This window comes from Empedobacter tilapiae, assembly GCF_004785645.1.
Taxonomy (GTDB): Bacteria; Bacteroidota; Bacteroidia; order Flavobacteriales; family Weeksellaceae; genus Empedobacter; species Empedobacter tilapiae.
The window spans coordinates 172,593-230,263 of the sequence record NZ_SRPE01000005.1 but is presented as its reverse complement, the minus strand read 5'-3'; the positions used below and the strand labels follow the sequence as shown (position 1 = coordinate 230,263).

Below are 57,671 nucleotides of genomic sequence, written 5' to 3'. Positions count from 1 at the left end.
GTTGTTTTTTCGAGTTGATTCGTAAAGGTATTTTTTCAAAAAACGAGTTAGAAGTTGAGGATGATTATTTTGTTCGATTTAATACAATTAATGAAACAAATATTCAGCCCGTTGGACTAAATCACGTCAATCTTAAAAAGGCTTCGGAAGAAATTGCGAAAATTAAAGCCAAAGAAGATGGAGGTGATGAGGTAGTTGAAATTTCAGAGGAAGTTTTAGAACAGTTTGAAAAAGCAAAATTTGCACATTTACATAATCATACACAATTCTCGATTTTACAATCAACCATTTCTGTCAACGATTTGGTGAGCGCTGCGGCAAAGAATAAAATGCCTGCAGTTGCGATTACCGATCATGGAAATATGATGTGTGCGTTCCATTTCAATGCGGCAGTTCAGAATCACAACAAAGCGGCAAAAGAAAAGAATGCAGAATTAATAGAAGAAGGAAAAGAGCCAACGGAAGTATTGATTACGCCAATTATTGGTTCAGAATTTTTTGTGTGTGAGAATCATTTAGACAAATCAAAAAAAGATAATGGTTATCAAATTGTTGTTTTTGCAAAGAATAAAAATGGTTATCATCATTTAGCAAAAATGGCATCGAAGGCGTATACAGATGGGTTTTACTATGTGCCTCGAATTGATAAAGCGATTATCGAAGAATATAAAGAAGATTTAATTGTTTTGTCTGGAAACTTACAAGGTGAAGTTCCAAACAAAATTTTGAATCTTGGTGAAAAGCAAGCTGAAGAAGCCTTACTTTGGTGGAAAGAGCAATTTGGCGATGATTTTTACATCGAATTGATGCGTCACGGACAAGAAGATGAAGATCGTGTTAATCAGACTTTGCTTGCGTTTGCCCGTAAACACAATGTAAAAGTTGTGGCGACAAATAATACCTATTATATTAATCAAGACGATTCGAATGCACACGATATTTTGTTGTGTGTGCGCGATGCGGAAAAGCAATCTACACCGATTGGTCGTGGTCGCGGATTCCGTTTTGGTTTGCCAAATCAAGAATATTATTTCAAGTCTGAAACTGAAATGAAACAATTGTTTCAAGATGTTCCAGATGCGATTATTAATATTCAAGAAATCATTGATAAGATTGAAGAGTACACGCTTTATCGCGATGTATTACTTCCAAAATTTGATATTCCAGAAGAGTTTCACCATGTAGAAGATGACGAAGACGGAGGAAAACGTGGTGAGAATGCTTACCTAAAACATCTGACATACGAAGGTGCGAAAAAACGTTATCCCGAATTAACAGATGAAATAAAAGAGCGTATCGATTTCGAATTAGCAACAATTGAGAAAACTGGTTATCCTGGTTATTTCTTGATTGTACAAGATTTCATTGCGGCAGCTCGTGAAATGGGCGTTTCTGTTGGTCCAGGACGTGGTTCTGCAGCGGGTTCTGCTGTTGCCTATTGTTTGTGGATTACCAATTTAGATCCAATTCAGTATGATTTACTTTTCGAGCGTTTCCTGAATCCTGACCGTGTGTCTATGCCCGATATCGATATCGATTTTGATGATGAAGGTCGATCGTTGGTAATGGATTATGTGATTGATAAATATGGAGCGAATCAGGTAGCGCAAATCATTACGTATGGTACAATGGCGGCAAAATCTTCGATTAAAGATACTGCGCGTGTATTGGATTTACCATTGTTTGATGCCAATCGTGTTGCAGGTCTGATTCCAAATATGAAGTTGTCTAAAATCTTCAATTTAGATGAAGCAGCATTAAAAGGAGCTTTAAAACCGGAAGAATTTGATGCGGTAAGCGAATTAAAACGTTTATCGAATGGAGATGATTTAGCTGCGGAAACTATTCAGCAAGCAAAAATTTTAGAAGGTTCTGTTCGTAATACGGGAATTCACGCGTGCGGAGTAATTATTACGCCAGATGATATTACGAATTTCGTGCCTGTAACAACAGCGAAAGATTCAGATTTATATGTAACACAATTTGATAACTCGGTTGCAGAAAGTGCCGGATTATTGAAGATGGACTTTTTGGGGTTGAAAACCTTAACATTGATTAAAGATACCATCAAATTAGTAAAAGCGAGAACAGGAATCGAAATCAATCCGGATGAAATTCCAATTGATGACGAAAAAACATATGAGCTTTTCCAGCGTGGTGAAACGGTTGGAGTTTTCCAATACGAGTCACCTGGAATGCAAAAATACATGAAGGATTTACGTCCGACAGTTTTTGCCGATTTAATTGCCATGAATGCCCTTTATCGTCCGGGGCCTATCGAATATATTCCGTCGTTCGTTCGCCGTAAAAACGGGGAAGAACCGATTCAGTACGATTTGGAAGCGATGGAAGAATATTTATCAGAAACCTACGGAATTACGGTTTATCAGGAGCAAGTAATGTTACTTTCGCAAAAATTAGCAGGTTTCTCGAAAGGTGATGCCGACGTTTTGCGTAAAGCGATGGGGAAAAAGCAAAAAGCTGTTTTGGATAAAATGAAGCCAAAATTTGTTGCGCAAGCTTCAGAAAAAGGGCATGATCCTAAGATTTTAGAAAAAGTTTGGACAGACTGGGAAGCCTTTGCTTCGTATGCTTTCAATAAATCGCACTCGACGTGTTATGCGTGGGTTGCATACCAAACGGCTTATCTGAAAGCGCATTATCCTGCCGAATATATGGCGGCTGTTCTTTCAAATAATATGAATGATATCAAGCAAGTCACATTTTTTATGGAAGAATGTAAACGTATGGGATTGGCGGTTCTTGGTCCAGACATTAACGAGTCGATTACAAAATTTAACGTAAACGAAAATTACGAGATTCGTTTCGGAATGGGTGCTGTAAAAGGTGTTGGGCAAGCTGCGGTAAATTCAATTATATCGGAACGTGAAGAAAATGGACCATTTAAAGATATTTACGATTTCGTGAAACGTGTCGAATTAAGAACGGTGAACAAAAAAACAATCGAAAATTTAGTTTTAGCAGGAGGTTTTGATTCGTTTGAATTTCACAGAGGACGTTATTTCTTTATCGATAATACAACGACGAATTTGGAGAAATTAATCAAATATGGAGGAAATTATCAGGAGCAAAAAAACTCTTCTCAAACTTCTTTATTTGGTGATTTTGGAGGAGATTCTGTTGTAGAAGATGTGGTTCCGATGTTGCCAGATTGCGAGAAATGGAATATGTTACAACTTTTGTCGAAAGAGAAAGAAGTTGTCGGAATTTATATTTCTTCACATCCGTTAGATGATTTCAAACATGAATTGAAAATGGCTTCAAATTGCAGTATTTCTGATATTAATGCGAATGAAGATAACTTTGTCAACAAAGAAGTTTCGATTTGTGGAATGATGTCAAATATTCAACATAGAATTGCCAAAAATGGAAACGAATTTGGTATTTTTACGTTTAGTGATTACACCGATTCGATGGATATTATGGTTTTTGGAAGCGATTATATGAAGTATAGACATTTTATGCAAGAAAATATGTTCTTGAATTTGAAATTGAATATCTCGAAAAAAGAATTCAAAGATAAAGAAGGAAATGTAACACAAGGACGTGTATATAAAAACATCACAAATATTTTATTATTGAATGAAATTGTGGAAAAACAAGCCGAAAAAATGACGGTTAAAATTGAAGTTCCAGAATTTTCGCAAGAAACATTTAACAAATTATCAGATATTATGTTCAAATATCAAGGAGATAAATTATTAAAAATTCAATTGATTGATCCAAAAGATTATTTGAACAATTTAGATTTACCAGCAAGTAAAATTAAAATTAATATTTGTCGAGATTTGTTGAAAGAATTAGATGAATTGCAAGAAATAACATTCAAACTGAATTAATTATTCGTTTCATCTATTTAATAATTGATAGATAATATGAACGAAATTTTTCAACAATAAAATTTTATGTAGATTTGTAAACTTAAGATTAGATAAAAAATATAAGATTATGGCATTAGAAGTAACAGACGCATCATTTGCATCAGATATTATAGAGTCAGGAAAACCAGCAATGGTTGATTTTTGGGCTGTTTGGTGTGGTCCTTGTAGAATGGTTGGTCCAGTTGTGGAAGAGCTTGCTACAGAATACCAAGGAAAAGCGGTTATTGGTAAAGTTGATGTAGACACAAATCAAGAAGTTGCAGCAAAATATGGAATCCGCAACATTCCTACAATTTTATTCTTCAAAGACGGAGAAGTAGTAGACAAAGTTGTTGGAGTTGTTCCAAAAGAGCAATTAGTAGAAAAATTAAACGCGATTTTATAATAAATTAAATCGCTGATTTTGAAATAAAAGAATCTCGGACGCAAAATTTCCGAGATTTTTTTTGAAAAAAATTTAGGTTTTATCAGAAAACCGCCTATATTTGCAATCCGAAATCGATACAGATTTTGATCCGGTAGTTCAGTTGGTTAGAATACTTGCCTGTCACGCAAGTGGTCGCGGGTTCGAGTCCCGTCCGGATCGCAAAAAGTTCGTTCTTTTACACAATATATTTTTTATAATTTTCTGATCCGGTAGTTCAGTTGGTTAGAATACTTGCCTGTCACGCAAGTGGTCGCGGGTTCGAGTCCCGTCCGGATCGCAATTTTTTATAAAAATTCATAAAAAATATATCAATTTATAATTTTCTGATCCGGTAGTTCAGTTGGTTAGAATACTTGCCTGTCACGCAAGTGGTCGCGGGTTCGAGTCCCGTCCGGATCGCATCTATTTCTTTTTCTATTTTAGATCGATCGAAAATTATAAATAAAAAAAACAGACTGATCCGGTAGTTCAGTTGGTTAGAATACTTGCCTGTCACGCAAGTGGTCGCGGGTTCGAGTCCCGTCCGGATCGCCAACTTTTATAAGCTTCACTTATTGTGAAGCTTTTTTTTTGCTCCAAACTTTCCTAAATTCTACTTTTGCATAACGCATAACGCATAACGCATAACGCATAACGCATAACAATGAATCATATTTATTTGGTGAACGCCTTGGTTACAGATGAAACGGGTAGAATGTTAGCTGTCCGAAAAAAGAAATCGAAATTTTTTCAGATGGTTGGTGGAAAACGAGAACAAGATGAAGAATTATTAACAACGCTTCGACGCGAATTTTTAGAAGAGATTAATATTAATATTCTACAGCACGATGTTTCATTTTTAGGACAACACACTTCTATTGCCGTTAACGAAGTGAATACCGAAGTTCATGCAAATGTGTTTCATGTTAAATTAAAATCGTTAGAAACTCTTAAAATCGCTTCTGAGATAGAAGAAATGGCATGGATAACGAAAGAGAACTACAAAGAATTTAAATTAGCACATTTATTAGAAGAATTTAGTTTCCCAATTTGGTTGAAAATGGATTTTTAAATTTTTTACAAAATTTTTGTAACGTTTTTATTTTATGTCTACTCACTAGTAAACACTAAAATAATTAAACGATGAAATCTATTTGGGAAGCAACTTTTGAAAATAATGTAATCAGAATTGAGAATAATTGGTTTTCTGGCGAAAAACTTTTTGTAAATGATAAATTACAAGATTATCAAATTAATTATTTTTCAACTCCAATTTTAACGGGACATTTGAAAAATTCGAAAGATGAAAAGTTAAACATCAAAGTAAATATTTTACAAGAATTTTTTGGAGTAAATTGTATTCTATTTATAGCTGATGAGCAGGTTGCATTAAAAAAGATAAAATAATTAGTAACAAAGATTAATTTTTTATACTAACATTTAAAATTAACACAATGAGAAAAATAATCACTTTTGTATGTCTTTTTATATTTTCCTTCACTTTTGCTCAAAACTCTCTTTTATGGAAAATAGAAAGTAAAGACTTGCAGCAACCTTCGTATCTATTTGGTACAGTTCATATGATTTGTAAAGACAAGTTTGCAATGCAACCAAAGTTGGTAAAAACAATTGAACGAACAAGTCAAGCAGTTTTTGAGATAGATATGGGAAATCCTAATTTTATGTCTCAAATGCAAGCTAATATGATGAGTGATAAAACAATTAGTTCTCAAATATCAAAGGAAGATTCTATTTATTTGGATAATCAACTAAAAACAAAGTTTGGAACCAATCTAGCAGCTTTTGATCAGATAAAACCAATGTTGATTATGGCGATGTTAATGCAAAGTTCTTTTCCTTGTCAAGTAACAAGTTTTGAAGAAGAAATCATTGCGTCGTACAAAGCAGCAAATAAACCAATGGCTGGATTATCTACAGTGAAAGACCAATATGATTACTTGGATCGTTTTATTGATTCACAAGAAATGGTGAAAGCCTTGAAAGAAATGGATTCTGAAAAAACAAAAGAAATTTTTGATACAATGTTTACAGCTTATAAGAATGAAAATATCAACCAATTGGATAAAATAATGAAAGAATATTCAGCTTCTAATCCAGAATTATATGATGTTTTGATGGTAGAACGTAATGAGAAATGGATTGAATTAATCCCAGAAATTATAAAAAGTAAATCAACTTTAATTGCAGTAGGCTCAGCTCATTTAGCAGGAGAAAAAGGATTGATCAATTTATTGAAATCAAAAGGCTACAAAGTGACAGCTATTCTAGACTAAGTATTTACATAAGTGAAGAATCAGAAAGAATTTTTAGAATTAATAGAACAGCATAAAGGAATTTTGTATAAAATTTCTAGGATGTATATGGATAATTCTGAAGATCAGAATGACTTGATTCAAGAGATTATTTTACAATTATGGAAATCTTTTGAACGGTTTAAAGGAAATTCTCAATTCTCAACTTGGATGTATAGAGTTTCGTTAAATACAGCTTTAACTTATTTCAAAAAAGAAAATAAAAAAACAAGTAGATATACTTTTTTAGAAAACGTTGATCAGATAGATGAAGTGGATTCTGATGAAAAAGAAACACAGCTTGAATTATTTTATAAAGCAGTTCATGAGCTGAATAAAGTTGAAAAAGCATTGATTTTTCTTTTTTTAGAAGGACAAAGTCACAAGGAAATTAGCTCTAACTTAGGAATTTCGGAAGGGAATGCACGTGTGAAATTGAATAGAACAAAAGAAAAAATACAAATCATCATTAAAAAATATGACTATGAATTTTGATGAATTACAAAAACAATGGGATAATCAGTCTTCAGAAAAAGTGAAGATAGGAAATGATTTAGATATAAAAACTGAAGCAAATACAGTTATTGATAAGGTAAGAAAAACGTTGAAAAAAGATTTCTTTTTTCAAATTACCACTTTCCCTATCTTACTTTTATTTCCGTATTATTTTGACATGAATAATCAACTTATTTGGTGGATTGTTATATGTTATTGTGCCACACTAATAATACCTTTTACATATATTTTTAGATTTTATAAACGTTCGTATCGTTTAGAATACAGTTCACTTAAAAATATTAATTGGTTCTATTACAATTATAAATCTTCTATAGATGTATATAGTATTTATACATATGTTTTATGTATTCTCATGATAATGTTTGTAGGAATAGTTTACATTCAGAAAAACACATTTATACATTTTGAAAGTCCATTACTTTTATATGTTTATATAGTCTCTATTTTAGTGATCTATGTCGTTTTTTGTATTTGGATATTAAAATGGTGGATTAATCAATTTTATAAAAAACCACTTGTAGAGTTAGAAAAAATTCTAAATCAGTTAGATGAGTAATTAAAAAAGAGTAACATTTAGTTACTCTTTTTTAATCGTTGTATGGAATATCTAGTACAAACTTAAATTTCATTGGAATATTATTTCGAAGAATTTCTACAGAAACCTTTTGAAACTCGTTCTGTTTCATGAACAATTCGATGTCATCTAAACTCATTTTATTCACTTGTTTTCCATTCAATTTTTCAAGAATATCATTTGCTTTTAAACCAGCTAAATCAGCATTAGAATTTTGTCTAACAGCTTCTATTTTGTAAATAGGCTTTAATACATATTGATAATTTATATTCTGAGTTGATAATGAATTATTTTCAGATACAGTAGTATTTTGAAATGTCATATTTATTTTTTCATTTTTCCATTCAAATTTATCATGAATAATAGTAAGTCCACTTCTATTGTAATGAAAAGCATCTCTGAAATTTCGGTTTGCTTTATAGTAAAACATTTGATTTTGATAATCTAAAATAATTGTAAATCGTCTCAAAATTTCATTTCCAATAGAGCCTTTTCGGTTATTTTTGAGATTAAGAAATTGTATAGACTCTTCGTCTGGGATAGCTATCAAAGGTTGCTGAAATTTATATTCTCCTAAATTCATAGATGTAATAACACCTCGTCTTCCATTAATAGCTCCATTAAAGCCTTTTCCTAATTCATCAGAAAATACACGTTGTAAGGGAATTAGATTTTCAATCTGATTTTCGAATAGCCACAAACCATCACTATTTCCAATGTCAATTAACATTTTTTGATTTGTATAAGTTATTTGATAGGTGAAATCAATTGTTGTGAAAGGTTTTATTTCTGGACTAATTTCTAAAAATTTAGATTGAAAATTTTTTAATTTTTTTAAAGCAAAAATAGATTTATAAATGGTAATTTTTCTTTTTGCATAATCAATTTGTATGGGATAATTTTTAAAGAACTCAGAACCAATTATTCCATGAACATCCATTCCTAAGCGAGAAAAAAGATTAAATCTTTCGTCTTGTATCACAATAATAGACATGTTGTTAGATGAAAAATTTTTCCCGAAAATAACTTGATTGCCTGTAGAATAAAAACCTTTAGTATCTCTATTATCTTTTCCTAAACCTTTTAAATTAATTTGCCGAAGAGTGCTTTTATTAATCGTTTCATCGTATTGACTAAATAAAATAGTTTCTTTAAGTCCAGAATCAATAATGAAATTCATTTGATGTCCGTTGAAAGTGATTGGAACAACAATTAAATTTTTAATAAATTGAAAAGATATAGTTTCTTTGTTTACATTCTCGTTCAAATAAAGTCCTGCTTTTTGTGCTTCAATTTGTAAAAAGGTAAATATAAAAATTATTGAAGTTAATAACCTTATTTTCATTTAATTTGTAATTTTTATTAAAATTATGCAAAAAAATAACGAAATGATGAAACTATTATTAATATTTGAATTGAAACTTTAATGTGTTATTGTGTAACCTTTGTGAATTTTGAACATCTATATTTTATAAAATTGATAAATGATTTATAAACAATTAGATGACAAAGATTTACTTTCTTTTTTATGTTTATAAAGTTTGCAAACACACAAGATTATAAAAAAGATACAATAGAATTAAGCGAAACCATTTTGTATGATAAAAGCAAATTTAGATTGAAGCGAGTTGGCTCGGATACCAAGACAAAATCAATTTTAATAGGATTAACTGCGGATATTAATTTTAATAAGGACTCGCTACCAAAATTTACCAAAGAGTTTGCGATTCCAATAAATGCCACCTAAAAAAGAGTTTACATTTCAACGCTTAAATTTCAATTTTAGTAATATTTTGAAATTGGATTCTATTATTTTGAAAGTAGATTTAACAACAGTGAACAATGAAAAACCAAATCAATCAATTTTAAAGAAATCTTGTGAAATTGTAGTTAGAAAAGAATATCAGCAAAATGATATCTTTTCGATGGATTTACGTGATTTGAATATAAAGTATCAAGATGATCTTTTATTAAAATAGAGTTGTTAACAGAAACCGAAAAACCTATTTATTTTAGTGGAGTTTTGCTTGTAAATTGTTTGTATAAAACAAGAGATTCTGATGTTTGGAAGAAAACGCCTTTGGGAATTACGCCAGCAATTAATGCAGATATTTTGATAAAAAGATAAAAGAGCTTTTCAGCTCTTTTATTATCGTGGTGTTCCCCAACCCCAAGGTGCTGGCGGAGTTTCAATTTCTTTTGTCAAGTCAAAATAGACGTTGAAAGGTGTTTTAGAACCTGCTTTTTGCAAGTTGTAACTAAACGTTTTATCATCTAAGGTAATCCACCAAATGTTTGTCGAAGCATAATCTATTAACGTTGCTGTTGCTTGATCGGCAGGAAACATCTGAAAATCTTTAAAACCATAATTTGTATTTGTTCCTCCATAAAATGTAATTGTTTCTGAAGTTCCATTGTCGTGTCGATGATCATGTTTTAGTGTGATTATTCCATCTTTTTTAGTCAAAATCCATGTCCTAGAATAATTATCACCAACATTGAATGGGATTTTAATTTCGTTTACAGAACAGCTTTTTACATGCATCGTTAATTTTTTGCCTGCAAAATCATCTCGTGTAATATGTTCGGGTAATTTGCCTTCGTAAGCTTTACCACAATGTTTTTTTAGATTGTTCCAAAAAATTTCTGAAGGCTTTTCGATTTGTGCAAAAAGCGAAGAGCAACCAATTAAAATGAATCCAAGTTGTAAATATTTTTTAATCATAATCAGTAATAAAAATTATTCAATAATGATTTTAAAGATAATATTAAAAAAGTGATAAAGAAATCTGTTTATTAATAGAGGAAGTAAAGAAGAAATAAAAAAGCCCTCGCTTGTTCAAGGCGAGGGCATATTGTTAAGTGTTTTTTATTTCAAATAAAAATTCTGAATTAAAATTAATTAATATCTATAATATTCTGGTTTAAATGGTCCTTCAACCGTTACACCAATGTATTCTGCTTGTTCTTGAGATAAAACTTCTAATTCTACTCCTAATTTTGCTAAATGTAATTCTGCAACTTTTTCATCTAAATGCTTAGGTAAAGTATATACTTCGTTTTTGTAAGCTGATGAATTTGTCCACAATTCGATTTGAGCTAAAGTTTGGTTAGAGAAAGAGTTTGACATCACAAAAGAAGGGTGACCTGTTGCACAACCTAAGTTTACTAAACGACCTTCAGCTAAAATGATAATGTCATTTCCGTTGATGTTGTATTTGTCAACTTGTGGTTTAATTTCCTCTTTCGTGTTTCCATAGTTTCCATTTAACCAAGCCATATCGATTTCATTATCGAAGTGACCAATGTTACACACAACTACTTTGTCTTTCATTTTCTCGAAATGCTCTGCACGTACAATTCCAAAGTTACCAGTAGTTGTAATTACGATATCAGCGTTTGCAACAACTGTATCTAAACGTTTTACTTCGTAACCTTCCATAGATGCTTGTAAAGCACAAATAGGGTCGATTTCTGTTACTGTAACAATTGCTCCAGCACCACGGAAAGAAGCCGCTGTGCCTTTACCAACATCACCAAAACCACAAACTACAACACGTTTACCAGCGATCATCAAGTCAGTAGCACGTTTTATAGCATCTACTGCAGATTCGCGACATCCGTATTTGTTATCGAATTTAGATTTTGTTACAGAATCATTTACGTTAATTGCAGGCATTGGCAATGTACCTTTTTCCATTCTTTCGTAAAGACGGTGTACACCCGTAGTTGTTTCTTCTGACAATCCTTTGATCTCAGCAACCAATTCTGGGTAACGATCAATCACCATATTCGTTAAATCTCCACCATCATCCAAAATCATGTTTAACGGTTTGCGATCTTCTCCGAAGAATAATGTTTGCTCGATACACCAATCGAATTCCTCTTCGTTCATCCCTTTCCAAGCATACACAGGAATCCCAGCAGCAGCAATTGCAGCAGCAGCATGATCTTGTGTAGAGAAAATATTACATGACGACCATGTAACATCAGCTCCTAAAGCAACTAACGTTTCGATTAATACTGCAGTTTGGATTGTCATGTGTAAACAACCCGCAATGCGAGCACCTTTCAAAGGTTGAGCAGCTTTATACTCTTCACGGATAGCCATTAACCCAGGCATTTCTGCTTCAGCCAACGTAATTTCCTTTCTTCCCCACTCAGCTAAAGAAATATCTTTAACTTTGTATGGAATGTATTGCGTTTTTGTATCCATCAATTGATATATTTAACTAACTTTTTAAGTTTAATAGGGAACAAATTTACAAACAAATTTCGATTAATAAAATGCCCGTTATTGATTATATTAACGATTTTAAACATACCCGAATTGTTACGTGGGAAGTTACAGAATCGAATGAAGAATTATTAGAATATCTTCAGTTAAAGGATTATAGAATAGAAAAATATAATAATCTAAGACCTAAACAGGCCAGAGAATATCTTGGTTTGCGCGCTTGTCTAAAGAAATTAAATTTGGATTATGACGTAAATTATGATGAAAGAGGAAAACCTTTTTTACCTACAAATAAAGAAATTTCCATTACACATTCCTATGGATTGGTTTCTGTTGGAGTAAGTGAATATAATATTGGAGTTGATATTGAATTGTCGCGTCCTAAAAAAATATTAAATATCAAACATAAATTTGCACGTCTAGATGAACTGGATTGGATTCCACAAGAACATGAAATTGAGTATTTACATATCATTTGGGGAATGAAAGAAGGTTTGTACAAATTGAATGGTGGAAATCTTTGGAATTTCTTGAATCATTATCGTGCCGAAGAATTTGAATTAATAGAGAATAAACAATTTATTTGTTGGATTTCGGATGATGTAAAATCTCGTAAATATCATGCGTTCTATAAAATGATTGGTGAATATTATTTAGTTTGGGTTTTGGATTATGAATAAATTGAAGTTCGAAATTCGAATTACGATTTAGAATGAATTATTTTTAATTTACAACCTATCACTCAAAATTTAAAAATGAACGATTTTATAGATTATATCATTTTGCCTTATAAGACCTATTCTACGCTTAATATTTTACTTGAAATAATTGCAACTTTATTTGGGATTATTTCCGTTTATTATACCTATAAACGGAATATTTGGGTTTATCCCACCACCATTGTTTCAACATTTATTTTCATTTATTTATTTTTTAATTGGGGATTATACGGTGAAACTATTATCAATATTTACTATACTTCGATGGCGATTTATGGTTGGATTCTGTGGCAAAAAAATCTTGAAGCAGATCACAAACATGTCGATGTTTCGTGGGCCTCGAAAAAAGAATATATATATGCAACGCTACTCTTTGTGTTGAGTTTTCTATTTATTTTGATGATTTATTATTTCCGTCCTGTTATTCAAAATGGTTTTAATATTAGTTTTATCAATCAATGTAAATTGTATTATACCAAAATTGATTTTATAGATGCCTCGACAACAGCTATCTTTTTGATTGGAATGTGGATGATGGCAAGAAGAAAAATTGACAATTGGTATTTCTGGATTATTGGCGATTTAATAATGATTCCGTTAATGATTTATAAAGGAGCAGTTATCACCTCTGTGCAATATATAGTATTGTTGATTTTATCATTTATAGGACTAAGCAATTGGATAAAATCATTCAAAAACTCCCAAAAAATAGTGAGCTAAGAAATAATTTTAATTTAGTATTTTAGCAACAATTATTAATTGAAAAATATCTATCTAAAAAAATAAACATATGGAAAATCAACAATTATATCAGCAAAACCAATTGGTTGCAGATGCAACTAGTGTAGAAAGAGCTAATTTTTATAAACATACTTATGGACATGTTGCCGGAGGGGTTCTAGTATTTGTTTTAATTGAATCTTTGATGTTAAAATCAGAAGCATTAGTAAGCTTCATGTTAAGTTTGACTTCTGGGTATCTTTGGCTTATTCTATTAGCAGGTTTTATGGGAATTACTTGGGTTGCTCAAAAAATGGCTTACGGATCTATTTCAAAATCTAAACAATATTTAGGCTATTTTTTATACATAGTCGCAGAAGCGCTGATCTTTGTACCAATGCTTTATATTGCATTGTATTATGGAGGAACATATGTTATAAAACAAGCAGCTGTTGTGACAGGTGGTTTATTTATAGGATTATCAGCAATTGTATTTTTAACAAAAGCAGATTTCTCTATTTTAAAAGGGGCTTTAACAATCGGATTTTTCTTAGCAATTGGTTTGATTGTTGCAGGAATGTTATTTGGGTTCGATTTAGGATTATGGTTCTCTGTTGGAATGTGTGCATTAGCTGGAGGAGCAATTTTATACAACACTCATCAATTAAAATATGAATTTGGAACACAACAATATGTTGCAGCAGCATTATCTTTGTTTGCTTCATTAATGTTATTGTTCTGGTATATTTTGAGAATTTTTATGAGTAGAGATTAATTATTAAGAAACAATAAATTTGTATATTGAACCGTAACATTTTTGTTGCGGTTTTTTTATTAAAATACTATGACAGATAAAGAAAAAGAAGACGATAGAATACAATCTCCGTTTCGACCAAAAGATTGGAACGAAATCAGAATAAATGATTCTTGGGCATTGTTCAAGATTATGGCAGAATTTGTAAATGGTTATGAAACCATGTCGAAAATAGGTCCTTGTGTATCAATTTTTGGATCGGCAAGAACACCAAAAGAAAATCATTATTACAAATTAGCTGAAGAAATAGCTTTTCAATTAACAAAAATAGGTTTTGGAGTTATTACAGGTGGTGGACCAGCTATTATGGAAGCTGCTAATAAAGGAGCACAGAAAGGAGGAGGATCGTCTGTTGGGTTAGGAATTACATTGCCTTTTGAAACTGAATTGAACAAATATATTGATCGTGAATATGAAATTAACTTTGATTATTTCTTTGCACGAAAAGTAATGTTCGTAAAATATTCACAAGGATTTATTGTAATGCCAGGAGGTTTTGGCACTTTGGATGAGTTATTTGAAGCATTAACATTAGTACAAACAAAGAAAACAGGTCGTTTTCCGATTGTTTTGGTTGGAACCGAATATTGGTCTGGTTTATTTGATTGGATTAGGAATAGAGTAATTGCGGATGGTTATATTTCAGAAAAAGATTTAGACCTTTTTCGTTTAGTTGATACAGCGGAAGAAGCAGTGACTCATATCAAAAATTTCTATGAAAAATATAATATAAAATTGAACTTTTAAGAATTAAAAACCACTTTGATAAAGTGGTTTTTAATTTTATTTTAAGAAGATTAATCTTTGAGAAGAAATGAATTAAAATAAGATTTAGCACAGTAAAGAAATGGAATCATTATTGAAAACAATTATTTATAAGTAATAGAAAAATGATAAAGAAAATAATTGGTTTAACCTTGATGACAATATTGTTCTTGACAAGTTGTAAAAACAAGAAAGAAACAAAATCAGATGAAGTAAAATCAGAAATGAAAGAGCAAGGTATTGTTCCTTTTACAGCTGATATGGCAGAAACGTCTGTTATATATGAAGTAAATGTTCGTCAGTTTTCTCCAGAAGGAACTTTTACTGCGGTTACTAAAGAAATTTCAAATATTAAGAAATTAGGAGTTAAAATCCTTTGGATAATGCCGATTTATCCAATTGGAGAAGAAAAGAGAAAGGAAGGATTAGGGTCATATTATTCAATCAAAGATTATAGAGGAATCAATCCTGAATTTGGAAATGCTGAAGATTTCAAGAAATTAGTGGATGAAGCACATAAAAATGGAATGTATGTTATTTTAGATTGGGTTGCAAATCGTACTGCTTGGGATCATTCTTGGGTAAAACAACATCCCGATTGGTATGAGCAGAACAAGGAAGGGAAAATTCATTCTTCTAAAAATTGGGCAGATACTGTAATGTTAAATTTTGATAATGAAGAAATGCGTAAACAGATGATTGCTGATATGAAATATTGGTTAGATGATTTCAAAGTTGATGGTTTCCGTTGTGATATGGTTAACGAAACTCAGATAGATTTTTGGAAAGAAGTAAAACTTCAATTGGCAAATGGCCGCGAAATCTTTATGTTAGGTGAAACAGAAAAACCAGAATTATTAGCAAATAATGCTTTCGATGCTGCTTATGGATGGAAATTATATCATATCATGACTGATATAGCAAAAGGATATAAAAATGTTTCTGCGATAGATGATTATATGGATTCAATTCCGAAAAAATGGCAAGCTGATGATTATAAATTATTATTTACATCTAATCATGACGAAAATTCTTGGAAAGGAACAGAATACGAAAGAATGGGTGATGCGGTTGAGATATTTGCAGTTTTAACCTATACTTTGCCTGGGATTCCATTAATTTATAATGGACAAGAAGAAGATTTTAATCGTCGTTTAAAATTTTATGGCAAAGATTCTATTGATCGTAATCCAAATGCCAAAATGCGAGGTGTTTACGAAAAGTTAGGAGAACTTAAAATTACAAATGAAGCCTTCAATGGAGCAAAAAAAGCAGCATCTTATGAACGATTAAAAACATCTGATGATAAATCTATTTTAGCTTTCAGACGTAAGAAAAATACTACTGAAGCTTATTTTATCGCAAATTTCACAAAAGAAAATAAAGAAGTTACAGTCCCAATTAATGGAGTTTATAAAAATTTCATGAATAATGAAGATATTACATTTGATGCGATGACAACTTTGAAATTAAAACCTTGGGAATATCTAATTTTAGTTCAAAAGAAAAATAAATTCTTAAAAGCTGGTTAAATTTTTAATCAGCTTTTTTTGTGGTATAATGCTTGTTGATAAACATTTAAAATCAAAATCATGAGAAAAATAATTTTATCAACAGCTGCTATTTTAAGTTTAGTTTTATCTTCATGCGAATCAAAAAAAACAGAAAATACAGAAGTTTTAACAAATAAGTCAGAAGTTGTAGAACAGCCAGTAGTTTCGGAAAGTGATATTGCAAATAATCTAGAATCATCTGCTTCTACAAATTCGTACATGGTTTTACTAGACAATGGGCAAGAGAAAAAGGTGGCGTTAGATCCGAATGAAACCATAATTTCAGCAAATAATTTACCTGTTAATGCACAGAATTTTGTATCGAAAAATTTTGGAAATATGGAATTTGTGAATGCTATAAAAGAAGTTGATCGAAATATTACAACGTACAATATTCAGTTAAAAGACGGGACAAAAATAGAGTTTACAGATAATGGCGATTGGACAGAAGTGAAGAATGGATTAGGAAAAGCGATTCCGATTAAATTTTTTCCAGATGGTATTCAAAAATATCTTCAATCAAAATATCCTAAAATTGATGCAAAATCAATTGAAATGGATTCAAAAGATAAAGAAATAAAAGTTGAATTATTACAAAATAAAGTCGATTTGAAATTTGACCTGAATGGTAATTTTATCAAAATTGATTAATAAAACGGAGAGAAACCTTGTCAGCCGATGAGGTTTTTTTATTTCTATTTTTTTTAAATTTTACAATAATCTTCACATCAGTTTTTAGCAATTTTCAATATATTTATAGTAGAAAAAATCAACCAAAATGGATAAAAAATATTTGAGATCGTTAATTTTTAGACATCTCGATGGTTTGGTAACAGCTCCGATATTAAATGCTTTAGCTAGTAAAGGTATTTTGCATTATGTTGTAGAGCATAAGGCAATGTTGTTAGATCAAATAACAGAAGAATTTCAAGCGAATGAAGGTTATCTGAATGTTGCTCTGCGTGTTTTAGCTTCTCAAAATATGTTAGAATATTTAGTAAATAATGAGAAGAATTGCGTTGAAATTCAAACCAATAAATATTCAGATAGAGCTTTTACAAATATTGATATTTACCACGATTTAGCTGTTTTTTTGGCAGAAGATGAAGTAATAAATCAGCATGATTTTTCAGATGAATTTTGTAAAAAATGGATTAAATTATTTGATAAATACAAAACCTATTTGATGACTGCTGATGACGAAGAGTTTCTTGAAAAACCTTTGCATTATCAAATCACAAAACATATTGAAGGTGTTTTGGTCGGGCCTATTATTGTTCGAATGGGAATGAGCGGTTTGTTTCATAAATATTTTATGGAAGCCTCTTTTAATCCAGATGAATTTCACAAAAATCCACAAACTTTCGAGAGAATTTTGGAACGATTAACCGAATTAGGTTGGTTTACGAAACACGAAAAAAACTATAAATTCACAGAAATAGGATTGTTCTTTGCACGAAGAGCAACTTCTTACGGTGTAACAGTTTCTTATTTGCCAATGTTTGCGAAGTTGAATGATTTGCTTTTTGGTTCACCAACAAAGTTGCGTGAAATTTCTGAAGGTGAAGATGAGCAACATGTTAATAGAGAAATGAATGTTTGGGGTAGTGGAGGAGCTCATTCAACTTATTTCAAAGTTATAGATGATTTTATTGTCAATATTTTTAATCGTCCAATAGAAGAACAACCGAAAGGAATTTTGGATATGGGATGTGGTAATGGTGCACTTTTGCAACATTTATATGATGTGATAGAACGCGAAACTTTACGCGGAAAACATCTCGACGAATATCCACTTTTTTTGGTTGGAGCAGATTATAATCAAGCAGCGTTAAAAGTAACACGTGCTAATTTAATCAAAAATGATATTTGGGCAAAAGTCATTTGGGGTGATATTGGCGATCCAGATCGTTTGGCGATAGATTTGAAAGATGATTATTCAATAGAATTGAGTGATTTATTAAATATCAGAACATTTTTAGACCATAACCGAATTTGGGAAGATGTTGAAGAAGTCAAAACAAATCGAATTAGTACTTCTACAGGAGCTTTTGCGTTTAGAGGAAAACGATTATCAAACAATGATGTGGAACAAAATTTATTAAATCATCTCAAAAAATGGGCACCTTATGTAGATAAATTTGGTCTATTGCTAATCGAATTACATACCATTTCTCCAGATTTAACTGCTAAAAATTTAGGCAATACAGCTGCTACTGCTTATGATGCGACACATGGATTCTCGGATCAATATATTGTTGAAGTAGATGTCTTTCATCGAATTTGTGAAGAAACAGGTTTGCTTCCAGATAAAACTTTGTTCAAGAAATATCCGAACAACGAATTGGCAACTGTTAGTATCAACCTTTTGAAACGATAATTTTAATATATAAAATCAAAAAAGCTCAGCAATTGCTGAGCTTTTTTGGTTAGTCTTATCAATAATTAGTTTAGAGTTATTTTTGCTTGACTAATCTTAAATCCGTTTTCATAGACATTGAACGTATAAACTCCTTTTTGGAATTCTTCATTTTCCCAATCAAATGTTATGTTTTTTGTTTGTCCGTTTGTGTAATTAAAGTTAATTGCATCAGAGAAATTTACCGTATCTCCAGATCTTAATTCAATTTGTCCACCTTGCGCATTTCCATATCTTCCTAATGTTCCATCAGGATTATAGATAGCAACATATAATTTTTTATCTCCGGATTCTGTTCTCGAATTACGATCTACATCAAAAGAAACACGAATTTTATCAATGCGTTTTGCACGTGTTTTTTCAACTTCTTTGCCACTGTTTCTTACACGAATTCCTTTGATTTGTTGGTTCGAAACAGATAAAGTAGAACTTAGTTCGTTGATTTTACCTTTCGAAATTGCATTGTCTTTTTGACGAACACTTTTTTCAGTCTCGTAGTTGTATGTTAATTCTTTATTGTTTTCTCTTAAGTTATTGTTGTCTGTTGTTAAAGCAGAATTTTTATTATTTAATTCGTCAACGCTACGTACAAGAATTGCATTTTCTTTTTGTAGACGAGAAACTTCTGATTTGTAGTTTTTTACACTTCCTTCTAAATCGTTAATCATTTTACGAGCACGATTCATTTCTTCTGCTGTAGGATTATCTTTATCTAAGATTTCTTGAATATCTTGATTCTTTAATTGAATCATATTCTCCTTATCTCCTAATAAATTATTTCGATCTTCTATACGCGCTTTATATTGTGTATAATCGTTTAAAATAGAATCATATTGTCTACGGATTTGTTCCTTTTGACCAGTTTCATTTTTAAGGATCTGAGAATTTAAAGATTCATTCTTTTCTAAATTTCCTATTTGATTTGCTTGATATATATTATACCCAACACTACCTGCTAATAAAATTCCTACTAGAGCTAAAGGTAATACTAAGCCATTTCTTCCTTTGTTTGTTGGCTGATTGTTTTCTTCTAATCCTTGCATATAATAATTATTTAAGGTTAATTGTTTTTTTATGTTGTTAATGTTAAGAAATTATAATGCCAAAAACTTTTAATTATGTTAAAAGAAGAGTTTTTTAACATAAAATTTTATATTTTAGACAGAAAATGAATAATAATACAATAGCTTACCTAAAAAAATAAAAAAAGCTTCAGTTAAATCTGAAGCTTTTTTATCTATAAATATTTAAATAAAGTTACTTTTTATCAAAAGTTCCTGTATATACAGATGTTAATTTATCTAACGATATATACTTTTTAAAGACTTCATTTACTTGGTTAACATTAAGTGCATCTACTTTTTTCTCTAAATTATCAAATTCTTCAAAATTAATTCCATTTAATAAATAACCATTCGATAATCCTAATAAAGTACCATCTGTTCCCAACGAAGTTGTGCGACCGTTTTTCCAGCTTACAATGTTTGTCTTTAATTCTTCTGCTGTAAATCCTTCTTTTAGAGCTTTTGTAATTTCTTCTTTCAATGCTTTTTCTACAGCTTCACGCTTTGTTGGATTTAAGAAAGCATAATATCCCCAAGAAGCTACATCATTTTTAGGATCACTTGGAATCGAAACATACGAACCTGCGCCGTAGCTGATTCCTTCTTTTTCTCTTAATCGCATTGGAATACGAGCAGATAAAAATCCTCCACTTCCAATCATTTCGTTTGCCATTACCATTGCTGCGTAATCAGCACTCTCTCTATTCATTTTGAAATTGATAGATCCTACAGCTGCTGCGTTTTCTTTATCTGGAATGTTATAAAGTTTATCTTCTTTTTTAGTAGCAGTAAATGTTGGATAAGCTTTTTCGTATTTCGATTTACTATTCCATTTACCAAACGTATCATTTAATAGTTTTTCAACTTTTGCTTTATCATTTATTCCTACAACTGAAACCACTCCATTTTGTGCACCTAAGATATTTTTATAAAAGTCAACTAAGTCAGTTTGTTTTACTTTTTTTAATTCATCTTTTAATTCGTCAAAAGAAGCTGTGTAGAAAATAGAAGATTTAGGATAATTAGATGTTAAACGACTAATTTCGTTGAAGGCTAATGCTTGTGGATCGTTTGTGTTTGCATCTAAATAAGTTACATATTCTGTTACCGCTTTTTTCAATTCTGCTTCTGGGAAAGTAGATTCAGTAATGATTTGGCGAACAATATCCATTGTTTTGTCTAATGAATTTTTGTACGTATTAATTGTAACATTCAATGTTTGTCCACTAAATCTAAATCCAACAGAAGATTTTAAAAGATCCAATTGATCTTTGATTTGTTCTTTTGTTAGGTTTTTTGTGCCTGCAGTTAATAATTGAGCTGTTAATTCGCTAATCATTCCTTTATTTGCTAAATCTTTTTCATTCGAAACAGGCAAATTAAATGAAAGAATTACTTTTTCGCCTTTTATTTCTTTATCGATGATTCCGTATTTTAGACCATTGCTTACTTTTCCTTCAGCATAGTGTGCTTTTAGATTTTTAATAGAAGCTTCAAAAGGTTTTGCTTCTTTCTCAACTGCACGACCTTTATAATTCGAAACTAATTCGGTAATTTGTTTATTTGTTAATTCGTTTGGTTTTACACGAATTTCATCTTTTGTAGGAATAAAAGTCCCAACGGTTCTATTGTTAGCTCTAAAATATTTTTCAGCAACTCGTTTAATATCTTCTTTAGTTACTTTTTCTATGTTATCTCTATATAAGAAACCTAAACGATAATCACCAGCACCTACAATTTCAGTCAAATTAACTGCATAGTTAATTGTATTATTTTTTTGATTTTCAATATTTTTTATAATAGTTGCTTTTGCACGTTGTACATCTTGATCAGTGTAATTTATTGATGCAACTTTATCTAATTCAGCACGAATATCATTTTTTGTTTGTTCAATATTTTTTTCTTTCGGAATTTCAGTTCCGATGTAAAAGAAGCTTGCATCTCTAACTTCTGGACTATAAGCCCATATAGATGCGATTTTGTGAGTGTCAACTAAAGATTTATATAAATAGCCAGAAGGATCAGAAGTTAGAATGTTGTTTAAAACATCAATTGCTGCATAATCTTTATCGCTATATGCAGCAACGTGATACATTACACCTACAGATTGAGAATCTCCAGCACGTTTTACTTCGACAAATTTTTCCCCATCTTGAGCAGGTTCAACAGTTAATATTTCATCTAAAACACGTGTAGGTTTTGGAATAGAACCAAAATATTGATTAACATATTCTATTGCTTTCTTCTCATCAAATTTTCCAGCAACAATTAAAGTTGCATTATCTGGCTGATAATATTTTTCGTAAAATTTACGTAGTTGCGGAGTTTTTACTCGTTCAATATCTTCTTTAGAACCAATTGTAGATTTTCCATAATTATGCCATAAATATCCGGCAGAAATAACCCTTTCCATTAAAACACTCGATGGATCATTTTCTCCAATTTCAAATTCATTTCGAACCACAGAAAATTCTTTATCTAAATCTTCTTGTTTGATTGTAGCATTAATCATACGATCAGCTTCCATCTCTAAACTCCAGCGTAAATTATCATCAGAAGAAGGAAAAACTTCATAGTAATTTGTACGATCATAATAAGTTGTACCATTTGCAGAACCTCCTTTATCAGATAGCATTTTTTTGATATCCCCAAGATTTTTGGTTGATTTGAATAACATGTGCTCTAATAAATGCGCCATTCCTTTTTCTCCATACCCTTCATGTTTTGATCCAACATTGTAAACAATGTTCACAACCATGTTACTTTGAGATTGATCAGGAATTAATAAAACTTGTAAACCATTAGATAATTTATATTCTTTAATTCCTTCCACTTGCGTAACAAATGTTGCTGTTTGATTTTTTGTTTGAGCGACAACATAAGTTGTAGAGCCAAGTGTAAAAACAAGGCATAAACTCAGTAAAGTTTTTTTCATGTGTTTAATTTTATACTAGTTTTTATTTTTTACAATTCTTATCTAATTCATTATATAGACGCAAATTGTATGGTGTAAGTTACAAATCTTTTGTTAAATTTGTGATGCAACAAACAAAAGAAATGGAAACAAAAGAGGTAAATAAAATTACTTTCGAAGAGTTTAAGAGTCAAATCATTAATGATTATAAAACGGCTTTTATGTCTCGCGAAGTAAGTCTTTTAGGGAGAAGAGAGGTACTTACAGGGAAAGCTAAGTTTGGAATTTTTGGCGATGGAAAAGAATTGCCACAAATTGCAATGGCAAAAGTATTCAAAAATGGGGATTTCCGTTCTGGATACTATCGCGATCAAACATTTATGTTCGCAATTGGTCAATTAACAGTTGAACAATTTTTTGCACAATTATACGCTTTAACAGATCTAGAGAAAGAACCTTCATCTGGAGGTCGTCAAATGACATCTCACTTCGGGACACGTTCTTTAAATGAAGACGGTTCTTGGAAAAAATTAACAGAACAAAAAAATTCGAGTGCTGATATTTCGCCAACAGCTGGTCAAATGCCACGTTTGTTAGGTTTAGCACAAGCTTCAAAATATTTTAGAAATGTTCCTCAATCAGACGAAGATCAACAATTTTCTGTAAACGGAAATGAAATTGCTTTCGGGACAATTGGAGATGCAAGTACTTCTGAAGGACATTTTTGGGAAACTATAAATGCAGGTGGAGTTTTACAAGTGCCAATGGTTGTTTCTATTTGGGACGATGGTTACGGAATTTCTGTTCCAGCTAAATTTCAACGTACAAAATCGAATCTTTCTGAATTGTTATCAGGTTTCGGAAGAACGGAAGAAGAAAGAGGTTACGAAATTATTACCGTAAAAGCGTGGGATTATCCTGCTTTGATTGAAGCTTATACACGTGCAGAAAGATTTGCGCGTGAGCATCACATTCCGTGTATTGTACATGTGCAAGAATGTACGCAACCACAAGGTCATTCAACTTCTGGTTCGCATGAACGTTATAAGTCAGAAGAACGTTTGACTTGGGAAAAAGAATTTGACGGAATCACAAAATTCCGTGAATATATTTTAGCATTTGCAGATCATTCAGAAGCAATTATTTCTGTGGAAGAGTTGGATCAATTGGAAGCTGAAGTAAAAGCTGAAGTAAAAGCTTCTCAAAAACAATGTTGGGACGATTATTTGAATCCAATTTTAGAATTGAAAAATGAAGCATTAGAATTATTAACGAAAGTTGCTTCAGAAAGTGCAAACGGAGCTTTTATCAATATTGAAATTAGTAATCTAAAATCAAAGAAAAGTCCTTTCAAGCGCGATGTTTATGGAGCTGTTCGTAAAGTTATTCGTTTAACTCGTTCAGAAAATTTATCTTCAAAAACGGAATTAATTTCTTGGTTAGATGTTAAAATGAAACACGAAGAAGAAATATATTCGACTAAATTAGTTTCAGGAACGGCAACTCAAGTTGCACAAGTAAAACCTGAGTTTGGAGAAAATCCAGCGTTAGAAGATGGTCGTGTAATTGTTCGTGATAACTTTGATAAAATTTTCGAGAAATATCCAAAAGCATTAGTTTTTGGTGAAGATGCGGGAAATATTGGTGATGTAAACCAAGGTTTAGAAGGTCTTCAAGCAAAATATGGAATCGATCGTATTTCGGATACAGGTATTCGCGAAGCAACAATTCTTGGCCAAGGAATTGGTTTAGCGATGCGTGGTTTACGTCCAATTGCAGAGATTCAATATTTAGATTATATTCTTTATTGTTTACAAGGAATTTCAGATGATTTGGCAACTGTGCTTTATCGTTCGAACGGAGGTCAGAAAGCACCTGTGATTATCAGAACGCGTGGGCACCGTTTAGAAGGTGTTTGGCATTCAGGTTCACCAATGGGAGGAATCTTGAATTTGGTTCGTGGCGTGAATGTTTTAGTTCCGCGTGATTTAACAAAAGCCGCAGGTTTTTACAATACATTGATGCAAGCAGATGAGCCAGCGATTGTTGTAGAAAGTTTGAATGGTTATCGTTTGAAAGAGCCTGCGCCAATTAATATCGGTGAATTTACAACGCCAATTGGTGAAGTAGAAATTACAAAAGAAGGAAAAGATGTAACGTTGCTAACTTACGGTTCTACTTGGAGAATTGTGATGGATGCAGCGAAAGAATTGGAGCAATTAGGTATTTCTGTTGAAGTAATTGATGCACAATCTTTATTGCCTTTCGATATCAATGCAGATGTTGCGAAAAGTTTAAACAAAACGAATCGTTTAGTTATTGTAGACGAAGATGTTCCAGGAGGAGCAAGTGCTTTCTTACTACAAGAAATTATCGAGAAACAAGGTGGATATTTTACATTAGATAGCGCACCATTGACGATTACAGCGAAAGCTCACCGTCCTGCCTATGCAACTGATGGAGATTACTTCTCAAAACCTTCTGTTGATGATATTACAGAACAAATTTACGAATTAATACGCGAAGCGAAACCAAACAAGTTTCCTGCTTTGTACTAAAAAATAAATTTTAGAGTTATATAAGCGTATGTCTTTACACAAAGACTTACGCTTTTTTTGTATTTTTATAAATCAAAATAGTAATAAAAATGAAATTCTATTCGATTATACTTTGTCTATTGACTTCAATTCTTTTTGGACAATTCCAGGATATAAAACCTCCGAAAAATATCAAAACAATTCAAGTTTTTAATCCACAAACAAACGATAATACGCCTATTATCAAGCTAGGTTCTAGCGAAAGTTTGTTTTTTCTTTTTGATGACATTAGTGCAGGTTATAAACGCTATCAATACTCTATTGAACACAGAAATGCTGATTGGTCAGATTCGAATATTTTTCAGTCTGAATTTTTAAATGGTGTTAACTCTGATTATGCGCGAACATATAAGAATTCGTTCAATACCTATCAAAAATATACCAATTATCAAATTCAGTTTCCGAATGAACAAATGAATGTGAAGTTACCTGGTAATTATGTGTTGAAAGTTTATTTAGAGAATGATTCAAATCCTATTTTTACCAAACGATTTGCCGTTTATCAACCAATAACGGATGTTGGAGTGATGGTTTCTCGTTACAATAATCCAACAATAAAAGAATTGAACCAACGTTTACAAGTTCAAGTTTCGAGTGGAACACAAAATTTAACTGAAGTTCCAGATGGTGCAAAATTATTTTTGATGAAAAATAATAATTGGAATGAAGGTTATTTTGTTAATCGACCATCTTTTTCTAGACCAAATCAGTTAACATATAATGATATGAATGTTTTGTTTGAAGGTGGGGCTGAATATAATTGGTTTGATAACAAGAATTTAGAAGTTCCTAGTTTAACAACAGAAAAAACGTTTAGAAAAGACAGTGTTTACCATACAGTTCTACGTGTAGATATTCCGAAATATAATTTACCTTATGATGATTATCCAGATATCGATGGAAATTTTTATATTAGAAACAATCGTTATGGAAACGAATATGCAGCAAATTCAGAAGCAGATTATTCATGGGTTTATTTTGCATTAGATGCATTCGAAGATCAGAATGGTTTATATACTCCTTACGTTGTTGGTGCATTTAATAATTGGACTGTTGATGAAAACTCGAAATTAGAAAAAGATGATTCTGGACTTTGGGTAACTGAATTATTCTTAAAACAAGGATATTACAATTATCAATATGTCGTTAAAAATACCAAAACAGGTAAAATTGATCCAAGTTATGTGAGCGGAAGTTTTTGGCAGACGGAAAACCAATACCAAGCTTTATTTTATTATCGTCCTTGGGGACAACGATATGATGTTCTAATGGGATACGGGTCAGGAAATTCGAGGAGATAAATTTATAACTATAACTTACTTACCTACTACCATAAGTTAATTTCTGACGACAGTTCTAGTACTCCAGATAATTATGAAGAAGTTACGATATACTTTAATAACACCAAGCCTTTCAAAGCTATTCAAGGAAGTTTTCTAACGATATTTTTATTTCAATTTTTGATTTTGTGTTTTTCCTTATTAGGCTTATTAATTAGTATATATAGGACAACCAATCTTTGTAAAACTAAAAAGTCTTGTTACAAACCCTATAAAATTATATAACAAATAAAAGCGGTATTCCCGCTTTTCTATCTAATTTATCCTATGAAAAACGATTTATCATCTTTTTTATATTCATTTTGAAGAGACATCATCAGATGTGATGGTAAAATAAAAAATGCTATAATTATATGTTCTCATTTTAAATACCTTTAAATGAGTGTTTTAGTTTGTTTTGATTATAGAATAACCGTACTTTAGTTTTACTCAAAATTTTTGTAATGAAATGATTTACAATAAAGTAGAATCAAATAGTATTAATCTTAAAAAAAAACAGAATTATGCCAGTAAAGTACAATGTGGTAGAGCGTAAGAATCCTAACGATCCTACAGCTCCAGCAAAATTTTATGCCAGTGCCAAAGCAGACGGAGATGTTAATCTCAAAAGTTTAGCAAAAGAAATATCGGGAGGTTCTACAACCGTATCCGATACAGATGTGTTAGCAGTACTTAATGATCTTATCAAGGTACTAAACCGTCATTTATCGCAAGGTAAAATAGTGAAATTAGGAGACTTCGGTAACTTCCAAATTTCAATATCTAGTGAAGGAGCAGTAACTGCAGACAAAGTATCTTCGAGCCTTATCAAAAGTAACAAAATTAACTTTCGTCCAGGAGCAGATTTGCGAGATATGTTACGTACAGTAAAGTACGAGAAATACAACAAATAAATTAACTTTTACACCGATGCGCATCGAACACTTAACGGAAGCGCATCGGTTAATCATCGGAAGCGCTTCCGCCAACTCACCGATGCCTATCGGTCAACTCGCCGATGCCCTTGCAATGATACTCCGACTATAGTCCGTCAAAAACAAAGCTATTTGTTACATAAAAAAGAGAAGAACATTTTATGTAAATGACAACCATTATAAAAAAAGAAACATACTTCTCAAAAGATATTAATAACAAAATTTCCTCAAAGAATAATGGTATAAACCACCTGATGAGGTTACATGAAAAAAGAAAGTTTATGCGTTTTCGAAATAAAAGTTTTATACTTTTGAAACAATGAACTTTACAACCCAATCTATAAAATTTAAGTATTCTTGGCGCGATTATCAACAGCGTGTTTTATCTGAATTAGAAACTCATTTAGAAGATGAACACCTTAATGTTGTGGCGCCTCCTGGTTCTGGAAAAACGGTTTTAGGATTGGAAGTGATGCTTAGAATTAATAAATCTACTCTTATTTTAGCTCCAACTTCATCAATTCGTAATCAATGGAAAGATAGATTTGTTGAGCTTTTTTTGAATAATCAAGACGTAGATTGGATTTCGATGGATATTCATCAACCAAAATTTCTTACCATTTCAACTTATCAAGGATTACATGCTTCGATGGTGAAAGATGAACAATCTTTGCTTCAATTATTAAAAGAAAATAATGTCAAAACCTTGATTGTAGACGAAGCACATCATCTAAAAAATGAATGGTGGAAAAGTCTCAATAAAATCAAAAATGAATTATTGCCAAAAGTTGTTGCACTAACAGCAACACCACCTTTTGATGTTGCCAAAGAAGAATGGAATCGTTACCTCACTTTTTGTGGTCCAATAGACTGTGAGATTTCTGTCCCTGAATTGGTAAAACAAAAAGATTTGTGTCCGCATCAAGATTTATTGTTGTGTTCATTTCCAACAAATTTCGAGAATGAAATCATTTCTAAAAACCTCGAAGAAGTAGAAGTTTTTTTTCAAGAAGTTAAACAAAATACAGCTTTGTATGATTTTATATTGAAGTTAGATTTTATTAAAACGCCAGCAAGTTGTTTCGATGAAATTTATGCAGACTTTGATATGTATGCTTCTTTTGTAATTTATCTGAAGTTATTTGATACACCATTAGATTTTCAGCATTTAGATTTATTAGAAAACGAAACGATAGATTTCCCGCCTTTCAATTATTATTGGGCAGAATGTATGTTTAATTATTTATTGTTTAAAGACGAAAAATTTTATTTAGAGCACGAAAAATTCTTGAAACCATTTTTGATACACCTAAAACGTATCGGAGCTATTGATCAGAAAAAAGTTACTTTACATTATAATCAAAAGATTAAAAACTCGTTGATAAATAGCGTAAAAAAAATTGATAGTATTGCTAATATTGTAATATCAGAGTTTCAGCATTTGGGCGATAAGTTACATATGGTGATTTTGACCGATTATATTCGAAAAGAATTTTATTCGGATAATTTACAGAATGAGCCAAGTAAAATAAAGCTTGGTGTTTTTCCAATTTTCGAAAAACTTCGAAATCTAACTTCGGAAATAACTCCACATCTTGCGATTATTACAGGTTCGATGGTAGTAGTTTCGAAAACAATTCTTTCAAAAATAATTTATCAGTTCAAAGACAAGGCAGAAACTATTCAGTTTAAAACGGTGATGTTTGATGATAATTTCTTTGAAGTTGTAGCGCAAGATAATTCAAGAGGAAATTTGTTGGCTGTTTTAACAAAGTTATTCAACGAAGGTTTTATCAAAATAATTGTCGGAACTCGTGCTTATCTTGGCGAAGGTTGGGATGCGCCGAGTATTAATAGTTTGGTTTTAGCAAGTAATGTGGGTTCTTTTGTAACGTCGAATCAAATGCGCGGTCGTGCGATTCGAGTAAATTCAGATGAACCAAATAAAGTAAGTAATGTTTGGCACTTGGTTACTTTAGATTTGCAGACTCAGAATGGAGGAGCAGATTTGGACAAAATAAAACAACGATTTGAGGCTTTTGTTGGAATTTCACAAAAAGAAAATATTATTTCGAATGGTATTTCCCGTTTAAATCTTCCAGATGAATTAACCATTCAGTCAATTGAAAACTATAATCAACAAACAATAGAATGGAGTAAAAATGATATTCAGATTAGAGATTCTTGGACAAATTCTATTGCTGAAGGAACTAAAATTGATAATGAATTGAAATATTTTTATGATGGAGAAAAAGAATATGATTTCTCGAAACATTTGTATTATTCGAAGTCGATAAAAAATGTAACAACAAGTTTGCTTCTTTCATTAACCTCTTTTATTGTTTTCTTTTTCGAAGAAAGTATTCGAACACTTTTATTTTCGATGTCAAAAAGAAGTTTTTTCTCTACATTGTTTTTTCTTTCAACTGTCGGAATTGTTTACTTCAGTGTTAATTTTTACAAGAACATCAAGCTTTATCTTCAATACCGAGATATTACCAAAGATTTTGATAAAATAGCTGTTGCGTTATTCAAGACATTGCAACATTTTAATTTATTGTCTGCTGAATTGCGAGAATCAAATATATTGACAACTGTAGATAAATCGGGAAATATTTCGTGCAGTTTATTATCGGCAACAACTTATGATAAGGCGATTTTTTTAGATTCATTAGAAAATATCTTAAATCCAATTGACAACCCTCGTTATTTTATCGAACGAAAAAGCGAATTGATGAAGCTTTTCAAACAAAGAGATTATCATTCTGTGCCCGAAATTATAGGCCAACATAAGAAAAAGGCAGAATATTTTCATGAACAATGGCTACAAATTGTAGGTGAAGCAGAATTGCATTATACAAGAAGTTATTATGGGCGAAAAAAGTTAATAAAAGCAAAAATAAAGTCATTAAGTTTTCAATTGAAACAGCCAATTGAACATATCAAAAAGTGGAAATAACGATTTTTTTAGTATTGTTTAATACTAAGAAATCTCACTAGATTTATCTATTGTATTCAATGGATTTCTAGCTAAATTTGGATATGAAATTTTTATTCAAAATAATAATTCCTTTTATACTGTTACTTTTTTGTTTTGGATGTACTTCCAAAACAAAAAAATCGCCAATAGACTTTTATTATTGGCGAAGTAATTATTCTGTAAACGATGTCGAAAAGAAAGTAGTTGATTCACTAAAAGTAGAAAATGTTTACGTTCGTTTTTTTGATGTGGATAAGAAAATAAATAAAATTTCTCCGGTTGGAATTATTCAGAATTTTGATGCAACAAAGCTCAATGTCAATTATATTCCGACGGTTTTTATTACCAATCAAACTTTTCTGAATACATCTAAAGATCAAGTGAAAGTTTTAGCAAAAGATGTGTATAATTTTTTGAGTGAAACGGCTGAAAGAGGAACTTTAAATAACTTCAATGAAATTCAGATAGATTGTGATTGGACGAAATCTACGCGCGAGAATTACTTTATGTTTTTGTCAGAATTAAAACATATTTCGGGCAAAAAACTTTCAGCAACTTTGCGCTTGCATCAAGTGAAATTTAAAGAACAAGAAGGTGTTCCGCCGTTGGATAAAATGGTTTTAATGTGCTATGCAACCGAAAATCCAACTGATCAATCTGAAAACAATTCGATTTTAGATTTGAAAATAGCGAAAGATTATTTGAAGAATTTAAACGACTATCCAATAAAATTAGATGTTGCTTTGCCAATTTATTCATGGGCGATTTTGACTAATCATATAGGAAGAATAAAATTAATTAATTCTTTTTCGGAGCAAGATTTGATAGGGAAACCTGTAAAGAAAATTAGAAATGATTTTTATGAAGTAGAAGATGATTTTTTTGTTCGAAACTTTTATGTGAGTAAAGGTTTTACCATTAAAGTAGAAACAGTTTCACCAGAATTACTAGTTGAAACAAAATCTTTTCTCGATACGAAGTTACCATATAGTTATCGATTAATTTATTATCATTTAGACTCAAAATTTTTGAAAACAATACCAACACAATTATGAAAAAAATAGTACTTACTTTATGTTTAACTTTTGGTTTAACCAAAGCATTTGCTTGTGCTGATGGAGGAGGAGAAGATTATTATTACTATAACCTTTTTTCGCAAACATTAAGCGAAGCACCACAATATCAACCATTTTTGATGACTTTGGATAATCCATATTATTCGATGGATATGAATCAAAAGAATGAGAATATTTTGGATTGGCAAAAAACGTTAGGAATTAATTATCAACAAGCTTATGAGTTAGTATTTAAAGCTTCGAAACAAGATGTTGATTTGATGATTAAGAATGGAAAATCTACAAATATTAATTATAATTTTGCGACAACGGATTGGGTGAAAAAACATAAACAAAACTTGCTTTATCTATCGTATGCTAAATATTTGGAACCTTATATGGCCTTTTATTATATCGATAATGGAGAATGGTCCTATGTAGATCGTCCCGAAAAGAATGTTAATAATCTAAATTATAAGAAAGTTCTTGAGGTTCTAAAGAAAAGTTGGAATGCAGAAACTGATAAAGAATTAAAAGTTCGTTATGGTTATCAGTTGGTTCGTTTTGCACATTATTTCCATGAATATAAAGATGCAATTAACTATTTTAATATGTATGTTGCATCACAAGGACTTAAAAATTCGATGTACTATTATGCTTTAGACCAAAAAGGAGGAGCAGAGCGTGCATTAGGGAATTATATTCAAGCTAATTATGATTTTTTTGAAGTTTTCTCTCATTCAAATGATCGTAAATTAAGTGCTTATCAATCGATGCGCGTGACAGAAGATTTGAATTACGAGAAGCTTTTGGCGAATGCAAAAACAACTCAAGAAAAAAATGATTTGTATTTATTGATTGGGTATAATGATTTTTCAAATCCGTTAGCGCCTGCAAGAAAAATTATTGCAAATGATGTGAATGCACCACAAGCGAGAATATTATTTGCTCGTTCTATTAATTTAATTGAGCGCGAATATTTGCAACAAAACCCTGAAGATTATTATTGGAGTTCGACTCAAGAACGAAAAAAATATACTGATTTATATTTACCTGTAAAAGCTAATAATTATTATTACGGAAGTTCTGATGAAAATTCGAAAGATGAAATTCAGATTAACGAGTTAATTACGTTGGCAAAGTCGCAAGCGACAAAAGCTGACGACAAAGAATATTGGAATTTATCAGTTGCTTATTTGAATTTGTTGAATAAAAATTTTGCTGAAACAAAAACGTATTTAACCAAAGTAAATTCGATTTCGAAAGAATTTGAACAACAGAAAAAGGTGATTGAAATTTTATTAGAAATCTTTGAACAAAAGAAAATTACAGATAGTTTCGAGAATCAATTGATGCAGAAATATGCTTCAATACTTAATTATGAGTATCCACAATTGGCAGAAGGTGTTTATGAATATTCAGATGATGTTGATCAAAAAATAAACTTAAAAAATGTGATTTTAGATGTTTTAGCGAATCGTTTTTATTTGCAAGGAGATAAAGGAAAAGCATTTTTGATTCATAACGAAATCACACAATTAGGATCTAATCCGAATTGGGCAATTATCAACGATTTGGATAAATTGGATAAGAAATCGAATAAAACTGCTTTCGAAAAATACTTAATCAATGCTAAAGTAAAATCGAGTTCATGGGATTGGAGAACTGAAAAATCAAAAGAAATTCAGTTTAAATTATCTGATTATTTAGCAGATTTTAAAGGAACATTGTATTTAGGCGAAATGAAATTTGATTTGGCAAAGAAAGAATTTGAAAAGATTGATCAAAAATTTCATACTTCTGAAAGTGCTTATTTTATTTACGATTATGATTATTCTACAAGTAAAGAAACGAAAACTTGGATAGAGAATCAGTTTGATGGTTATCATAACATTACGAATAAGATTTTTGGATACAATAAAATAGAATGTTTTAATTGTGATGAAGATCAAGTAATCGCTACTCCTTATTTGAATGACTTTAAATTCATCAAACCAAATATGTCAAAATTAGAATTGACAAATGCAATGATTGAATTGAATAAGTTAGCAAAAAAGAAAAACGAGGAAGGAGCAAAAGCGAATTATTTGTTGGGTAATTTTTATTACAATACGACAACTCTAGGATATTATCGTTATTTGCTAACATTTGATAGAAATAATGATAATGGACCGAAATTTAATAACTACGGGGATGAATATGAGGCAACAAGTAACTTCTTCTACAAAAGTTTTGGTTGGGGTGGAAATTATGTTGATAATTTTTCACCATCGGAAAATTATTTGAAAAAAGCCTTCGATTCAACAAATGATAAAGAAATGAAAGCGCAATTATTATTTGCTTTATCAAAGAATGAACAAGGTCGTTTTTATAATGCGAAAGATCCTGTTCTGAAACGTTTGTATGAGAATCAATATGACAACGAAGATAAAATTTTAGCTTTTAAAGTTGCAAATTATCGTTCGAATTTCAAGAGTTTGAAACAATACTCGGATACGAAAACATATCAAGAAATCAAATCAAATTGTAAATATTTTGATTATTACACAAATAACTTTTAATCATAAAACGCTTCTAATTTTAGGAGCGTTTTATGATTAAATTTCGTAAGAATATTTTTTAGTTCTAACAATATTTTTTAGTTCTAACAATATTTTTTTACAAATGGAAATATATTCCTTAGCAGTCATTGCTTTTATATTTGATATACGACTTGTTATTTCTATTTTTGAATAGAATATCCTAAATAATCTTATAATTATGTATGATAATTTAAAACATCAATACCTAAAACATCAATACCTAAAACATCAATACCTAAAACATCTCTTATCTCTAATGCCTTATTAATATTTTCTTGAGTAAGGTTCATTTTTTCATCTAGGCATATAACTGTACCATGAACAAGCTCAGATACATTTAAGGTATTTGGAAGACTTTCTTTCTTTATTTTATCTTTAAAATAAGTTATATATCCAATCCATAAATTTTGTCCACTAATTTTAACTTTCCTTTTTCCTTCTAAATTCATTAGAAATAACTACAGCATATAACAGATCATTTGTTTGTTCTATAACTTTTAATAAGTTAATAAATACCTCTTTTGTAGCCATATTTAAAAAAGTATCAGAAAATTCAATATTAATTAATGCAGTTTGATTTTTTTCAAAAGCTCCTTGAACAATGCTTATAGAAATCTCGCTTTCTTCATTTTTTGGATTTGATTTGAAATATATTAATGTACTAAAACCAATCCAACTTCGTGAATCAATTCTCAATTCTTTATCATTTGAATCAAAATTTTTGAATACATCTTCTTTTTTATTAAAAATTAATATTTTATCTAAATTATGCTCATTAAAATCTGATAAACTATTCTGAAAAGAATATAGTTTATTACTTTCATCATCCCAAGAAGCTATTGTAGTCTCTTTAGGAAGTATTTCTTTTATACTAATTAAAATATTTCTACAGTAATTTATAAATTCTTTAGCAGTCATTTCTTGAGATTTTAGGCGACTAATTATTTTTACTTTATCCATTATAGTAAATTTTATTTTGGTACAACTTTTATATTAATATCAATATTAGCATCATCAAATAAATCTATTAATTCATCTGCTTTAGCTTGTGTTGGAACATGCCATTTTAATTTAGAGCCTGTTTCTTTTGCAATATCAGCATGTTTTTAGCTGAATCTAACATTTGTTGTCTTCTACGTTTAGCCCAGTCACTATCTCCTTTAGGTGGCCATTTATCCCAATCTTTTGAATCTTGTAATGTGTTAGTATTTGGGTCATAACCATCAAATTTCTTTTCGCCACTTTTCATTTTCTTGGTCTTTACAACATACTCTGTATCATCAGGTGCTCCTGTTGTTTTTTTCTGATATTCTGCACCTTTTTTTGTGAATATCTATTTTCCCATGTCTCTGGACCTCCATCGCTTTCTCCAATTTTGTAAGATGGTTTTTTATCTGGAAATTCTTTCGCTAATTTCTCAGCAAGTTCTTTCGCCTCTTTTTCCGCTAGTTCCTCTGCAGCATCTTTAGTTACACCTTCGTAATATCAGCTGCGTCATCAGCCAAAGATTCTATTAATTCTTTTGCAGCTTTTTTTTGCAGTTAACTTTTAAATCTTAAATAAAAAAACCGCCAATTGTGGCGGTTGAATATCTATTCCAAATCAATAATTTTTCCTACCGATTGTCCAATTATTTCTATATACGCTTTTGTATCTACAACTTGTAGATTTTTATTTGATGCTTTACCTCCTAAAGATAATGCAGGTACATAACCGTAACATTGACCATATTCTAGTTGAGGTAATTTATTTCATAGATTCCAAACCCCATTGTTTCCCATATTTTTATTAAGTATTCTGGTAAAACATTTTTATACTTATTCATTATTTCTAATGAAACATCGCTATATTTTATATAACTATTTAAGTTTCTTTCTTCAAAGGTTTTATTAGACATTTTTAATATTTAGAAATTTGATTATCTAAATCCAGTAGTTTTTTTTCATTAGTATTATTCGTCATTGTTGTGACATAACTATCGCTATCGATATCAAAATTAAAAATTTGGCAGCTCGTTCCTTTGATTAGAGTATTTATTCGAGGAAAAAATTCTTCAGCTTCCAACTCATACAAATCTGAATCATCTTGAAAATCGAAATTTACGCTCCAATTCAATAATAATTCTGTAACTCCATATTTTGTTGTATCATAATTTTCTTTCCAATCAATCTCAAAAGCATAACCATAGGAAATTAATAAATCTACTAATGCAAGCCACAGAAAGTCATGAGATAAGTCAATACATCTATCATTATTTTCTAAATAGAGAGTAGGATTTTCTTTAATTTTTTCTAATTGTTTTATTAATGATTCTCTTTCACTATATCGGGTAACTACCATATTGATAATTTCAATATATTTTTCCATAAAAATTAATTTTTAAAATGTACTAAATCATAAGGATAATATTGTTGGTCTTTCAAAATAGAATCATCTAAACCTAAAATTTTCACTAATGCACCACTTTCAAAACTCCAATAACCGAAAAAGATTTCATTTTTGTTTTTGTCATTATCATACCAATATGTAGAAGTGAATTTTTTGTACCAATTTTTATCCAAGTATTCTTTTAAACTTTGAATATCTTTAGTCGCAAATAATTCCTTTAAAAATTCAAAAGCTTTCGGGTAGAGTTCATTTTGATTAATTTTTCTACTTTTAAATTTATGTGCTATCAAGATATCAAAAATATAATCTTCCTGCTTATTAGTGTCTAAGACTTTCACTATTCTTTCGAAATTTTCGTCATCAATATCTAGTAATATTGCTAAAGATAACATCCAAAGCATTAGTATGTAATCATCTAAAGAAATATTTGAATTTGAATTTTCCCAGTCACCTGCCAGATGTTTAATAGTATTGTTAAATTCATTTTGTATTTCATCAATTAAACATCCACTTGAATACATTGCAATAACAGTATGTAAACTTGTTGTAAAAATTTGTCTTTTAACTGCCCAAATTCTATCTTTTGGAGTAGTTCCATCTTCTAAACCTTCTACATAGAATTTAATATCATCTTTGTTTAATTCAATGTAGTTTTTGAAATATTCAATATCTTTAATATTTGTTCTCATTATTATATTATTTATTAAGGCCAATTTCCTTTTTTACCTCTAATTACATATCCATATTTTTCAGTTTTTTTGTAGTTAACTTTTAAATCTTTTAAATAAAAAAAACCGCCAATTGGCGGTTGAATATCTATTCTAAGTTAATAATCTTTCCTACCGATTGTCCAATAAGATTTATATAGGATTTAGTATCTACTATTTGTAGATTCTTATATGATTTTTTTCCTCCTAATGCAGGTATAGGAATGTATCCGTAACACTGTCCAAACTCTAGTGGAGGTAAAACTGACTTAATCTTTTGATAATTTTTAGATTTGTATTCTTTTACATTATATTCATAATCTTCATGATTTTCGTCAACATTTATATTAAAATCCATTCCTAACCAAAAATCTGGATCAGTCCCTCCAACAACAACATCATCACAATCGTTAACAAAAACAACATTGATATGATTACCTTGTCCTCCCAATCCATTACCCTCCTATGTAATTAAATCACCAAGAGCAGTAACAGCTATAACAATTACTGGATCATTAATTGTGTCTATATAGTCAAAAACAAAACTATATTCATCAGGATTTACAAATTGAACAAAACCATGTTCATAAATTCCAAAACCATTTCATCTCCATATTTCTAAAATTGGCTCTGGTAATAAATTTGTGTATTTTTCGATTAATTCTTTAGGAACATCAGAACTTTTTATATAATCTTTATTTCTTTCAAAAAATAACTCTATGTATTTCATTTGTTTTATTTTATAGTTTAACATTCATCATTAAATCGTCAGGTATATTACTATTAGGCGGAATTTTTATTCCTCTTTCTTTTAATTGTTGTTTTAATTGTTTCTCCACATTATCTGATATTTTAGAATTTTTCCATTGACTACCTAATGATGAGTTTACTTTACCATCTCCCATACGAACTACTTTAGCAATATCACCAGCGTCATCAGCTAAAGATTCTATCAATTCTTTTCCAGCTTTTTTTGCAGTTAACCTTTAAATTTTAAATAAAAAAACCGCCAATTGGCGGTTGAATATCTATTCCAAATCAATAATCTTTCCTACAGACTGTCCAATTATTTCTATATATGCTTTTGTATCTACTATTTGTAGATTTTTATTTGATGCTTTACCACCTAAAGATAATGCGGGTACATAACCATAACATTGACCATATTCTAGTTGAGGTAATTTATTTTGAATATCTATAAAAGGTTTAGAATCAAAAAAATCTTTGTCAACAATACCATACTCATCTCCTAAAAGTCTATTTAAAACAAAATCTATTTCACCTATTACACGACTTTTACATTTTCTTACATCAATTTGTTTTACTCTATCGCCTTCATCTGGCGAAATTGTCCAATTTTCATTACCTTCCCATAGTAATATATCTCCAAGTGCTGTCACTCCAAATACAATAGAAGGTTCTAAAAGTTTATCAATATAGTCAAATACAAACTCATATTCTTCTGGATTTACTAACTGAAGAAATCCATCTTCATAGATTCCAAACCCCATTGTTTCCCATATTTTTATTAAGTATTCTGGTAAAACATTTTTATACTTATTTATTATTTCTAATGAAACATCGCTATATTTTGTATAACTATTTAAGTTTCTTTCTTCAAAGGTTTTATTAGACATTTTATATAAATTTTAATTTTTAAAATAAATCAACGTTCATCATTTCATCATCAGGAATATCACTAATCTTTTTAGGAGGAATCCCATATTCTTTTTTTAATTGATCCTCAATTGATTTTGCTCTTCCTTTATCCCATTGACTTCCAATTGATGAATTCACTCTACCATCTCCCATTCCTGTTATCTGATCAACCTTACCTCCAGCTACACCATCTGGATTATGTAATGCTGCTTGCCCGTCCATAGATTTTTTAGCAGCTTCTTTTGCTTCTGAAAGAGATTTATTATGAGGAGGATTCATAAATTCATTTGTTCTTTTAGCTAATTCTTGTTGTCTGTAATTATCCCTTGCCTCTTTAGCTTTTTTAGAATAATCTTTTTTATTTCTATTAGCAAAATCATTTCTATTTTGAAGCCAATCTTTAGCTTTCATATTATTTATTGCGTCTTGTTGATCTTTCAATTGTCGCTTAAATTCCGCTTCTAAGTTTACATCGCCCGCATGTTTACTACTAATTTTAAAAGGAGGATTCGGTTTACTAGTATTCCTTGTTACCACCCTCGCAATATCAGCTGCGTCATCAACTAAAGATTCTATTAACTCTTTTCCAGCTTTTTTTACACCAGCTTCCAAGGCTTCTTTACCTGCTTTTTCAACTCCTTCTTCTATCGTTTCTTTTACAGCTTTTTCTACAGCAACTTCGGCAACCTCTTTTACAGCAACTTTTCCTGCAGATAGAGCAGTAGAAGCTCCTCCAGAATAAACTGCTGCAACAGCATCAGGAATAAATTCGCCAACTGTATTTCCTATTTTTCGAGGATTTTTAGTTACCCAATCTGCGGCATCTTTAGTTCCTTCTACAGCTGCTTCACCTGCTTTTTTCCAGTTTTCTCCATCACTTGCCCAATCCCAAGCTCCATTAGCAGCATTTTCCCAATTCTCACCTTTACTTGCCCATTCAGTAGCAGTTTTTGCTCCATTCCAAGCTGCAGATGCACCATCACTTATCATACCACCGAGAGCTTCTGTAGTTCCTACTGGATCTTGAGCAACTTGGTAAATAGTTTCGCCTAAACCTACAACTCCATTTACAGCTCCTTCTACCAATCCAGTTCCTAGATCTTCAAACCAATCTTTAACCCCTGTTACGGGTTTCATCCAATCTGGTAAAAAATCATCTCTTTTTTTTCTATTCTCTTCTGTTTTCTCTTCCAGCCAATCAAATCCTTCTTTTATATATTCAGAAGGCATTTTTCCTTCGCCTACACCAAAGCCAACAGCAGAAGGTCTATCAAAGAAAATTTTAATCTCTCCTCCAAATATACAATTGTTGTGGGAATCTTCTAAGATTAAACGACTTCCATTTATTTTTACTCCATCTTTTGGGTTTTGCCATGGTGTAACAACTCCTGGTATACATGTAGCACCTGTGGATGCAATTTTTGCTGGACATGTACAAAAACCCATTGGTTTGATATTAAAAAATGGTATAAAGTCTAACTCAGAAGCCATTGGAACATTGTAAATCGTTGTCCGTTGGTTATTACTTACTCTTAATGTACAAGGACTTGTTCCTTTATTACAGGCGAGGTAAACGCCTTCTGGTACATATTTTTTAGGCATAGTAGTAGTTTTTGGTGGTTAAGATTGATCAGTTAAAACAATTTTTCTTTTTTTTCTGAAATGATTTTCGAGTTGACTTAAATTAGTTTTCGATTCTAGAATCACCTTATCAGTTACTTTTAAAATTTCAGACAGTTTGCAGTCATTAATTTCTTGTACAAAAATATCATCTGCTATTATTTGCCATGTTTGATTGGACTCCGCAATTTTAATTGCATCCAAATCGTTAAAAAGCAGATAATAACGATCACTCTGAAAAACTAAATCAATTAATTGAAAGGTCATGTGGAATAGCTTTTAAAATATTTTTTTCTTCTCGGTACAATGTTCCAGGTATTTGAACTAAACTCATACACATACTTTGTTCAGACCACGGCCATTCTTCTAAAAGATAACGCTCGATATAATTTAATTCTACAAGTGTTGGTACACGTGGTCTGTTTTTCAGTATACGAATCATATTGGTTACTTTATCTTGTTCAAACTTATTTTCATCAATTACTCCCTTTACATCAATTTGATAGCGTCCATTTTCTAAATCTTTAATCGATTCATTTGTAGTAACTGGAATATTTTTAGTTGCTATAAAGTTGGGTATTTCTCTGTAACCTTTTACAGCTTCATTTTTCTTAAAATCTTTGGTATGTATACCAGGAAATAACAATTGATATGGCATGGCGTAACGTAAAGCATGTGCTAATTGTTCTCCGTTTTGTAACAATTCATCTATACCTTTTATAAAAATGGCTTTGTATTTTTCGTCTTTATGCACTTTAATAACTTTGGGTTTTATTTCTATCCATTTTTCTTGAATTTCTTCTAAATTTAGAATTTCACCCAATTGCCCATTTTCATTAAGTGTACAGATAATGCAATGCGTTCTCTCAACTCGTGTAAATCTCCTATCCATTGATAAGTACCTTCTGAATTAGATTGCTTGTATAAAGGCATTTCTACTCTGAAAATTGGGTGATCCTCCTTCATTTTTAAAAGTGTTACTTTTAACTCAGCTTCAACATAATTTTCATTTCTTAATCCTTGAAACTGGTAACGTTCTTCTCTTAAAAAAGTATAATGACGATATTCCCCTTCGTTTTCTAATAAATTCATACTTAACCTTTATTTATTTCTACATCAGCACCTTTTATATTTGTAGGGCCAGAAGAAGAAGAATTTATTTTTGTAGCATTAATATTGATATCAGCGTCTACTTTAATTCCAGGATTAGCATTTGCTTTTCCAACTTCTGTAGTTGTTTTGCCTATTACTTTCACATTTAATCCTTCTATGGTGATATCACCTCCCATAGTTAATGTTATAGAACTTTCCCCTGTTTTAATTGTAATATTTGTATCACACTCAAGAGTAATGTTACCTCCAGCATCCATAGATAGCATTGAGTTTACGCCGCTACCTTCTTTTCCTCCAACATTAATTACATTCGTACTTCCAGCATTGATTGTATTATTAGCCCCCGCATTCACGGTATGATTAGTATTTGCGTTAGTAGTCGCATTACCACCACCATCAAATTTCATATTTGCTCCACCTTTATCTGTTAGGAAAACCGAACCTTCACCGTCATTCAATTCTAGTTTATTCCCACTACGGCTACTTAAGCTTTTGATATTATTCATTTGTCCACCACCAGCGCCAACTTTTCCGTGGAACATACCGCCTAATACAAAAGGTCTGTCTGGATGATGATGTTGAAAACCAACCATCACTTGATCACCAACTTCTGGAATTGCCATAAATCCTCTGTTAGTACTTACCTTATCGCTTGCCCCTGCATCAGGAGTCATTACGCGAATAAATTCAGATTTTTCATATCCTTTTTGCCAATCAAATTGAATTTGGACTCTTCCTTGATTCTTAGGATCTGAATTAGAGGTTACTTTTGCAACTTGAATTTCGGCTCGAGGCATTCTGAATTTCGGTCTTGGTAAAAAACCAGTATTGGCTGCAATAGCTTCGAAAGTACCTTTATAATAACCACGTGCATCTACTTCGTGTGAAGTTTCAGTAATCATTAACTTAGTAAAATATGATGTTTTATTACTGTCGGTTTTTCTCATTTCAATATCTGCAATACATCCAGGATATAGGAATTGGATTGTAGTTGTTCCAGAAGTCACAAAAACATCTACAGCTTTACTTCCAGCAGTTCCTTTTTGAGAAGTAGTAATATCTGTAAAATTTTTAGCTTTGATAGGAGCTACTCTCAAAGAAGGCGTTTTAAAAGTCTGTTCGGAAATAAAATAAGCGCGTTTTGCTATATCAGAAGTGTGTTTAATTTGAGAATCTCCAGTAGTCAATTTTTCATTTTTACTACTGTTATATCCATAAAAAGAAGGATTGGTATGCAGCGCACGCATGTTGATTTTAATATCATTTACGTTACTTCCATAGGTTAAAGTGATAGGCTGTTGAGGTGGAGGAAGCTCTCCAAAATGTAATACTTCTCCATCATAAAAAAATTGTTCTCCATAAGCTTCAGCCATTCTAGCTAAATAATTATAATGTGTTTCTTCATATTGAGCAGAGTAACTAATGTTACCATATCTAGACGCTACTCGATAATCAAATTTACTTTTACTAATACCTTGTTTGATAACCTGATCAGCGATACTATTTAAACTTATTGAATCAGTTCCTCCAAAACTTTGAGTATGTGGAGCAGCGTCTAGTAAAATAGTAGGACTATAACCAGTTAATAGAATATTACCTAAACTTCCTTGTTCTTGTACAAAACCAACTTCAGTAATAACACCAACAAATACTCGCTCTGGGCTATCTTCTACATCGCTATATCGAAAAATAACAGTCAATTTTTTTCCTAAAAAAGATTGAGCATTTTCTAAACGATAATTTTCAGATTTGCCAAGAACATCGTGTGCTAATTCTAAAGTAAATTCATGATGTTTTTTCGCGCTTTGAATTAATTTGAAATGTTTAAAGAAATTGATTATTTGACCATCAATAATTAAACTAAGTTTTACAATACGATTAATTCCTACTATATCATGATCTGGAATTTTTTTAGCATTATAAATTTTTGAAGTTGGTTGATTCGCCCATAAATCCCTATCTACATAAGTTTTTGAATTAGGAATAATAGGATTATTCAGAAACATTTTAGAATAATCTTGCTTACTATTAGCTTGTAGAAGTTTACTTTCAGATTTTTTAGTATCTGTTTTTGAAGGTTTATCATTTTGAAACATAGTAATAGAGTTTAGGTATTGATTTTAAATTATGAAATGATTCAAGATTAAATTTTCCAAAAAGAATTATTTTAAAATAAAAAACTCTTGATGCAGCCTTCGCATCGCACCAAGAGTTTCAAAATTTCATAAGTAGTTAGTTTGGTAAAACTTGTAATAGAGTGTAGATTGAAAAATTATCTAGCTGTTGGCCAAACTCCGTCGTAAGCAGCTGTTCCGTAATCGATTTTTTCAGCACTTACCACAAAAGTGATCAGCATATTATTATCATTTAAAGCGTCAAAATCCAATTCGTGTTGAATAACGTATCCATTTTCCCATTTCAAATTAACTAAAACACCTTCTTCATGTGCTTTATTAAATGTAATATCACCTACTGTTGGCTTGTATTTTCCATTCAATAAGCTCTCTAAAATTGTAGAACTTTCTGTTGCTTCTATTGTTACTTTTATCAAAGCATTAGAAGGATCTGATGCAACTCGCCCAGAAACATCTGTTGTACGAGATACTTGATAATTTAATTTAATGATTTTTTGGTCTTCTCCTCCGTTAAATTTTAAGACTCCTCTTGAATTGTTTGCCATTGTGGTAAAGTTTAAGATTGATATTTATTTTAATTATTTTCTATGGCTAAATTAGAACTTCATTTTTTAACGACTCATTTTTAACTATTTATAATCGAATATGTAGTAATTTTACGATACTTGTATAACATAGTAGGTCTTTAATAAAAAGACTTAACATTTGTTTAAGATTTTTTATACACTAATTCTACACTGTTTTAAACTTCATTATATTAGAAAAAATAAAAGTGGAATGTTTTTTTAATATATCTTAAGAGGAAAATTATTTATATATAATAAAATATGGAGTGTTTTTTGAAAAGAATTTCGAAAAAATGTTATGAAATGTTTTGTTACACAGAAAACGATTAATCAATATGAAGCTGTTAAGGGAAAAGAAATTCAACAAGAAATTTATAAGTTGATTCAACAAGATTTTCCAACTATAACAACAGAGGATTATATTTCGATAAAGATTTTGAATAAATATCGTCGACAATTTTTTGCGAATTTAATTTCTCAAGAGAAAGGTGAAATGGAAAAATTGGATCAAGATGTAATTGAAGCAATTCGTGATAATTCAATTCTTTCCGAAAATATCAAAGAAGATACGACGAAACCATTGACAACAGGTGATAGAATAGCGGATAAAGTAGCTTCTTTTGGAGGGAGTTGGACTTTTATTATCTCGTTTTTTATCTTTTTACTAGCTTGGATGTTTCTTAATTTTTGGATGTTAAAGAACAAAGGATTTGATCCTTATCCGTTTATTTTATTGAATCTTATTTTGTCTTGTTTAGCAGCTATACAAGCACCAATTATTATGATGAGTCAAAATCGTCAAGAGGATAAAGATCGTGATAGAGCTGAGCATGATTATAAAATTAATTTGAAAGCAGAATTAGAAATTAAACTATTAAGCGAAAAAATAGATCATTTATTGGTTCATCAGAATAAAAAATTGTTAGAAATTCAAGAAATGCAAATTCAATATTTGGAAAATATCGAGAAACAAATCATTCATACAAAAGATAAAAAAGAGGATAATGAATAGTTTGATTAAATTCTGTATTAAAAACCTTACTTAATAATTCAAACTAAAACATTTCCATTTATTTTTCTTAAATTTGAACTTTGAAAAGTATAACAAACAAAATAATCAAAATGTCAAAATCATTTGCTCAAATTCCTCAAGCTGTTAACGAAGAGGTAAAATCATATGCTCCTGGTACGCCAGAGCGTGCGCAATTATTAGACGCATATAAAAAAATGTTTAACGAGGTTACTGAAGTACCTCAATACATTGGTTCGGAAGAAGTTTTTAGTGGAAATAAAAAAGAAATTCGTCCTCCACATGATCATCAAAAAGTTGTAGGTTATTACCATGCAGGAACTCAAGAAGATGTTGTAAAAGCAATTGATGCAGCTTTAGCTGCAAAAGAAGCTTGGGTTGCTATGCCATGGGAAGATAGAGCGGCTATTTTCTTAAAAGCTGCAGATTTATTAGCTGGTCCTTATCGTGCAAAAATTAATGCAGCGACAATGATTGGTCAATCTAAAAATGCAATGCAAGCAGAAATTGATTCAGCTTGTGAGTTGATTGATTTTTTGCGTTTCAACGTACAATATATGACAGAAATTTATGCAGATCAACCAATTTCTTCTCCAGGAATTTGGAATCGTGTAGATTATCGTCCATTAGAAGGATTTACGTTTGCAATAACTCCATTTAACTTTACTGCAATTGCAGGTAACTTACCGTCTTGTATGGCTTTAATGGGGAATGTTGTAGTTTGGAAACCTTCAGATAAACAGACTTTAGCTGCTAAAGTGACAATGGAAGTTTTCAAAAAAGCTGGTTTACCTGATGGTGTAATCAATATGATTTTAACAGGAGGAGCAGATACTGCTAAAACTGTCTTAGAGCATAAAGATTTCGCAGGTTTACACTTTACAGGTTCTACAAATGTTTTCAATACATTATGGAAACAAATTGGTGACAATATAGATAAATATAGAACTTATCCTCGTATCGTAGGAGAAACAGGAGGTAAAGACTTTGTAATGGTTCATAAATCAGCTTGTCCAACAGAAGTTGCTGTAGGATTAGTTCGTGGAGCATTCGAATACCAAGGTCAAAAATGTTCTGCTGCTTCTCGCGCTTATATTCCATCTAACTTATGGAACGAAGTTGAGAAACAAATGAAAGAAATGTTAGCAACTGTTACATTAGGATCTCCAGAGGATTTCTCTAATTTTATGACAGCTGTTATCGATAAAAATTCTTTCGAAAAATCAAAAGCATATATCGATCGTGCGCAAGCATCTTCAGAAGCTGAAATTGTAATCGGAGGTACTTATGATGATTCAGTTGGATACTTTGTTCAACCAACAGTTATCAAAGCCACGAATCCTAAATATGAATCAATGGTAGAGGAAATCTTTGGACCAATCTTATCTATTTATGTTTATGATGAAAATGAATTTGAAGCAACCTTAAAATTAGTTGACGAAACTTCTGCTTATGCATTAACAGGATCAATCTTCGCGAAAGATCGAGCTGCTGTAGAATTAGCTGCTAAAGCATTGAAAAATGCTTGTGGAAATTTCTATATTAATGATAAACCAACAGGTGCAGTTGTAGGACAACAACCATTTGGTGGAGCGCGTGCTTCTGGTACAAATGATAAAGCAGGTTCTGCAATGAACTTGTTACGTTGGACTTCTGTTCAAACAATCAAAGAAACATTTGTTCCTGCAAAAGATTACAAATACCCATTCTTAGAAAAATAATATTTTCGAGATATAAAATTAGAATAAGCCTTACATTTGTAGGGCTTATTTTTTTGGTATGAATGATAATTCGGAAAAAGCAATCAAAGCTTCTATTTTTAGTATAGTAGGAAATGCATCACTAGCTGGAATTAAGTTTTTAGCTGGTTATTTTGGAAATTCTTACGCACTTATTGCGGATGCAATCGAATCTTCGGCAGATGTTTTTTCTTCTATATTTGTTTTCTTTGGTCTGAAATATTCGGCTCGCCCAGCAGATGAAAATCATCCTTACGGACACGGAAAAGCAGAGGCGTTAATCACATTTTTAGTGGTTACTTTTCTTATTGTTTCTGCGATTATTATCGCAAAAGAAAGTATTACAAATATTATTACGCCTCATCATCAACCCAAACCATTTACATTGTTGGTTCTTGGAGGAATTATTTTGTTTAAAGAATTGTCGTTTCAATATGTGATGCGAAAAAGTGTTGAGACCAACAGTTCTTCTTTAAAAGCGGATGCTTGGCATCATCGTTCGGATGCAATTACATCATTAATGGCGTTTATCGGAATTTCGATTTCGTTGGTAATGGGACCAGGTTGGGAAGCTGCGGATGATGTAGCCGCACTTTTTGCATCAGCATTTATTTTATACAATGCGTACAAAATTCTTCGTCCTGCATTAGGAGAAATTATGGATGAACAATTGTATGAAGATGAAATAGAAGAAATAAGAGAAATAGCTTCCCATGTTCCAGGTGTTATGGCAACAGAAAAATGTAATGTCCGTAAAAGTGGAATGAATTATTATGTAGATTTACATGCAATTGTAGATGGTTCTATTTCGGTGGTGGAAGGACATAAAATTAGTCATGATTTGAAAGATGCTGTACAAGCCGAAATGCCACAAGTAAAAGATGTTTTAGTGCATATAGAACCTACTTTTGTTTCAGTTAGGGAGTATTTTAGAACGAATCATATCGAAGATAAAAGAGTGGAAGAGTAGCGAGTTATTTAGAAATAAGATATTATGGGATCGACTTTGACTTCAGAAGAATTATATAAAGTTTTAAAGGATATATTTCCAGCTCAAAATGATTTTTATGAAATAGATTATAAAGAGGAATTGGAAGAATTATTTCTTTTTGGAATTAATACTAAGTTTCTTTTAGAAGATCTTTTGAAAAGCACTTTGAAGAAATTATGATATTGATTCGGAAGAATTAGATGAGTTTCATATTAAATCTTATATTTCTGAATTTGGAGAAGATTATGTTTTGGATAAAGTGAAAAACAAATATTGGTTTGCATTTTCTGCATTATTAAGAATCGGATTAAAATTAGAGTTTGAAGAAAAGTATATTAATTACGCAAATAAAAGAGACGGCATTTAAAATAAAAAAAGAGAAGTAAAATTTTACTTCTCTTTTCTTGATTAAAAAATCATAATAATAATATATATAAAAGGTCGATTCTTAGAATAGTTTGAAACCAATACCTGTACTAATTAGCCAAGGATTAAGGTCTACATCAGCAGGAACATATACTTGCTTATCCAAAGCAGCTCCCACAGTTACATCGGTATTAAGATATAATTTCTTAACATCTACATTCCAATAAAGCTTATCGTTGATTTTGTAATCAAACCCCAATTGAAATCCGAAACCTACGTTGTTTTTATAATCTACGCTTGTAACAGCTGCGTTTCTACCTTTTCCTTTGCCTTCATCATAAAAAATAGTATAATTAATACCAACCCCTGCATAAGGTTTAAGGTTTTTAGTAGGATATAAATGATATTGAACGTTTAAAGTAGGAGGTAATAACATAACTCTTCCTAAATCTAAGTTTCCTAAAGCAGTATTTACAGCAACAACCTCATGTTTAGATGTTCCTAAAATTAATTCAGCTGCAAGATTTTTAGTAATATAGTACGTAAAATCAATTTCAGGAATAAGATTATTTGTTACTGCTACATTTCCGCCAATAGCTTCAATTTTAGCATCTTCCATAGGAACAACACCAGTAGCTCTTACGCGCATGTGTAATTCTCCTGCTTCTTGACCAAACGAAATTATTGATGTGAAGATTGCTCCTAGTAATATAAGTCCTTTTTTCATATATGCTTGTTTTTTATTTCTAACACAAAATTCAGACAAATTTATCCGAATTAAAATGCTAAAAATCATCCTTGAAAATGATTTTAAACATTTGTTTTTTTTGAATCTTTTTTTAACTTAAAACCGCTGATAGTCAATTATTTTTAATGAATAAAAATAATCGTAAAAGAAAAACTTCTCACTTAGTAGAATTTTATTAATTTTGAGGCAAAGTCATAATAAAACTCAAAAAAATGAATTTTTTAGAAAACGAAAACTTATCATTGATAGCACAATCTGCGAGAGATTTTGCAAAACAATACATTCAACCTAATATTATGGAATGGGATGAAGCGCAAACTTTTCCCGTAGAAATTTTCAAAGAATTAGGAAAAATGGGATTCATGGGAATCGTAGTTCCAGAAGAATATGGTGGAAGCGGTTTGTCATATGATGAATATGTATCAATTGTAGACGAAATTTCGCAAGTTGATCCTTCTATTGGTTTGTCTGTAGCGGCACATAATTCACTTTGTACAAATCATATTTTAGAATTTGGTAACGAAGAACAAAAACAGCGTTGGTTACCAAAATTAGCAACAGCAGAATGGATTGGTGCTTGGGGATTAACAGAGCATAACACAGGATCTGATGCGGGAGGAATGTCTACAACAGCTGTAAAAGATGGTGATGAATGGATAATTAATGGAGCAAAAAACTTTATTACACATGCAATTTCTGGTGATGTTGCGGTTGTGATGACAAGAACAGGAGAGAAGGGAGCAAAAAATAACGCGACAGCTTTTGTAATAGAAAAGGGAACGCCAGGTTTTTCATCGGGTAAAAAAGAAAATAAATTAGGAATGCGTGCTTCGGAAACAGCAGAGTTAATCTTTGATAATGTACGTGTTTCGGATGCAAATCGTTTAGGAAATGTTGGTGATGGTTTCAAACAAGCGCTTAAGGTTTTAGATGGTGGTCGTATCTCGATTGCTGCTTTATCTTTAGGAATTGCGAAAGGAGCATACAAAGCAGCATTGAAATATGCACAGGAGCGTCATCAATTTGGAACTGCAATTGCAAATTTCCAAGCAATTAACTTCAAATTGGCTGAAATGATTACAGAAATCGAAGCTTCAGAATTATTAATTCGTAAAGCGTCTTATTTAAAAAATCATAAAAAACCAATGACGACAGAAGGTGCAATGGCAAAATATTATGCATCGGAAGCGTGTGTTAAAATCTCGAATGAAGCGGTTCAAATATTTGGTGGATACGGATATACAAAAGATTTTCCAGTTGAGAAATTCTACCGTGATTCTAAGTTGTGTACAATCGGTGAAGGAACAACGGAGATCCAAAAATTAGTGATTGGAAGAAATATTTTGAAAGATTAATACAAAACGATTTGTTTAATTACTAAAGAGTTGTATATTTGCCATCTCAAAAAGAAATAGATAAAATTATGTTGATTATACCAGTAAAAGACGGAGAGTCAATCGAAAGAGCTCTAAAAAAATACAAAAGAAAATTTGATAAAACAGGTGTTGTACGTCAGTTAAGAGCGCGTCAACAATTTACAAAACCTTCTGTTACAAACAGAATTAAGATGAGTAGAGCAATCTACAAACAAGCCTTAATTGAAAAGGAGGAAGCATAAAATGCTGTTTTAAACAATATAAAGAATTAATTTCTATTGACCTATTTATTAAAGTTGTAACTTTGATGAATAGGTTTTTTTATGGAATTTATTCAACTATTCTTAGATTATTTAGCGCTTGAGAAAAACTATTCTACGCTAACAATCACCAGCTACAAAAGAGATTTGGACGATTTTGTTGAGTTTTATCAACAAGAAGAAAATTCGTCCGAAATACAACTTGCAACAAAAAATCATATTCGTGCATTTGTGATGTATTTGTCAGAATTAGAAAAATCTGAGAAAACTGTTAATCGAAAATTAAGTGCATTACGTACATTTTATAAATATCTGATTAAAGAAAATCATCTTACGATTAATCCAATTGAACAAATTCATTCGCTTAAACAAAATAAACAAGTTTTAGTACCTTTTACAGAAACAGAATTGAATGATTTGTTGAATAATGACGATTTTTTTCCAGATACATTCGAAGGTTTACGCGATCGATTAATGATTGATGTAATGTATCAAACAGGAATCCGTCGTGCCGAATTGATTGGTTTGAAAGAAAATGATATCGATCCTAATACACTTTCTATAAAAGTTCTTGGAAAAAGAAATAAAGAACGTGTAATTCCTATTTCTACCTTTCTGTTAGAGGATTTAGTGAATTATAATACCAAAAAACATAACGAAATTACCTTACAATGTACAAATGTTTTTGTAACAGAAAAAGGAAAACCTTTGTACGATAATCTTGTTTATTCGAAAGTAAAATACTATCTTAGTCTTATAAGTGTAAAACATAAAAAAAGTCCTCATATGTTGAGGCATTCATTTGCGACCCATATGTTAGATTCCGGAGCAGATCTGAATGCAGTAAAAGATATCTTAGGGCATTCAAGTTTGTCATCGACTCAAATCTATACACATGGAAGTATAGAAAATTTAAAAAAAGTGTTTAACAAAGCTCACCCACGTGAGAACAAAAAAGAGTAATTATGACAATTAACTTTCAAGCAGTAAACTTCAATACTAAACCAGGTTTAGAGGAGTATTTAGAGAAAAAATTAGAGAAATTAGAAACTTTGTCAGACAAAATCATTGCAGCGAACGTTTCATTAAAACTAGAGAATACTGCAGAAAAAAATAACAAAACAGTTGATATTAAATTAGAGGTGCCAGGAGATGATATCGTTGTAAGTAAAACAGGACAGTCTTTTGAAGAATGTATTGATTTGTCGGTAGATACATTGAAAAAATTAATTATCAGAAAAAAAGAAAAAATTAGCGATAGATAAAAATTCAAGAATTGACTAAAAAAAAAACGTAAAAATTTGGTTAATTCAAAAAACAACGTAAATTTGCAGTCCGTTAAAGAAACATATTTAACGGACTGTTCTTTTAAATAAGTCTTTATTAAAACAAAATGCCGATGTAGCTCAGCTGGCTAGAGCAGCTGATTTGTAATCAGCAGGTCGTGGGTTCGAGTCCCTCTATCGGCTCTAAGTTTTTAAAAGAATAAAAAGATAAGGCGGGGAGATACTCAAGCGGCCAACGAGGACGGACTGTAAATCCGTTGGTTTCACCTTCGCAGGTTCGAATCCTGCTCTCCCCACAAACTTAATTTTTAATTTTTTTTGTGGTTTAGGATTTAATCTTTAAATTTGCAAAGCTTTTTAGAAGTAAATGCGGGAATAGCTCAATTGGTAGAGCGTCAGCCTTCCAAGCTGAATGTTGCGGGTTCGAGTCCCGTTTCCCGCTCAAATTCTGGTTCGCCAGTAAAGTTAATCTTTTAAGTAGTTGTTGAAACTCATTTAAACCAAGGTTAACGCGAGTCAAAAATAAATATCTTTATATAAATCAAGAAGTGTAATTTTGCACTTAAAATAATTTAAAGTTATTTTTTTAATTTAAGTATAACAATAGAAATTAATAAAAAGTAAAATGGCAAAGGAAACTTTCAACCGTAATAAGCCGCACTTAAATATTGGTACTATTGGTCACGTTGACCACGGTAAAACAACTTTGACTGCAGCGATTACTAAAGTATTAGCTGATGCTGGTTATTCAGAAGCAAAAGCTTTCGATCAAATCGATAATGCTCCAGAAGAAAAAGAGCGTGGTATTACAATTAATACATCTCACGTTGAGTATGAAACTGCTAACCGTCACTACGCACACGTTGACTGTCCAGGTCACGCGGATTACGTAAAGAACATGGTTACAGGAGCTGCACAAATGGATGGTGGTATCTTAGTAGTAGCTGCTACTGATGGTCCAATGCCTCAAACTCGTGAGCACATCTTATTATGTCGCCAAGTAAACGTTCCTCGTATCGTTGTTTTCTTAAACAAAGTTGATATGGTTGATGATGCTGAGTTATTAGAGTTAGTAGAAATGGAAGTAAGAGATTTATTATCTTCTTACGAATATGACGGAGATAACACTCCAGTTATCCAAGGATCTGCTTTAGGTGCATTAAACGGTGAGCCTCAATGGGTTGAAACTGTATTAAACTTAATGAACAATGTTGATGAGTGGATTGAGCAACCAGTTCGTGATGCTGATAAACCATTCTTAATGCCAGTAGAGGATGTATTCTCTATTACAGGTCGTGGTACTGTTGCAACAGGACGTATCGAGGCTGGTGTAATTAACTCTGGTGAAGCAGTTGATATCGTAGGTATGGGAGAGGAAAAATTAACTTCTACTGTAACAGGTGTTGAGATGTTCCGTAAGATTTTAGATAGAGGTGAAGCTGGTGATAACGTAGGTTTATTATTACGTGGTATCGAGAAAACTGAAATCCGTCGTGGTATGGTTATCGCGAAACAAGGATCTGTTAAACCACACAAAAAATTCAAAGCTGAGGTTTATATCTTAACTAAAGAAGAAGGTGGTCGTCACACTCCATTCCACAACCGTTACCGTCCACAGTTCTACGTACGTACAACTGACGTAACAGGGGAAATCAATTTACCAGAAGGAGTTGAGATGGTTTTACCAGGAGATAACTTAACTATTACAGTTGAATTATTACAACCAATCGCATTAAACGAAGGTTTACGTTTCGCAATCCGTGAAGGTGGACGTACAGTTGGTGCTGGTCAGGTAACTGAAATTTTAGACTAAATTATAGTCAAAATATAATACAGAAGATGTGGTAATCTTCAATGATTACCACTCTTTTTATTCTACGGGCATAGTTCAATGGTAGAATAGCGGTCTCCAAAACCGTTGATCAGGGTTCGAATCCTTGTGCCCGTGCTAAATGAAAACGATATGAAAGTCGTACAATATTTTAAAGATTCCTTTGTAGAATTTAAAGATCATGTAACATGGCCATCATTCTCAGATCTACAAAGAGACACAATTATTGTTGCAATAGCTACAGTTTTGTTAGCTATATTTTTATATGCGGTAGATACATTATTCACACAAGTGCTTAACTTTATCTATGGCGCTTTTTAGTTTGTAAAATATCCCGTTTAGTAATTAGAATCATGAGTGAAAAGAAATGGTATGTAATCAAGACTGTGGCTGGACAAGAGCTAAAAGTTAAGGATTATATTGAAAGAGAAATTCAGTACCAAAATTTGAATGATTATGTAGGACAAATTGTTGTTCCTATGGAAAAAGTGATTCAAATCCGTAACGGTAAAAAATATCAAAAGGAAAAAGTACACTTTCCTGGTTACATCATGATAGAAGCTGAACTTGTAGGGGAAATTCCTCACATGGTAAAGAATACATCGGGTGTAATTAGCTTTTTGAGTGCAACGAAAGGAGGTGATCCTGTACCAATGAGACAATCGGAAGTTAACCGAATGTTAGGTAAAGTTGACGAATTGGCAGAAAACATCGATACAAATTTAGGAATATCTTACATCGTAGGAGAAACGGTAAAAGTAATCGACGGACCATTCAATGGCTTCAACGGAACCGTTGAGAAAATCATTGAAGATAAACGTAAACTTGAAGTGATGGTTTTAATCTTCGGACGTAAAACACCACTAGAGTTAAGTTTTAACCAAGTTGAAAAGATTGCATAATCTATCAACAAATTAAAAGTAGAAATTTAGGCTGCTTCCACATAACGCTTAATTTTAAGAATTAAAAAAATGGCAAAAAAAATTGAAAAAGTTGTAAAACTTCAAGTTAAAGGAGGACAAGCAAATCCTTCGCCACCAGTAGGTCCAGCTTTAGGTGCTGCAGGTGTTAACATCATGGAGTTTTGTAAACAATTTAATGGACGTACACAAGAAAAACAAGGTGCAGTGTTACCAGTTGTTATTACTGTGTATCAAGACAAATCATTTGATTTCGTAATTAAAACTCCACCAGCTGCTATTCAGTTAATGGAAGCTGCGAAATTGAAAAAAGCATCAGGTGTACCAAACCGTCAAAAAGTTGGTACTGTTACTTGGGATCAAGTTAGAGCTATTGCTGAAGACAAATTAGCGGACATGAACTGTTTTACTGTTGAATCTGCTATGAAAATGGTTGCTGGAACTGCACGTTCTATGGGTATAACTGTAAAAGGTGGGCAAGCTCCAGAATAATTAAAACATTTTAGGAAATGGCAAAGTTAACAAAAAGACAAAAAGAGGTATTAGCTAAAGTAGAAAAAAACAAACTTTACTCTATTGATGAAGCATCATCATTGGTAAAGGAAGTTAACTACGCTAAGTTTGATGCTTCTGTAGATATAGCAGTTCGTTTAGGTGTAGATCCTAAGAAAGCTAACCAAATGGTTCGTGGTGTAGTTTCATTACCACACGGAACAGGTAAAGATGTAAAAGTATTAGCATTAGTTACTCCAGATAAAGAAGCAGAAGCTAAAGCAGCAGGTGCAGACTATGTAGGATTAGACGAATACTTACAAAAAATTAAAGAAGGTTGGACAGATGTTGACGTTATCGTTACTATGCCAGCAGTTATGGGTAAATTAGGACCATTAGGACGTGTTTTAGGACCTCGTGGATTAATGCCTAACCCAAAATCAGGTACTGTAACTTTAGAAGTTGGTAAAGCCGTTTCTGAAGTAAAAGCAGGTAAAATCGACTTCAAAGTAGACCGTTACGGAATCATCCACGCTGCAGTTGGTAAAGTATCTTTCGATGCTGATAAAATTAAAGAAAATGCGAATGAATTAATTCAAACTTTAATTAAATTAAAACCAACAGCTGCTAAAGGAACATATGTAAAAAGCATCACGCTTTCTACAACTCAATCTGTAGGTGTATCAGTAGATCCAAAAAGTGTAAACGCTTAAAATTAGTAGATTATGGCAATGACAAAACAAGATAAAGCAAATATGATAGATGAATTGCAAGCTGTATTAGCAGAAGCAAAAATCATCTACTTAGCAGATATCGACGGATTAAACGCTGTTAATACTACTGAATTAAGAAGAGCTTGCTACAAAAGCAATGTATCTTTACGCGTAGTAAAAAACACTTTATTAAAGAAAGCTATGGAGCAAATCGAAGACAAAAACTTCGAAGAGCTTTACGGATCTTTAAAAGGAAATACAGCATTAATGACTGCTGAAGTTGGTAACGCACCAGCTAAAGTAATCGATACTTTCAGAAAAAAATCTGAAAAACCTATTTTAAAAGGAGCTTGGATTGAAGATAATACATTCGTAGGTGATGACAAATTACCACAATTAGTAGCATTGAAATCTCGCGAAGAATTAATCGCAGATATCATCATGTTACTTCAATCTCCAATCAAAACTGTTGTTTCTCAATTAGAGAACAAAGACGCTGCAAAAGCAGAAGAAGGAGCTTCAGAAGAATAAGACACACTCATATCAAATAAAAGTTTAAAAAACAAAAAGCATTAAAATGGCAGATTTAAAAAAATTAGCTGAAGAGTTAGTAAACTTAACAGTTTTAGAAGTTAATGAATTATCTACAATCTTAAAAGATGAGTACGGAATCGAACCAGCTGCTGCTGCTGTAGTTGTTGCTGCAGGTGGAGCAGGTGAAGCTGCTGAAGAGCAATCAGAATTCGACGTAATCTTAAAAGAAGCAGGTGCATCTAAATTAGCAGTTGTTAAATTAGTTAAAGAATTAACTGGTAAAGGATTAAAAGAAGCTAAAGATTTAGTAGATTCAACTCCAGCAACAGTTAAAGAAGCAGTTTCTAAAGACGAAGCTGAAGCTTTAAAGAAACAGCTAGAAGAAGCTGGTGCAGTAGTAGAATTGAAGTAATTTTTATTACTCAAAAATATAGGTTTGGACCTAACACAGGACGTGTTAGGTCTAAACCTTTTTACGCATAAAGTCATTATATAAACCAAAATTCATTCGAAATTGGCCACTAAAGCAACATTAAGCAACTCGACTGAGAAAAAAGAAAGATTGAACTTCTCTTCTGCAAAAGCAGTCGCTCAGTTCCCAGATTTCCTTGACATTCAGATCAAATCGTTTGAAGATTTTTTCCAGTTGGAAACAAGACCTGACCAACGAAAAAATGAAGGTCTTTACCGAACATTTGCTGAGAATTTTCCAATTACGGATACTCGCAATCAGTTTGTTTTAGAATTCTTAGATTATTTCGTAGATCCACCACGTTACACAATTGATGAATGTATCGAAAGAGGATTAACG

The 57,671-nt window shown here is 31.4% G+C and carries 61 protein-coding genes, 8 tRNA genes and 1 pseudogene (2 of these 70 cut by a window edge); 47 read left to right on the top strand and 23 right to left on the bottom strand.

Features of this window, described 5'->3' with window-relative positions; genetic code table 11:
• The 11 genes from dnaE to E4J94_RS08545 all read left to right on the top strand — a co-directional run.
• Positions 1–3,860: the 3' portion of a DNA polymerase III subunit alpha gene (dnaE, locus tag E4J94_RS08595; protein ID WP_135835406.1), read on the top strand. It extends 541 nt beyond the left edge of the window; the window shows 3,860 of its 4,401 coding nt (coding positions 542–4,401); its start codon lies off the left edge, out of view; its stop codon occupies positions 3,858–3,860.
• A 109-nt stretch (positions 3,861–3,969) separates the two neighbouring features.
• On the top strand, positions 3,970–4,287 hold the full coding sequence (trxA, locus tag E4J94_RS08590) for a thioredoxin (protein ID WP_038331009.1): 318 nt from the start codon (positions 3,970–3,972) through the stop codon (positions 4,285–4,287).
• Between the two features lie 127 nt (positions 4,288–4,414).
• Positions 4,415–4,488 (top strand) — tRNA-Asp (locus E4J94_RS08585).
• Between the two features lie 44 nt (positions 4,489–4,532).
• A tRNA-Asp gene (locus tag E4J94_RS08580) sits at positions 4,533–4,606 on the top strand.
• 48 nt (positions 4,607–4,654) lie between these two features.
• Positions 4,655–4,728: transfer RNA gene (locus E4J94_RS08575), tRNA-Asp, on the top strand.
• 58 nt (positions 4,729–4,786) lie between these two features.
• A tRNA-Asp gene (locus E4J94_RS08570) sits at positions 4,787–4,863 on the top strand.
• Between the two features lie 109 nt (positions 4,864–4,972).
• Positions 4,973–5,380, top strand: a complete 408-nt coding sequence (locus tag E4J94_RS08565) for an NUDIX hydrolase (protein ID WP_135835405.1) — start codon at positions 4,973–4,975, stop codon at positions 5,378–5,380.
• 71 nt (positions 5,381–5,451) lie between these two features.
• Positions 5,452–5,715 (top strand): hypothetical protein, encoded by a 264-nt coding sequence (locus E4J94_RS08560; RefSeq protein WP_135835404.1) that lies wholly within the window; start codon positions 5,452–5,454, stop codon positions 5,713–5,715.
• Between the two features lie 47 nt (positions 5,716–5,762).
• The gene (locus E4J94_RS08555) at positions 5,763–6,602 is read left to right on the top strand and encodes a TraB/GumN family protein (RefSeq protein WP_135835403.1); all 840 of its coding nucleotides are present in this window, start codon (positions 5,763–5,765) and stop codon (positions 6,600–6,602) included.
• An 81-nt stretch (positions 6,603–6,683) separates the two neighbouring features.
• Positions 6,684–7,115: an RNA polymerase sigma factor gene (locus E4J94_RS08550; protein WP_246034292.1), complete on the top strand. Its 432-nt coding sequence runs from the start codon at positions 6,684–6,686 to the stop codon at positions 7,113–7,115.
• Positions 7,105–7,695 carry a hypothetical protein gene (locus tag E4J94_RS08545; protein ID WP_135835401.1) on the top strand — a complete coding sequence of 197 codons (591 nt, stop codon included), beginning with the start codon at positions 7,105–7,107 and terminating at the stop codon, positions 7,693–7,695. Before E4J94_RS08550 ends, E4J94_RS08545 begins: the two co-directional genes overlap by 11 nt.
• A gap of 31 nt (positions 7,696–7,726) precedes the next feature.
• Here E4J94_RS08545 and E4J94_RS08540 read toward each other — a convergent pair whose 3' ends face one another.
• A complete protein-coding gene (locus tag E4J94_RS08540; protein ID WP_135835400.1) occupies positions 7,727–9,058 on the bottom strand; it encodes a retropepsin-like aspartic protease in 1,332 nt (443 codons plus the stop codon).
• Positions 9,059–9,241: 183 nt separating this feature from the next.
• On the opposite strand from E4J94_RS08540, the gene E4J94_RS08535 reads away from it, so the two are divergent.
• From E4J94_RS08535 to E4J94_RS17590, 3 genes are read left to right on the top strand one after another with little or no spacing between them, the layout of a single operon-like run.
• Entirely contained in the window at positions 9,242–9,460 is a 219-nt protein-coding gene (locus E4J94_RS08535) for a hypothetical protein (RefSeq protein WP_135835399.1), read from the top strand.
• Entirely contained in the window at positions 9,450–9,692 is a 243-nt protein-coding gene (locus tag E4J94_RS08530) for a hypothetical protein (protein WP_135835398.1), read from the top strand. Before E4J94_RS08535 ends, E4J94_RS08530 begins: the two co-directional genes overlap by 11 nt.
• A 2-nt stretch (positions 9,693–9,694) precedes the next feature.
• Complete coding sequence (locus E4J94_RS17590) at positions 9,695–9,841, top strand: hypothetical protein (protein WP_168801847.1); 147 nt, start codon at positions 9,695–9,697, stop codon at positions 9,839–9,841.
• Between the two features lie 21 nt (positions 9,842–9,862).
• Here the strand turns inward: E4J94_RS17590 and E4J94_RS08525 are convergent, their stop codons facing one another.
• Entirely contained in the window at positions 9,863–10,438 is a 576-nt protein-coding gene (locus tag E4J94_RS08525; protein ID WP_135835397.1) for a hypothetical protein, read from the bottom strand.
• Positions 10,439–10,615: 177 nt separating this feature from the next.
• Positions 10,616–11,929 carry an adenosylhomocysteinase gene (ahcY, locus tag E4J94_RS08520; protein ID WP_135835396.1) on the bottom strand — a complete coding sequence of 438 codons (1,314 nt, stop codon included), beginning with the start codon at positions 11,927–11,929 and terminating at the stop codon, positions 10,616–10,618.
• Between the two features lie 71 nt (positions 11,930–12,000).
• On the opposite strand from ahcY, the gene E4J94_RS08515 reads away from it, so the two are divergent.
• From E4J94_RS08515 to E4J94_RS08485, 7 genes are all read left to right on the top strand, one after another.
• Positions 12,001–12,630: a 4'-phosphopantetheinyl transferase family protein gene (locus tag E4J94_RS08515; protein WP_135835395.1), complete on the top strand. Its 630-nt coding sequence runs from the start codon at positions 12,001–12,003 to the stop codon at positions 12,628–12,630.
• Between the two features lie 75 nt (positions 12,631–12,705).
• Entirely contained in the window at positions 12,706–13,389 is a 684-nt protein-coding gene (pnuC, locus tag E4J94_RS08510) for a nicotinamide riboside transporter PnuC (protein ID WP_135835394.1), read from the top strand.
• Between the two features lie 70 nt (positions 13,390–13,459).
• Complete coding sequence (locus tag E4J94_RS08505; protein ID WP_135835393.1) at positions 13,460–14,164, top strand: Bax inhibitor-1/YccA family protein; 705 nt, start codon at positions 13,460–13,462, stop codon at positions 14,162–14,164.
• Positions 14,165–14,233: 69 nt separating this feature from the next.
• A complete protein-coding gene (locus tag E4J94_RS08500) occupies positions 14,234–14,950 on the top strand; it encodes an LOG family protein (RefSeq protein ID WP_135835392.1) in 717 nt (238 codons plus the stop codon).
• Between the two features lie 143 nt (positions 14,951–15,093).
• A complete protein-coding gene (locus E4J94_RS08495) occupies positions 15,094–16,500 on the top strand; it encodes an alpha-amylase family glycosyl hydrolase (RefSeq protein WP_135835391.1) in 1,407 nt (468 codons plus the stop codon).
• A gap of 60 nt (positions 16,501–16,560) precedes the next feature.
• Complete coding sequence (locus E4J94_RS08490; RefSeq protein WP_135835390.1) at positions 16,561–17,172, top strand: PepSY-like domain-containing protein; 612 nt, start codon at positions 16,561–16,563, stop codon at positions 17,170–17,172.
• 127 nt (positions 17,173–17,299) lie between these two features.
• Positions 17,300–18,901 (top strand): class I SAM-dependent methyltransferase, encoded by a 1,602-nt coding sequence (locus E4J94_RS08485; RefSeq protein ID WP_135835389.1) that lies wholly within the window; start codon positions 17,300–17,302, stop codon positions 18,899–18,901.
• A 65-nt stretch (positions 18,902–18,966) separates the two neighbouring features.
• On the opposite strand, the gene E4J94_RS08480 is transcribed toward E4J94_RS08485, so the two are convergent.
• Both E4J94_RS08480 and E4J94_RS08475 read right to left on the bottom strand, forming a co-directional pair.
• The gene (locus E4J94_RS08480; protein WP_135835388.1) at positions 18,967–19,983 is read right to left on the bottom strand and encodes a hypothetical protein; all 1,017 of its coding nucleotides are present in this window, start codon (positions 19,981–19,983) and stop codon (positions 18,967–18,969) included.
• A 214-nt stretch (positions 19,984–20,197) separates the two neighbouring features.
• Positions 20,198–22,939 (bottom strand): M16 family metallopeptidase, encoded by a 2,742-nt coding sequence (locus E4J94_RS08475; protein WP_135835387.1) that lies wholly within the window; start codon positions 22,937–22,939, stop codon positions 20,198–20,200.
• A 122-nt stretch (positions 22,940–23,061) separates the two neighbouring features.
• On the opposite strand from E4J94_RS08475, the gene E4J94_RS08470 reads away from it, so the two are divergent.
• From E4J94_RS08470 to E4J94_RS08445, 6 genes are all read left to right on the top strand, one after another.
• Complete coding sequence (locus E4J94_RS08470) at positions 23,062–25,476, top strand: alpha-ketoacid dehydrogenase subunit alpha/beta (protein WP_246034287.1); 2,415 nt, start codon at positions 23,062–23,064, stop codon at positions 25,474–25,476.
• A gap of 89 nt (positions 25,477–25,565) precedes the next feature.
• Positions 25,566–26,816: a type IX secretion system plug protein gene (locus E4J94_RS08465; protein ID WP_246034286.1), complete on the top strand. Its 1,251-nt coding sequence runs from the start codon at positions 25,566–25,568 to the stop codon at positions 26,814–26,816.
• A 542-nt stretch (positions 26,817–27,358) separates the two neighbouring features.
• On the top strand, positions 27,359–27,748 hold the full coding sequence (locus tag E4J94_RS08460; protein ID WP_135835384.1) for an HU family DNA-binding protein: 390 nt from the start codon (positions 27,359–27,361) through the stop codon (positions 27,746–27,748).
• A gap of 340 nt (positions 27,749–28,088) precedes the next feature.
• Complete coding sequence (locus E4J94_RS08455; protein WP_135835383.1) at positions 28,089–30,728, top strand: DEAD/DEAH box helicase family protein; 2,640 nt, start codon at positions 28,089–28,091, stop codon at positions 30,726–30,728.
• A gap of 83 nt (positions 30,729–30,811) precedes the next feature.
• Positions 30,812–31,804 (top strand): hypothetical protein, encoded by a 993-nt coding sequence (locus E4J94_RS08450; RefSeq protein ID WP_135835382.1) that lies wholly within the window; start codon positions 30,812–30,814, stop codon positions 31,802–31,804.
• Complete coding sequence (locus tag E4J94_RS08445; RefSeq protein WP_135835381.1) at positions 31,801–34,365, top strand: hypothetical protein; 2,565 nt, start codon at positions 31,801–31,803, stop codon at positions 34,363–34,365. The genes E4J94_RS08450 and E4J94_RS08445 overlap by 4 nt, the downstream gene beginning before the upstream one ends.
• A 197-nt stretch (positions 34,366–34,562) precedes the next feature.
• Here E4J94_RS08445 and E4J94_RS08440 read toward each other — a convergent pair whose 3' ends face one another.
• From E4J94_RS08440 to tssD, 17 genes and pseudogenes are all read right to left on the bottom strand, one after another.
• Complete coding sequence (locus E4J94_RS08440; RefSeq protein WP_135835380.1) at positions 34,563–34,835, bottom strand: hypothetical protein; 273 nt, start codon at positions 34,833–34,835, stop codon at positions 34,563–34,565.
• Complete coding sequence (locus tag E4J94_RS08435; RefSeq protein ID WP_135835379.1) at positions 34,807–35,346, bottom strand: hypothetical protein; 540 nt, start codon at positions 35,344–35,346, stop codon at positions 34,807–34,809. The genes E4J94_RS08440 and E4J94_RS08435 overlap by 29 nt, the downstream gene beginning before the upstream one ends.
• Positions 35,347–35,452: 106 nt before the next feature.
• Positions 35,453–35,719 (bottom strand): Tox-REase-5 domain-containing protein, encoded by a 267-nt coding sequence (locus tag E4J94_RS08430; protein ID WP_135835378.1) that lies wholly within the window; start codon positions 35,717–35,719, stop codon positions 35,453–35,455.
• A gap of 259 nt (positions 35,720–35,978) precedes the next feature.
• Positions 35,979–36,074 (bottom strand): annotated as a pseudogene (locus E4J94_RS17835) (glutamyl-tRNA amidotransferase); the annotation flags it as partial.
• A 44-nt stretch (positions 36,075–36,118) separates the two neighbouring features.
• Complete coding sequence (locus tag E4J94_RS17830) at positions 36,119–36,283, bottom strand: GAD-like domain-containing protein (RefSeq protein ID WP_246034285.1); 165 nt, start codon at positions 36,281–36,283, stop codon at positions 36,119–36,121.
• A gap of 2 nt (positions 36,284–36,285) precedes the next feature.
• Positions 36,286–36,753, bottom strand: coding sequence for a DUF6630 family protein (locus E4J94_RS08420; RefSeq protein ID WP_135835377.1), 468 nt, complete (start codon positions 36,751–36,753; stop codon positions 36,286–36,288).
• A 5-nt stretch (positions 36,754–36,758) separates the two neighbouring features.
• The gene (locus tag E4J94_RS08415; protein ID WP_135835376.1) at positions 36,759–37,463 is read right to left on the bottom strand and encodes a PoNe immunity protein domain-containing protein; all 705 of its coding nucleotides are present in this window, start codon (positions 37,461–37,463) and stop codon (positions 36,759–36,761) included.
• A gap of 127 nt (positions 37,464–37,590) precedes the next feature.
• A complete protein-coding gene (locus E4J94_RS17825) occupies positions 37,591–37,932 on the bottom strand; it encodes a T6SS immunity protein Tdi1 domain-containing protein (protein WP_246034284.1) in 342 nt (113 codons plus the stop codon).
• 153 nt (positions 37,933–38,085) lie between these two features.
• Positions 38,086–38,211, bottom strand: a complete 126-nt coding sequence (locus tag E4J94_RS17905; protein WP_262710471.1) for a hypothetical protein — start codon at positions 38,209–38,211, stop codon at positions 38,086–38,088.
• Positions 38,212–38,221: 10 nt separating this feature from the next.
• Entirely contained in the window at positions 38,222–38,437 is a 216-nt protein-coding gene (locus E4J94_RS08405) for a polymorphic toxin type 15 domain-containing protein (RefSeq protein WP_135835375.1), read from the bottom strand.
• A gap of 72 nt (positions 38,438–38,509) precedes the next feature.
• On the bottom strand, positions 38,510–39,118 hold the full coding sequence (locus tag E4J94_RS08400) for a GAD-like domain-containing protein (protein ID WP_135835374.1): 609 nt from the start codon (positions 39,116–39,118) through the stop codon (positions 38,510–38,512).
• Positions 39,119–39,137: 19 nt separating this feature from the next.
• Positions 39,138–40,742 (bottom strand): polymorphic toxin type 15 domain-containing protein, encoded by a 1,605-nt coding sequence (locus E4J94_RS08395; protein ID WP_135835373.1) that lies wholly within the window; start codon positions 40,740–40,742, stop codon positions 39,138–39,140.
• A gap of 18 nt (positions 40,743–40,760) precedes the next feature.
• Complete coding sequence (locus E4J94_RS08390) at positions 40,761–41,027, bottom strand: hypothetical protein (RefSeq protein WP_135835372.1); 267 nt, start codon at positions 41,025–41,027, stop codon at positions 40,761–40,763.
• Positions 41,008–41,583: a hypothetical protein gene (locus E4J94_RS08385; RefSeq protein WP_135835371.1), complete on the bottom strand. Its 576-nt coding sequence runs from the start codon at positions 41,581–41,583 to the stop codon at positions 41,008–41,010. Before E4J94_RS08385 ends, E4J94_RS08390 begins: the two co-directional genes overlap by 20 nt.
• Complete coding sequence (locus E4J94_RS08380; protein ID WP_135835370.1) at positions 41,568–41,852, bottom strand: hypothetical protein; 285 nt, start codon at positions 41,850–41,852, stop codon at positions 41,568–41,570. The genes E4J94_RS08385 and E4J94_RS08380 overlap by 16 nt, the downstream gene beginning before the upstream one ends.
• A 2-nt stretch (positions 41,853–41,854) precedes the next feature.
• Positions 41,855–43,969 (bottom strand): type VI secretion system Vgr family protein, encoded by a 2,115-nt coding sequence (locus E4J94_RS08375; RefSeq protein WP_135835369.1) that lies wholly within the window; start codon positions 43,967–43,969, stop codon positions 41,855–41,857.
• 176 nt (positions 43,970–44,145) lie between these two features.
• Positions 44,146–44,553, bottom strand: a complete 408-nt coding sequence (gene tssD, locus E4J94_RS08370) for a type VI secretion system tube protein TssD (protein ID WP_135835368.1) — start codon at positions 44,551–44,553, stop codon at positions 44,146–44,148.
• A gap of 319 nt (positions 44,554–44,872) precedes the next feature.
• Here tssD and E4J94_RS08365 point away from each other — a divergent pair, with 319 nt between their 5' ends.
• The 4 genes from E4J94_RS08365 to E4J94_RS17585 all read left to right on the top strand — a co-directional run bounded on the left by E4J94_RS08365 (position 44,873) and on the right by E4J94_RS17585 (position 48,514).
• Entirely contained in the window at positions 44,873–45,586 is a 714-nt protein-coding gene (locus E4J94_RS08365) for a DUF1003 domain-containing protein (RefSeq protein WP_135835367.1), read from the top strand.
• Between the two features lie 110 nt (positions 45,587–45,696).
• Positions 45,697–47,325: an L-glutamate gamma-semialdehyde dehydrogenase gene (gene pruA / locus E4J94_RS08360; RefSeq protein WP_135835366.1), complete on the top strand. Its 1,629-nt coding sequence runs from the start codon at positions 45,697–45,699 to the stop codon at positions 47,323–47,325.
• A 58-nt stretch (positions 47,326–47,383) separates the two neighbouring features.
• Complete coding sequence (locus tag E4J94_RS08355) at positions 47,384–48,313, top strand: cation diffusion facilitator family transporter (protein ID WP_135835365.1); 930 nt, start codon at positions 47,384–47,386, stop codon at positions 48,311–48,313.
• A 24-nt stretch (positions 48,314–48,337) separates the two neighbouring features.
• The gene (locus E4J94_RS17585; protein ID WP_168801846.1) at positions 48,338–48,514 is read left to right on the top strand and encodes a hypothetical protein; all 177 of its coding nucleotides are present in this window, start codon (positions 48,338–48,340) and stop codon (positions 48,512–48,514) included.
• 268 nt (positions 48,515–48,782) lie between these two features.
• On the opposite strand, the gene E4J94_RS08350 is transcribed toward E4J94_RS17585, so the two are convergent.
• Complete coding sequence (locus tag E4J94_RS08350; protein WP_168801845.1) at positions 48,783–49,427, bottom strand: OmpW/AlkL family protein; 645 nt, start codon at positions 49,425–49,427, stop codon at positions 48,783–48,785.
• A gap of 233 nt (positions 49,428–49,660) precedes the next feature.
• Here E4J94_RS08350 and E4J94_RS08345 point away from each other — a divergent pair, with 233 nt between their 5' ends.
• The 16 genes from E4J94_RS08345 to rpoB all read left to right on the top strand — a co-directional run.
• Entirely contained in the window at positions 49,661–50,803 is a 1,143-nt protein-coding gene (locus tag E4J94_RS08345; RefSeq protein WP_135835363.1) for an acyl-CoA dehydrogenase family protein, read from the top strand.
• Positions 50,804–50,871: 68 nt separating this feature from the next.
• Entirely contained in the window at positions 50,872–51,066 is a 195-nt protein-coding gene (gene rpsU, locus E4J94_RS08340) for a 30S ribosomal protein S21 (RefSeq protein ID WP_038331168.1), read from the top strand.
• An 81-nt stretch (positions 51,067–51,147) separates the two neighbouring features.
• A complete protein-coding gene (locus E4J94_RS08335) occupies positions 51,148–52,047 on the top strand; it encodes a tyrosine-type recombinase/integrase (protein WP_135835362.1) in 900 nt (299 codons plus the stop codon).
• Positions 52,048–52,049: 2 nt separating this feature from the next.
• The gene (gene hpf / locus E4J94_RS08330; protein ID WP_135835361.1) at positions 52,050–52,349 is read left to right on the top strand and encodes a ribosome hibernation-promoting factor, HPF/YfiA family; all 300 of its coding nucleotides are present in this window, start codon (positions 52,050–52,052) and stop codon (positions 52,347–52,349) included.
• A 130-nt stretch (positions 52,350–52,479) separates the two neighbouring features.
• A tRNA-Thr gene (locus E4J94_RS08325) sits at positions 52,480–52,553 on the top strand.
• Positions 52,554–52,584: 31 nt separating this feature from the next.
• A tRNA-Tyr gene (locus E4J94_RS08320) sits at positions 52,585–52,666 on the top strand.
• A 73-nt stretch (positions 52,667–52,739) separates the two neighbouring features.
• Positions 52,740–52,812 (top strand) — tRNA-Gly (locus E4J94_RS08315).
• A gap of 183 nt (positions 52,813–52,995) precedes the next feature.
• Positions 52,996–54,183, top strand: a complete 1,188-nt coding sequence (tuf, locus tag E4J94_RS08310) for an elongation factor Tu (RefSeq protein WP_135835360.1) — start codon at positions 52,996–52,998, stop codon at positions 54,181–54,183.
• Positions 54,184–54,247: 64 nt separating this feature from the next.
• Positions 54,248–54,318: transfer RNA gene (locus E4J94_RS08305), tRNA-Trp, on the top strand.
• A 15-nt stretch (positions 54,319–54,333) separates the two neighbouring features.
• Positions 54,334–54,522: a preprotein translocase subunit SecE gene (gene secE, locus E4J94_RS08300; protein WP_038331172.1), complete on the top strand. Its 189-nt coding sequence runs from the start codon at positions 54,334–54,336 to the stop codon at positions 54,520–54,522.
• 32 nt (positions 54,523–54,554) lie between these two features.
• Positions 54,555–55,103 (top strand): transcription termination/antitermination protein NusG, encoded by a 549-nt coding sequence (nusG, locus tag E4J94_RS08295; protein WP_038331068.1) that lies wholly within the window; start codon positions 54,555–54,557, stop codon positions 55,101–55,103.
• Positions 55,104–55,172: 69 nt separating this feature from the next.
• Positions 55,173–55,613 carry a 50S ribosomal protein L11 gene (gene rplK / locus E4J94_RS08290; protein ID WP_038331069.1) on the top strand — a complete coding sequence of 147 codons (441 nt, stop codon included), beginning with the start codon at positions 55,173–55,175 and terminating at the stop codon, positions 55,611–55,613.
• Positions 55,614–55,630: 17 nt separating this feature from the next.
• Positions 55,631–56,326, top strand: coding sequence for a 50S ribosomal protein L1 (gene rplA, locus E4J94_RS08285; protein WP_038331070.1), 696 nt, complete (start codon positions 55,631–55,633; stop codon positions 56,324–56,326).
• 18 nt (positions 56,327–56,344) lie between these two features.
• Positions 56,345–56,857 (top strand): 50S ribosomal protein L10, encoded by a 513-nt coding sequence (gene rplJ, locus E4J94_RS08280; RefSeq protein WP_052217500.1) that lies wholly within the window; start codon positions 56,345–56,347, stop codon positions 56,855–56,857.
• Positions 56,858–56,903: 46 nt separating this feature from the next.
• Positions 56,904–57,272, top strand: a complete 369-nt coding sequence (gene rplL / locus E4J94_RS08275; RefSeq protein ID WP_019974307.1) for a 50S ribosomal protein L7/L12 — start codon at positions 56,904–56,906, stop codon at positions 57,270–57,272.
• Positions 57,273–57,374: 102 nt separating this feature from the next.
• A protein-coding gene (gene rpoB, locus E4J94_RS08270; RefSeq protein WP_135835359.1) for a DNA-directed RNA polymerase subunit beta crosses the window boundary here: on the top strand, positions 57,375–57,671 show its 5' end (the start). 3,546 nt of this gene lie beyond the right edge of the window; 297 of the gene's 3,843 nt are visible here — the first part of the coding sequence; it begins with the start codon at positions 57,375–57,377; its stop codon lies off the right edge, out of view.

Bases quoted from the DNA above. Each gene is read 5' to 3' on its own strand.
- trxA (WP_038331009.1), top strand. From the start codon at position 3,970: ATGGCATTAGAAGTAACAGACGCATCATTTGCATCAGATATTATAGAG.
- E4J94_RS08565 (WP_135835405.1), top strand. From the start codon at position 4,973: ATGAATCATATTTATTTGGTGAACGCCTTGGTTACAGATGAAACGGGT.
- E4J94_RS08560 (WP_135835404.1), top strand. From the start codon at position 5,452: ATGAAATCTATTTGGGAAGCAACTTTTGAAAATAATGTAATCAGAATT.
- E4J94_RS08555 (WP_135835403.1), top strand. From the start codon at position 5,763: ATGAGAAAAATAATCACTTTTGTATGTCTTTTTATATTTTCCTTCACT.
- E4J94_RS08550 (WP_246034292.1), top strand. From the start codon at position 6,684: ATGTATATGGATAATTCTGAAGATCAGAATGACTTGATTCAAGAGATT.
- E4J94_RS08545 (WP_135835401.1), top strand. From the start codon at position 7,105: ATGAATTTTGATGAATTACAAAAACAATGGGATAATCAGTCTTCAGAA.
- E4J94_RS08540 (WP_135835400.1), bottom strand. From the start codon at position 9,058: ATGAAAATAAGGTTATTAACTTCAATAATTTTTATATTTACCTTTTTA.
- E4J94_RS08535 (WP_135835399.1), top strand. From the start codon at position 9,242: ATGTTTATAAAGTTTGCAAACACACAAGATTATAAAAAAGATACAATA.
- E4J94_RS08530 (WP_135835398.1), top strand. From the start codon at position 9,450: ATGCCACCTAAAAAAGAGTTTACATTTCAACGCTTAAATTTCAATTTT.
- E4J94_RS08525 (WP_135835397.1), bottom strand. From the start codon at position 10,438: ATGATTAAAAAATATTTACAACTTGGATTCATTTTAATTGGTTGCTCT.
- ahcY (WP_135835396.1), bottom strand. From the start codon at position 11,929: ATGGATACAAAAACGCAATACATTCCATACAAAGTTAAAGATATTTCT.
- E4J94_RS08515 (WP_135835395.1), top strand. From the start codon at position 12,001: ATGCCCGTTATTGATTATATTAACGATTTTAAACATACCCGAATTGTT.
- pnuC (WP_135835394.1), top strand. From the start codon at position 12,706: ATGAACGATTTTATAGATTATATCATTTTGCCTTATAAGACCTATTCT.
- E4J94_RS08505 (WP_135835393.1), top strand. From the start codon at position 13,460: ATGGAAAATCAACAATTATATCAGCAAAACCAATTGGTTGCAGATGCA.
- E4J94_RS08500 (WP_135835392.1), top strand. From the start codon at position 14,234: ATGACAGATAAAGAAAAAGAAGACGATAGAATACAATCTCCGTTTCGA.
- E4J94_RS08495 (WP_135835391.1), top strand. From the start codon at position 15,094: ATGATAAAGAAAATAATTGGTTTAACCTTGATGACAATATTGTTCTTG.
- E4J94_RS08490 (WP_135835390.1), top strand. From the start codon at position 16,561: ATGAGAAAAATAATTTTATCAACAGCTGCTATTTTAAGTTTAGTTTTA.
- E4J94_RS08485 (WP_135835389.1), top strand. From the start codon at position 17,300: ATGGATAAAAAATATTTGAGATCGTTAATTTTTAGACATCTCGATGGT.
- E4J94_RS08480 (WP_135835388.1), bottom strand. From the start codon at position 19,983: ATGCAAGGATTAGAAGAAAACAATCAGCCAACAAACAAAGGAAGAAAT.
- E4J94_RS08475 (WP_135835387.1), bottom strand. From the start codon at position 22,939: ATGAAAAAAACTTTACTGAGTTTATGCCTTGTTTTTACACTTGGCTCT.
- E4J94_RS08470 (WP_246034287.1), top strand. From the start codon at position 23,062: ATGGAAACAAAAGAGGTAAATAAAATTACTTTCGAAGAGTTTAAGAGT.
- E4J94_RS08465 (WP_246034286.1), top strand. From the start codon at position 25,566: ATGAAATTCTATTCGATTATACTTTGTCTATTGACTTCAATTCTTTTT.
- E4J94_RS08460 (WP_135835384.1), top strand. From the start codon at position 27,359: ATGCCAGTAAAGTACAATGTGGTAGAGCGTAAGAATCCTAACGATCCT.
- E4J94_RS08455 (WP_135835383.1), top strand. From the start codon at position 28,089: ATGAACTTTACAACCCAATCTATAAAATTTAAGTATTCTTGGCGCGAT.
- E4J94_RS08450 (WP_135835382.1), top strand. From the start codon at position 30,812: ATGAAATTTTTATTCAAAATAATAATTCCTTTTATACTGTTACTTTTT.
- E4J94_RS08445 (WP_135835381.1), top strand. From the start codon at position 31,801: ATGAAAAAAATAGTACTTACTTTATGTTTAACTTTTGGTTTAACCAAA.
- E4J94_RS08440 (WP_135835380.1), bottom strand. From the start codon at position 34,835: ATGAATTTAGAAGGAAAAAGGAAAGTTAAAATTAGTGGACAAAATTTA.
- E4J94_RS08435 (WP_135835379.1), bottom strand. From the start codon at position 35,346: ATGGATAAAGTAAAAATAATTAGTCGCCTAAAATCTCAAGAAATGACT.
- E4J94_RS17830 (WP_246034285.1), bottom strand. From the start codon at position 36,283: ATGTCTAATAAAACCTTTGAAGAAAGAAACTTAAATAGTTATATAAAA.
- E4J94_RS08420 (WP_135835377.1), bottom strand. From the start codon at position 36,753: ATGGAAAAATATATTGAAATTATCAATATGGTAGTTACCCGATATAGT.
- E4J94_RS08415 (WP_135835376.1), bottom strand. From the start codon at position 37,463: ATGAGAACAAATATTAAAGATATTGAATATTTCAAAAACTACATTGAA.
- E4J94_RS17905 (WP_262710471.1), bottom strand. From the start codon at position 38,211: ATGAAATACATAGAGTTATTTTTTGAAAGAAATAAAGATTATATAAAA.
- E4J94_RS08400 (WP_135835374.1), bottom strand. From the start codon at position 39,118: ATGTCTAATAAAACCTTTGAAGAAAGAAACTTAAATAGTTATACAAAA.
- E4J94_RS08395 (WP_135835373.1), bottom strand. From the start codon at position 40,742: ATGCCTAAAAAATATGTACCAGAAGGCGTTTACCTCGCCTGTAATAAA.
- E4J94_RS08390 (WP_135835372.1), bottom strand. From the start codon at position 41,027: ATGACCTTTCAATTAATTGATTTAGTTTTTCAGAGTGATCGTTATTAT.
- E4J94_RS08380 (WP_135835370.1), bottom strand. From the start codon at position 41,852: ATGAATTTATTAGAAAACGAAGGGGAATATCGTCATTATACTTTTTTA.
- E4J94_RS08375 (WP_135835369.1), bottom strand. From the start codon at position 43,969: ATGTTTCAAAATGATAAACCTTCAAAAACAGATACTAAAAAATCTGAA.
- tssD (WP_135835368.1), bottom strand. From the start codon at position 44,553: ATGGCAAACAATTCAAGAGGAGTCTTAAAATTTAACGGAGGAGAAGAC.
- E4J94_RS08365 (WP_135835367.1), top strand. From the start codon at position 44,873: ATGAAATGTTTTGTTACACAGAAAACGATTAATCAATATGAAGCTGTT.
- pruA (WP_135835366.1), top strand. From the start codon at position 45,697: ATGTCAAAATCATTTGCTCAAATTCCTCAAGCTGTTAACGAAGAGGTA.
- E4J94_RS08355 (WP_135835365.1), top strand. From the start codon at position 47,384: ATGAATGATAATTCGGAAAAAGCAATCAAAGCTTCTATTTTTAGTATA.
- E4J94_RS17585 (WP_168801846.1), top strand. From the start codon at position 48,338: ATGGGATCGACTTTGACTTCAGAAGAATTATATAAAGTTTTAAAGGAT.
- E4J94_RS08350 (WP_168801845.1), bottom strand. From the start codon at position 49,427: ATGAAAAAAGGACTTATATTACTAGGAGCAATCTTCACATCAATAATT.
- E4J94_RS08345 (WP_135835363.1), top strand. From the start codon at position 49,661: ATGAATTTTTTAGAAAACGAAAACTTATCATTGATAGCACAATCTGCG.
- rpsU (WP_038331168.1), top strand. From the start codon at position 50,872: ATGTTGATTATACCAGTAAAAGACGGAGAGTCAATCGAAAGAGCTCTA.
- E4J94_RS08335 (WP_135835362.1), top strand. From the start codon at position 51,148: ATGGAATTTATTCAACTATTCTTAGATTATTTAGCGCTTGAGAAAAAC.
- hpf (WP_135835361.1), top strand. From the start codon at position 52,050: ATGACAATTAACTTTCAAGCAGTAAACTTCAATACTAAACCAGGTTTA.
- tuf (WP_135835360.1), top strand. From the start codon at position 52,996: ATGGCAAAGGAAACTTTCAACCGTAATAAGCCGCACTTAAATATTGGT.
- secE (WP_038331172.1), top strand. From the start codon at position 54,334: ATGAAAGTCGTACAATATTTTAAAGATTCCTTTGTAGAATTTAAAGAT.
- nusG (WP_038331068.1), top strand. From the start codon at position 54,555: ATGAGTGAAAAGAAATGGTATGTAATCAAGACTGTGGCTGGACAAGAG.
- rplK (WP_038331069.1), top strand. From the start codon at position 55,173: ATGGCAAAAAAAATTGAAAAAGTTGTAAAACTTCAAGTTAAAGGAGGA.
- rplA (WP_038331070.1), top strand. From the start codon at position 55,631: ATGGCAAAGTTAACAAAAAGACAAAAAGAGGTATTAGCTAAAGTAGAA.
- rplJ (WP_052217500.1), top strand. From the start codon at position 56,345: ATGACAAAACAAGATAAAGCAAATATGATAGATGAATTGCAAGCTGTA.
- rplL (WP_019974307.1), top strand. From the start codon at position 56,904: ATGGCAGATTTAAAAAAATTAGCTGAAGAGTTAGTAAACTTAACAGTT.